At 39.2% G+C, this 57,671-nt stretch carries 57 protein-coding genes and 1 pseudogene (1 of these 58 running past the window's edge); 36 read left to right on the plus strand and 22 right to left on the minus strand.

The features are described from left to right. Positions 1-302, plus strand: a 302-nt coding sequence (gene tnpB, locus G532_RS0111710; RefSeq protein WP_027964295.1) for an IS66 family insertion sequence element accessory protein TnpB, incomplete at its 5' end; no start/stop codon positions are given. Positions 303-340: 38 nt separating this feature from the next. Further along, positions 341-1,906, plus strand: coding sequence for an IS66 family transposase (gene tnpC / locus G532_RS0111715; RefSeq protein WP_027964296.1), 1,566 nt, complete (start codon positions 341-343; stop codon positions 1,904-1,906). 229 nt (positions 1,907-2,135) lie between these two features. On the opposite strand, the gene G532_RS0111720 is transcribed toward tnpC, so the two are convergent. Next, a complete protein-coding gene (locus tag G532_RS0111720; protein ID WP_051189164.1) occupies positions 2,136-3,005 on the minus strand; it encodes an SDR family oxidoreductase in 870 nt (289 codons plus the stop codon). A 53-nt stretch (positions 3,006-3,058) separates the two neighbouring features. Next, positions 3,059-3,241 (minus strand): H-type small acid-soluble spore protein, encoded by a 183-nt coding sequence (locus G532_RS0111725; RefSeq protein WP_027964959.1) that lies wholly within the window; start codon positions 3,239-3,241, stop codon positions 3,059-3,061. A 181-nt stretch (positions 3,242-3,422) separates the two neighbouring features. Here G532_RS0111725 and G532_RS0111730 point away from each other — a divergent pair, with 181 nt between their 5' ends. Next, entirely contained in the window at positions 3,423-4,088 is a 666-nt protein-coding gene (locus G532_RS0111730; protein ID WP_027964960.1) for a YdeI/OmpD-associated family protein, read from the plus strand. 356 nt (positions 4,089-4,444) lie between these two features. Further along, positions 4,445-6,124, plus strand: a complete 1,680-nt coding sequence (locus tag G532_RS15265; protein WP_035512987.1) for a BCCT family transporter — start codon at positions 4,445-4,447, stop codon at positions 6,122-6,124. A gap of 233 nt (positions 6,125-6,357) precedes the next feature. On the opposite strand, the gene G532_RS0111740 is transcribed toward G532_RS15265, so the two are convergent. Beyond that, entirely contained in the window at positions 6,358-7,821 is a 1,464-nt protein-coding gene (locus tag G532_RS0111740; protein ID WP_051189165.1) for a phospholipase D family protein, read from the minus strand. A 151-nt stretch (positions 7,822-7,972) separates the two neighbouring features. Here G532_RS0111740 and G532_RS0111745 point away from each other — a divergent pair, with 151 nt between their 5' ends. Continuing rightward, complete coding sequence (locus tag G532_RS0111745; RefSeq protein WP_027964962.1) at positions 7,973-8,386, plus strand: hypothetical protein; 414 nt, start codon at positions 7,973-7,975, stop codon at positions 8,384-8,386. A gap of 15 nt (positions 8,387-8,401) precedes the next feature. Continuing rightward, positions 8,402-8,707, plus strand: a complete 306-nt coding sequence (locus G532_RS0111750; RefSeq protein ID WP_027964963.1) for a YtxH domain-containing protein — start codon at positions 8,402-8,404, stop codon at positions 8,705-8,707. 68 nt (positions 8,708-8,775) lie between these two features. Here G532_RS0111750 and G532_RS0111755 read toward each other — a convergent pair whose 3' ends face one another. Continuing rightward, positions 8,776-10,038 carry an L-lactate MFS transporter gene (locus G532_RS0111755; protein ID WP_027964964.1) on the minus strand — a complete coding sequence of 421 codons (1,263 nt, stop codon included), beginning with the start codon at positions 10,036-10,038 and terminating at the stop codon, positions 8,776-8,778. A gap of 177 nt (positions 10,039-10,215) precedes the next feature. Further along, complete coding sequence (locus G532_RS0111760; RefSeq protein ID WP_027964965.1) at positions 10,216-10,692, minus strand: glutathione peroxidase; 477 nt, start codon at positions 10,690-10,692, stop codon at positions 10,216-10,218. A gap of 171 nt (positions 10,693-10,863) precedes the next feature. Between G532_RS0111760 and G532_RS0111765 the strand changes: the two genes are divergently transcribed. The 3 genes from G532_RS0111765 to G532_RS0111775 all read left to right on the plus strand — a co-directional run bounded on the left by G532_RS0111765 (position 10,864) and on the right by G532_RS0111775 (position 13,334). Continuing rightward, complete coding sequence (locus G532_RS0111765) at positions 10,864-11,916, plus strand: SDR family oxidoreductase (protein WP_027964966.1); 1,053 nt, start codon at positions 10,864-10,866, stop codon at positions 11,914-11,916. Between the two features lie 15 nt (positions 11,917-11,931). After that, complete coding sequence (locus G532_RS0111770; RefSeq protein ID WP_027964967.1) at positions 11,932-12,435, plus strand: cupin domain-containing protein; 504 nt, start codon at positions 11,932-11,934, stop codon at positions 12,433-12,435. A 164-nt stretch (positions 12,436-12,599) separates the two neighbouring features. Further along, a complete protein-coding gene (locus tag G532_RS0111775; RefSeq protein ID WP_027964968.1) occupies positions 12,600-13,334 on the plus strand; it encodes a GntR family transcriptional regulator in 735 nt (244 codons plus the stop codon). 258 nt (positions 13,335-13,592) lie between these two features. Here G532_RS0111775 and cshA read toward each other — a convergent pair whose 3' ends face one another. Beyond that, positions 13,593-15,149 carry a degradosome RNA helicase CshA gene (gene cshA, locus G532_RS0111780; RefSeq protein WP_027964969.1) on the minus strand — a complete coding sequence of 519 codons (1,557 nt, stop codon included), beginning with the start codon at positions 15,147-15,149 and terminating at the stop codon, positions 13,593-13,595. Positions 15,150-15,945: 796 nt separating this feature from the next. Here cshA and G532_RS0111785 point away from each other — a divergent pair. From G532_RS0111785 to G532_RS0111795, 3 genes are all read left to right on the plus strand, one after another. Further along, positions 15,946-16,365 (plus strand): CotY/CotZ family spore coat protein, encoded by a 420-nt coding sequence (locus tag G532_RS0111785; protein ID WP_027964970.1) that lies wholly within the window; start codon positions 15,946-15,948, stop codon positions 16,363-16,365. A 63-nt stretch (positions 16,366-16,428) separates the two neighbouring features. After that, positions 16,429-17,229: an alpha/beta fold hydrolase gene (locus tag G532_RS0111790; RefSeq protein ID WP_156882606.1), complete on the plus strand. Its 801-nt coding sequence runs from the start codon at positions 16,429-16,431 to the stop codon at positions 17,227-17,229. Positions 17,230-17,253: 24 nt separating this feature from the next. Continuing rightward, positions 17,254-18,240 carry a sensor domain-containing diguanylate cyclase gene (locus tag G532_RS0111795; protein WP_027964972.1) on the plus strand — a complete coding sequence of 329 codons (987 nt, stop codon included), beginning with the start codon at positions 17,254-17,256 and terminating at the stop codon, positions 18,238-18,240. Positions 18,241-18,293: 53 nt separating this feature from the next. On the opposite strand, the gene G532_RS0111800 is transcribed toward G532_RS0111795, so the two are convergent. From G532_RS0111800 to G532_RS0111820, 5 genes are all read right to left on the minus strand, one after another. Continuing rightward, positions 18,294-19,094: a coiled-coil domain-containing protein gene (locus G532_RS0111800; protein ID WP_027964973.1), complete on the minus strand. Its 801-nt coding sequence runs from the start codon at positions 19,092-19,094 to the stop codon at positions 18,294-18,296. A gap of 55 nt (positions 19,095-19,149) precedes the next feature. Then, complete coding sequence (locus tag G532_RS0111805) at positions 19,150-20,160, minus strand: FecCD family ABC transporter permease (protein ID WP_027964974.1); 1,011 nt, start codon at positions 20,158-20,160, stop codon at positions 19,150-19,152. Continuing rightward, the gene (locus tag G532_RS0111810) at positions 20,157-21,158 is read right to left on the minus strand and encodes a FecCD family ABC transporter permease (RefSeq protein ID WP_035512993.1); all 1,002 of its coding nucleotides are present in this window, start codon (positions 21,156-21,158) and stop codon (positions 20,157-20,159) included. The genes G532_RS0111805 and G532_RS0111810 overlap by 4 nt, the downstream gene beginning before the upstream one ends. Before the next feature lie 509 nt (positions 21,159-21,667). Beyond that, entirely contained in the window at positions 21,668-22,657 is a 990-nt protein-coding gene (locus G532_RS0111815) for an iron-hydroxamate ABC transporter substrate-binding protein (RefSeq protein ID WP_027964976.1), read from the minus strand. Beyond that, positions 22,608-23,453, minus strand: a complete 846-nt coding sequence (locus G532_RS0111820) for an ABC transporter ATP-binding protein (protein ID WP_027964977.1) — start codon at positions 23,451-23,453, stop codon at positions 22,608-22,610. Before G532_RS0111820 ends, G532_RS0111815 begins: the two co-directional genes overlap by 50 nt. 196 nt (positions 23,454-23,649) lie before the next feature. On the opposite strand from G532_RS0111820, the gene G532_RS0111825 reads away from it, so the two are divergent. The 5 genes from G532_RS0111825 to G532_RS16120 all read left to right on the plus strand — a co-directional run bounded on the left by G532_RS0111825 (position 23,650) and on the right by G532_RS16120 (position 29,652). Beyond that, positions 23,650-24,690, plus strand: coding sequence for an NAD(P)/FAD-dependent oxidoreductase (locus tag G532_RS0111825; protein ID WP_027964978.1), 1,041 nt, complete (start codon positions 23,650-23,652; stop codon positions 24,688-24,690). Between the two features lie 93 nt (positions 24,691-24,783). Continuing rightward, positions 24,784-25,950, plus strand: coding sequence for a TraB/GumN family protein (locus G532_RS0111830; protein WP_027964979.1), 1,167 nt, complete (start codon positions 24,784-24,786; stop codon positions 25,948-25,950). Positions 25,951-26,212: 262 nt separating this feature from the next. After that, complete coding sequence (locus G532_RS0111840) at positions 26,213-27,805, plus strand: HAMP domain-containing protein (RefSeq protein ID WP_027964981.1); 1,593 nt, start codon at positions 26,213-26,215, stop codon at positions 27,803-27,805. Between the two features lie 92 nt (positions 27,806-27,897). Further along, the gene (gene rlmN, locus G532_RS0111845; protein ID WP_027964982.1) at positions 27,898-28,971 is read left to right on the plus strand and encodes a dual-specificity RNA methyltransferase RlmN; all 1,074 of its coding nucleotides are present in this window, start codon (positions 27,898-27,900) and stop codon (positions 28,969-28,971) included. A 522-nt stretch (positions 28,972-29,493) separates the two neighbouring features. Further along, entirely contained in the window at positions 29,494-29,652 is a 159-nt protein-coding gene (locus G532_RS16120) for a hypothetical protein (protein ID WP_156882589.1), read from the plus strand. 152 nt (positions 29,653-29,804) lie between these two features. Here G532_RS16120 and G532_RS0111855 read toward each other — a convergent pair whose 3' ends face one another. Beyond that, positions 29,805-30,560 (minus strand): helix-turn-helix transcriptional regulator, encoded by a 756-nt coding sequence (locus G532_RS0111855; protein ID WP_027964983.1) that lies wholly within the window; start codon positions 30,558-30,560, stop codon positions 29,805-29,807. Between the two features lie 266 nt (positions 30,561-30,826). Here G532_RS0111855 and G532_RS0111860 point away from each other — a divergent pair, with 266 nt between their 5' ends. The 6 genes from G532_RS0111860 (at position 30,827) to G532_RS0111885 (ending at position 38,691) form a co-directional block, all read left to right on the plus strand. Next, positions 30,827-34,096, plus strand: coding sequence for a MucBP domain-containing protein (locus tag G532_RS0111860; protein ID WP_027964984.1), 3,270 nt, complete (start codon positions 30,827-30,829; stop codon positions 34,094-34,096). A 74-nt stretch (positions 34,097-34,170) separates the two neighbouring features. Further along, a complete protein-coding gene (locus G532_RS0111865) occupies positions 34,171-35,769 on the plus strand; it encodes a SpaH/EbpB family LPXTG-anchored major pilin (protein WP_027964985.1) in 1,599 nt (532 codons plus the stop codon). Between the two features lie 72 nt (positions 35,770-35,841). Next, positions 35,842-36,699, plus strand: a complete 858-nt coding sequence (locus tag G532_RS0111870) for a class C sortase (protein ID WP_027964986.1) — start codon at positions 35,842-35,844, stop codon at positions 36,697-36,699. Further along, positions 36,696-37,457, plus strand: a complete 762-nt coding sequence (locus tag G532_RS0111875; protein WP_027964987.1) for a class C sortase — start codon at positions 36,696-36,698, stop codon at positions 37,455-37,457. Before G532_RS0111870 ends, G532_RS0111875 begins: the two co-directional genes overlap by 4 nt. A gap of 100 nt (positions 37,458-37,557) precedes the next feature. Next, complete coding sequence (locus G532_RS0111880) at positions 37,558-38,088, plus strand: hypothetical protein (protein ID WP_027964988.1); 531 nt, start codon at positions 37,558-37,560, stop codon at positions 38,086-38,088. Positions 38,089-38,142: 54 nt separating this feature from the next. After that, positions 38,143-38,691, plus strand: coding sequence for a hypothetical protein (locus G532_RS0111885; RefSeq protein ID WP_027964989.1), 549 nt, complete (start codon positions 38,143-38,145; stop codon positions 38,689-38,691). A 266-nt stretch (positions 38,692-38,957) separates the two neighbouring features. Here G532_RS0111885 and G532_RS0111890 read toward each other — a convergent pair whose 3' ends face one another. From G532_RS0111890 to G532_RS0111920, 7 genes are all read right to left on the minus strand, one after another. Further along, positions 38,958-39,233: a hypothetical protein gene (locus tag G532_RS0111890; RefSeq protein WP_027964990.1), complete on the minus strand. Its 276-nt coding sequence runs from the start codon at positions 39,231-39,233 to the stop codon at positions 38,958-38,960. A 13-nt stretch (positions 39,234-39,246) separates the two neighbouring features. Next, a complete protein-coding gene (locus G532_RS15270) occupies positions 39,247-39,789 on the minus strand; it encodes a hypothetical protein (protein WP_051189166.1) in 543 nt (180 codons plus the stop codon). Between the two features lie 117 nt (positions 39,790-39,906). Beyond that, positions 39,907-41,163, minus strand: a complete 1,257-nt coding sequence (locus G532_RS0111900) for an ABC transporter permease (RefSeq protein WP_027964991.1) — start codon at positions 41,161-41,163, stop codon at positions 39,907-39,909. Further along, the gene (locus G532_RS0111905; protein WP_027964992.1) at positions 41,156-42,088 is read right to left on the minus strand and encodes an ABC transporter ATP-binding protein; all 933 of its coding nucleotides are present in this window, start codon (positions 42,086-42,088) and stop codon (positions 41,156-41,158) included. Before G532_RS0111905 ends, G532_RS0111900 begins: the two co-directional genes overlap by 8 nt. Positions 42,089-42,116: 28 nt before the next feature. Further along, entirely contained in the window at positions 42,117-42,968 is an 852-nt protein-coding gene (locus tag G532_RS0111910; RefSeq protein WP_027964993.1) for an ATP-binding cassette domain-containing protein, read from the minus strand. A gap of 2 nt (positions 42,969-42,970) precedes the next feature. Continuing rightward, positions 42,971-43,354, minus strand: coding sequence for a GntR family transcriptional regulator (locus G532_RS0111915; RefSeq protein ID WP_027964994.1), 384 nt, complete (start codon positions 43,352-43,354; stop codon positions 42,971-42,973). A gap of 14 nt (positions 43,355-43,368) precedes the next feature. Beyond that, complete coding sequence (locus G532_RS0111920) at positions 43,369-44,133, minus strand: hypothetical protein (protein ID WP_027964995.1); 765 nt, start codon at positions 44,131-44,133, stop codon at positions 43,369-43,371. Positions 44,134-44,344: 211 nt separating this feature from the next. Between G532_RS0111920 and G532_RS0111925 the strand changes: the two genes are divergently transcribed. From G532_RS0111925 to G532_RS0111985, 10 genes and pseudogenes are all read left to right on the plus strand, one after another. Then, a complete protein-coding gene (locus tag G532_RS0111925; RefSeq protein ID WP_027964996.1) occupies positions 44,345-45,535 on the plus strand; it encodes a multidrug effflux MFS transporter in 1,191 nt (396 codons plus the stop codon). A 71-nt stretch (positions 45,536-45,606) separates the two neighbouring features. Next, positions 45,607-45,975 carry an STAS/SEC14 domain-containing protein gene (locus G532_RS0111930; RefSeq protein WP_027964997.1) on the plus strand — a complete coding sequence of 123 codons (369 nt, stop codon included), beginning with the start codon at positions 45,607-45,609 and terminating at the stop codon, positions 45,973-45,975. Between the two features lie 157 nt (positions 45,976-46,132). After that, positions 46,133-46,564: pseudogene (locus G532_RS0111940) on the plus strand (peroxiredoxin-like family protein); the annotation flags it as partial. Positions 46,565-46,858: 294 nt separating this feature from the next. Further along, positions 46,859-47,413 (plus strand): RNA polymerase sigma factor, encoded by a 555-nt coding sequence (locus tag G532_RS0111945; RefSeq protein ID WP_027964999.1) that lies wholly within the window; start codon positions 46,859-46,861, stop codon positions 47,411-47,413. 1 nt (position 47,414) lies between these two features. Then, entirely contained in the window at positions 47,415-48,260 is an 846-nt protein-coding gene (locus G532_RS0111950) for an anti-sigma factor (protein WP_027965000.1), read from the plus strand. 360 nt (positions 48,261-48,620) lie between these two features. Next, positions 48,621-49,979, plus strand: coding sequence for a hypothetical protein (locus tag G532_RS0111960; protein WP_027965001.1), 1,359 nt, complete (start codon positions 48,621-48,623; stop codon positions 49,977-49,979). 412 nt (positions 49,980-50,391) lie between these two features. Beyond that, positions 50,392-50,943, plus strand: coding sequence for a tubby C-terminal domain-like protein (locus tag G532_RS0111970; RefSeq protein ID WP_027965002.1), 552 nt, complete (start codon positions 50,392-50,394; stop codon positions 50,941-50,943). A gap of 37 nt (positions 50,944-50,980) precedes the next feature. After that, complete coding sequence (locus G532_RS0111975) at positions 50,981-51,442, plus strand: hypothetical protein (protein ID WP_027965003.1); 462 nt, start codon at positions 50,981-50,983, stop codon at positions 51,440-51,442. A gap of 73 nt (positions 51,443-51,515) precedes the next feature. After that, a complete protein-coding gene (locus tag G532_RS0111980) occupies positions 51,516-51,809 on the plus strand; it encodes a GNAT family N-acetyltransferase (RefSeq protein WP_084500749.1) in 294 nt (97 codons plus the stop codon). Between the two features lie 23 nt (positions 51,810-51,832). Further along, the gene (locus G532_RS0111985; protein ID WP_027965005.1) at positions 51,833-52,744 is read left to right on the plus strand and encodes a DUF5996 family protein; all 912 of its coding nucleotides are present in this window, start codon (positions 51,833-51,835) and stop codon (positions 52,742-52,744) included. Positions 52,745-52,855: 111 nt separating this feature from the next. Here the strand turns inward: G532_RS0111985 and G532_RS0111990 are convergent, their stop codons facing one another. Continuing rightward, positions 52,856-53,554: a class F sortase gene (locus G532_RS0111990; RefSeq protein ID WP_027965006.1), complete on the minus strand. Its 699-nt coding sequence runs from the start codon at positions 53,552-53,554 to the stop codon at positions 52,856-52,858. A gap of 124 nt (positions 53,555-53,678) precedes the next feature. Further along, the gene (locus G532_RS0111995) at positions 53,679-54,812 is read right to left on the minus strand and encodes a S8 family peptidase (protein ID WP_027965007.1); all 1,134 of its coding nucleotides are present in this window, start codon (positions 54,810-54,812) and stop codon (positions 53,679-53,681) included. Between the two features lie 407 nt (positions 54,813-55,219). On the opposite strand from G532_RS0111995, the gene G532_RS0112000 reads away from it, so the two are divergent. Both G532_RS0112000 and G532_RS0112005 read left to right on the plus strand, forming a co-directional pair. Next, positions 55,220-55,453, plus strand: a complete 234-nt coding sequence (locus G532_RS0112000) for a hypothetical protein (RefSeq protein WP_027965008.1) — start codon at positions 55,220-55,222, stop codon at positions 55,451-55,453. Between the two features lie 15 nt (positions 55,454-55,468). Further along, complete coding sequence (locus G532_RS0112005) at positions 55,469-55,714, plus strand: hypothetical protein (protein ID WP_027965009.1); 246 nt, start codon at positions 55,469-55,471, stop codon at positions 55,712-55,714. A gap of 84 nt (positions 55,715-55,798) precedes the next feature. Here G532_RS0112005 and G532_RS0112010 read toward each other — a convergent pair whose 3' ends face one another. After that, complete coding sequence (locus G532_RS0112010) at positions 55,799-57,310, minus strand: M3 family metallopeptidase (protein ID WP_027965010.1); 1,512 nt, start codon at positions 57,308-57,310, stop codon at positions 55,799-55,801. 182 nt (positions 57,311-57,492) lie between these two features. Here G532_RS0112010 and G532_RS0112015 point away from each other — a divergent pair, with 182 nt between their 5' ends. Continuing rightward, on the plus strand, positions 57,493-57,671 hold the 5' end (the start) of the coding sequence (locus tag G532_RS0112015; protein WP_156882590.1) for a hypothetical protein. Its footprint extends 295 nt past the window's final position; only the first 179 of its 474 coding nucleotides appear in the window; it begins with the start codon at positions 57,493-57,495; its stop codon lies off the right edge, out of view.

A 57,671-nucleotide genomic window follows, 5' to 3' on the forward strand; every position in this document is an offset into this window, starting at 1 on the left:
TGCGATTATCGATTGATGGTTTATCTGCTTTGGTTCAAGAGTATCTGCAGCTCGATCCCCTATCGTCAGATTTATTTTTGTTTTGTAACCATAGGCGAGACAAAGTGAAAATTCTTCACTGGGAACATAACGGTTTCTGGCTTTACTATCGTCGCCTGGAGAATGGGCGCTTTCAATGGCCGGAAGGACAAGATGGGGAAACAATGAAAATTGATATCCGTCAGCTTCGCTGGTTGTTGGAAGGGCTAACGCTTGAAGAAGGAAAAGTCCACCCCAAAATCGAAGCAAAAAAAGTCGTTTAAACGCCCATTTATTAACGGATTTATAGTATAATAAAGGTATGAAAACGAATCCGAAATCACACCAACAAACAGAAGATGTATCCGCACACGTTAAGCGACTTGAAGAAGAAAACGCTCAGCAGAAAGCTACCATCAAATGGTATGAAGAACAGTTTCGCTTGCTGCAAAAACAACGTTTTGCCCCTTCAAGCGAAAAGACGGCGGATAACCAAATGGAGCTACCACTTTTTAATGAGGCGGAAGTGACTGAAGCACCGGAAGTTGAGGAACCAACCGAAGAAGAGATTACGTACACGCGAAAAAAGCGTCAACGTACCAGCTCGGACGCGGTCGATCAACTTCCGGTTGAAGTCGTAACTTATGAGTTACCAGAAACAGACCAGTTCTGTGAATGTTGTGATGGGCCGGTTCATGAAATGACTACGGAAACACGTCGGGAAATTGAAATCGTTCCAGCATCTGCTTACATAAAAGAATACCGGCAAGCTGTCTATGCATGTCGTCAGTGTGAAAGCCATCATACGCACACACCTATTGTCAAAGCTCCTATGCCTGAACCTGTGTTATTCAAAAGTATGGCTTCGCCATCGGCGATTGCGCATATCATGACTCAAAAATACGTAGAAGGGTTACCCCTATACCGTCAGGAAAAGCAGTTAGCTCGTTTAGACCTTACCCTATCTCGCCAGACGATGGCGAACTGGATGGTTAAGGCGTCTGAGCAGTGGCTCGAACCTTTTTATGAAAGCATGAAGGCTTTCTTACTGACCCAGCCCACCATGCACGTGGATGAAACCACCGTCCAGGTTTTACAAGAGAAGGACCGGGCGGCCTCCAATCAATCCTATATGTGGCTATATCGTTCGGGCCGATATGAGGCCCCATGTATTCTGTTTGATTACCGAACCACCCGCGCTTCGAAAAACCCGAAATGGTTCTTGGACGGGTATGAAGGTACCTTACATGTAGACGGGTACAAAGGTTATGATGGACTTCCTCATGTCCAGCTTTCCGGCTGTTGGGCCCATGCTCGCCGGAAGTTCGATGAGGCCACCAAAGCAGGAAGCTATGGGAAAACCGATACACCGACGCTCTCCGAACAAGGGCTGGCCTATATCAATCAATTATATAAGCTTGAACAATCATATAAAGAAGCATCTCCTGAGGAGATGCTTAACCATCGGCAAGAACATAGTGTTCCAGTTGTCGATGCTTTTTACGCATGGGCAAAGAGTAGCGTGAAGACGGCTTCGCCTAAAAGCTTATTAGGGAAGGCACTTAGATACGCGATCTCCCAAGAAGAAAAATTACGTCGTCCATTTCAGGATGGTCGACTAGACATTGATAACAATCGAGCCGAACGCAGCATTAAACCTTTCGTCATCGGCCGAAAAAATTGGTTATTCTCCCAGACATCCAAAGGGGCTCGGGCGAGCGCCGTGATTTATAGTGTAATGGAAACCGCAAAGGAGAACCAGCTTAAACCTTTTGACTATTTAAAGTATTTATTTGAAACATTACCGAACCTTCATGAGGTCACGATAGAATCGCTAGAACCTCACTTACCTTGGTCGGAATCCCTTCCATCACATATAAAATTATAAACTACGTATAGCTTACCTTACATGCCGCACCCGAGTCAGGGTGTGGTTTATTTGACGCTTACACATAATCAGCGGTCGATGTGGGATATCAGCGGTGAGGAAAATATATCAGCTGTCGTTACATGATATCAGCGGTTAAGAAAATATATCAACAATCACTACCATATATCAATCTTTAAAATAAAACCGCAACAACTCGTAAGCTGTTACGGTTCATGCAATCTCTAATTTAAGAAGACGTCCATTTTCCACCATTGATGTGGATTGCTTGGCCGGTCATATAGGATGACTCTTCGGAAGCTAGCATGACATATGGCCATGCGTGTTCGGATGGTTGTCCTGGTCGTCCGATTAAGCCGTCTTGGCCGAAGTTCTCGACTCCATCTTCATCAAAGGACGACGGGATCAGGGGAGTCCACACTGGTCCAGGTGCTACAGAGTTTGCGCGAATGCCTTTATCTGCTAGGCTTTGGGCAATGCTGCGAGTAAATGCGGTAACTGCTCCTTTGGTTGCGGAATAATCAATTAAGATGCCGTTTCCTTGATATGCGTTGATTGATGACGTGTTAATAATCGAATCACCAGACTTCATATGTGGGACGGCAGCTTTCGTTAAATAAAATTGGGAGAAGAAGTTTGTTTGGAAAGTTTCCTCAAATTCTTCATTTGTAATTTCAGTAATATCTTCGCGAATATATTGAATCGCTGCATTATTGACGAGGATATTTAAGCCGCCAAAAGCTTCTACCGTTTTAGCAACGAGTGATTCACAGTGTTTTGCATCTTTAATATCACCAGGAAGCAGAATACATTGTACGCCTTCTGCCTCAACTAATTGCTTTGTTTCTTCGGCATCACTATGTTCATCCCAATAAGAGATGGCGACATTTGCACCTTCCTTTGCATAAACCATTGCAACAGCTCGTCCTATTCCGCTGTCTCCTCCAGTAATTAGTGCTGATTTTCCTTTTAATTTATCTGTTCCTTTATAATCCTTTGGTTGATGAGGAAGTGGGTTCATTTCTGATTCGATTCCGGGTTGTCGATTCTGCTTTTGTCTTGGGTTACTTCCTTTTTGCATGTCTTTTGGGTCTGTCATCTTCATTCCTCCCTTTAATGTAAAAAAAGAACCTCTAAACAGAGGCTCTTTTTTTACGTTTCTTCTGTTAGCTCTGTTACATCTACTTCAAACGTTTCTTCTGAATGTTTGATGTAGTGGACAAGTGCCTTTTGTGTTTCATCATTTACTTCGTTAATATACACGTATTCACCATTGTATAGTACATTTTTAATATCTGGGTCTTCTGAAATGTGTTTTGCTCTCATTAAATCCATGATAAATCCCTCCGTTACTTTCTAATCCAAGTTTTACCTTGTGCTATATTGATAACCGAATTGAATCATTATTAAACGTAGTCAGCGGTATTGAAATGTAATTGTAACGTATAAAGAAGGACAAGATCCCACTGTTCTCGAACAATGAAACACAAATAAATCTTTTTAAAGGAGGAGTCGAATGACTTCTATTGTGGATAAATTAAATATGCAAAAATATCCTAAACGTTTAATTTTACAGCTTCCCCAAGGGGTGGATTATTTTCAAGGTATCGCGTATGATGAGCAAGTGTCTGAAAGGCAGTATGATTTAATTTTTGCTTTTATTATGGATGTTGAGGAATTTCAAGAAAATGTTCGTCAAGTCGTGGATCAAGCTCTGTTACGTGAACAAGGTTATTTATACATCGCTTATCCTAAAAAGAAAAACCCTACATTTGATACTTATATATCTAGAGAAGATATTTATAATGAAAAACATTATGATTCTAATCGATATATACATAAAAGTGACTTGAAGTTTTCGCGAATGGTTAGTTTAGATGAAACGTATACGGTGGTTGGGATGAAGCGACAAACGAAAAAGACCCCGACTACTTCAAAGCCGAGTCAAAAGATAGCTGACTATGAAAAATATGTACCGGAAATAAAGCGATCTTTTGCATCTAACGAAGAGAGTTTAGCCATATATAACTCATTACCGCCTGGTTACCAAAAAGAATGGGCACGTTTTGTATATAGTGCAAAACGCTCGGAAACCCAGAAGAATCGTTTACAAAAGATGGAAGAAGTGCTCCAGGAAGGGTACAAATCTATGGATTTATATCGAAGAGACCGCCAAAAATAACACGTTTCATACAGAAATGCGGTTTGTTTGGTGAAAAAATTAGTAAGAGGAGATAACAAAGTTGTAAATATTTTTTTGTATTCGGTACAAAATATATAGATTAAGTACATTCCAATCGACTAAATCCCTTAAAGTTTGTCAAGTTTCGACCATTATGTTAGGTTGAAGTCTGTGGGTGCTAGGTATTTAGATTTATTATATCCGGGTAAATACGATTATATTATTCTAGATAGGGTAAATAATATACTACATCTTCATCTACGCAGTATGTTCTTGTTGGAGCAGGGGTTTTTGTCAATTTTGTCAGGAATCGGTGCTATAGCAAGAACAAAAAATCTAATAGAGGAGGAAACATTTTGGCTAGAGGTGCAAAAAGAGAAAAGCGTCAAAAAGGGTTAACGTCCTTTCGAGCGTCGTTAAAAACGCCAACATTAATCATTGCGTTGTCTATTGCAATCGTATTTGTTTTGTGTGGCGTATTTGTCCCTGATTTTGGAACATATATGGACGCAACTTTTGATTGGGTAGTTACTTACTTAGGTTGGTCGTTCATACTGGGCGGAAGTTTATTCTTGATCGCCACGATTTACTTAATTGTCAGTCCTCTTGGTGAAATAAGATTAGGGGAAGATGACGAAAAACCAGCGTATTCATTAGGTGCATGGTTTGCGATGTTATTTAGTGCTGGTATGGGTATTGGACTATTGTTCTGGGGTGTATCAGAACCAATCAACCACTATGACTGGCCGGCTTCCGGTGAGGGTGGTACTCCAGAAGCAGTTCATAAAGCACTTCAATATTCATTTTTCCACTGGGGACTTCACCCGTGGGCAATCTATGCAGTTGTAGCTGCATCACTTGCGTATTTCTCCTATCGTAAAGATCTACCGATGTTATTAAGTTCATCGTTAGAACCATTGATCGGCCGTGAAAATTTAAACGGCGGTTGGGGTAATACAGTGAATATCATTGGTGTTATTTCTACATTGTTTGGTATTTCTACATCACTTGGTTTAGGTGTTATGCAAATTGGTGGTGGATTTGAGCAATTATTAGGTATTCCTAATAACGAGTTCTTGTGGTTAATCATTATTGTAGTCGTAACAGGGTTAGCAATTCTTTCTACAACCACTGGAATTGATAAAGGGATTAAATGGTTAAGTCAAGGTAACTTAGGTGTTGCTGGTTTACTTATGCTATTTGTATTAATCCTTGGACCGACATTATTTATTTTAGATGCAATGACTCATTCTACAGGAGCTTATTTACAAAACATATTCCAAATGTCCTTTGGAATCGATGCTGCTGGTGAAAATACAGATGGCTGGTATGATGCTTGGACAATCTTCTACTGGGCATGGTGGATTTCATGGGCTCCATTTGTAGGTTCATTTATTGCTCGTGTATCTAGAGGACGTACAATTAGAAGCTTTGCTGTTGGTGTTATGTTAGTACCTACAGGAGCTAGTATTGTATGGTTCAGTGTATTCGGAGGTGCAGCACTTTATAATGAACACTTTACGGATACAAGTATTCTAGATGCGGTGTTAGAAGACGAGGCGCAAGGTTTCTTCGCGCTATTAAATGACTTCCCATTAGGAAGCTTGTTGATTGTTATTGCGATGGTTTCCTTGACCGTATTCTTTATTACATCTTCTGACTCCGGTACGTATGTAATCGGTATGTTAACATCGAAGGGTAATGAAAACCCTCCTTATCAATTACGTATTACTTGGGGTATCATTGAAGGTGCTTTCGCAGCTGTATTACTTCTTGCAGGTGGACTCGCCGCCTTACAGACTGCAGCCGTCGTCGGAGGGTTCCCGTTCATGATCATCATGATCTTGATGGTATATTGTCTATTCTATGCGCTAAACAAAGAACTGAAAGATGGTTCACTACCTAAAGAACGTGCACGTATATACGCAGCACTCGAAGATTTAGGTAAAGAGCGTAAAATTGATGAAGATGTCATCCGCGACGATGAAGGTAATCCGAAATATGAAGAAGATAAAGATCCAGAAGATCGAAAATAAATTAGATATAGAAAACCCGCTAGCTTTAGTAACTAGCGGGTTTTTCTATGTGGAAAATAGAATGGAATCGGGCGGATAGACCTCCTAATCAGGTACAAAAAGTTGTTTGCCGGCATACAGGCGGTCCAATCGGGTGTAAAAAATCATTTGCCGGCATAAGTCAGGCTTTGCCGGCAAACAATTCTAAATGCCGGCAAATAGCCCCTAGTCTTCACTGATCCCGGTTTCTACAATTAGTAAGTCGTAAATCGGAACCATTTTTGCAAGAGATACCCTGCATATCGTAAGGTGGAAAAGTTATCCTGGTGTTCTGCGTAATCTACAGTGAATTCCGCATCTTCGTTGTGCCACAAGCGGTTGAAATACGAATCAATCTCTTGAGTGAATTCACTATCGCTCGGAGCTGTTACACTGATATCATTTTCTAGATTATAGTTATCTAGGTTACGAGTTGTAAAGTTAGAAGAACCCGCAATGACGTTACTGACTTCTCCGCGATTTATATAAATCATTTTAGAGTGGTATTGTTCCTCGTTTGTGTTGTACCAACGGATATTCAAATGATCATCACTACGTTGCATGAGTTCGCCAGCAACAGGCAAATTAGGTAGTCCGACTTTTTCTTGGCCGAACGCGTTTTGATTCGGATCTAAAACGAGATTAATGGTTACTTCTCGTGATGCTGCCCGTTCTAATGCTTCAATGACATCGCGGTCGGATAAATAAAACATTCCCATCCATACTTCATCACCGGATTCAGCCTCTGCCAAAGCTTGTAGAATCGCATATTGAATTTGTTTTTCAGTTACGATTTGTGCTTGCATGGTAGGGTCTTCTTCTGTTTCTGTATCGATCCATTTCTCGAGCTCTTCATCTGTAGGAAAAGCATTTAAATCTCCACCGGAAAATGCAGCTACCGCTTTTTCAGACTCCACCAAGTCCTTAATAATCGAACCTTCTACTTGAACACCAATGTTTGAGTGAAATCCACTTGCATCATGTGGATTGGCGGAAAGTATGAGTCCGTGATTTTCTGTTATGATCGCTTTTCGATGATTGGCTTTCACGTTCGCTAATTTTAAATATGAACGAGCAGTCACATCAGGTGAAGAGGGTCCAAAGGCATTCGGTAACCAGCCTTCTCCAGACTGGCCGAACCACTGGATACCCATTCTCCAAATCGTGGAATAAAGAAGATTAGGGTCCCGCAACTCTGTTAAATCTGTATAAACAACTTCCACACCTAATTCTTCTAAGTAATCAATATGCTTTGCCTCATGCGATCCATAGGTTGTGTTAATTTCATCTGTAATTAAGACAACTTTCAAATCCGGATTAGCTTCCACTTGTTCTTTAATCTTTTGTGAAAAAGTAGAGCTTAGTTTTGGATAATCTCTATCTTCATCTGCCGATTCATTAATCATGAACATATCTATGACGAGAAACTCTTCTGCTTCCTCGATTGTTTCAAATACGGTGTCCCAAATTTCATGTTCGTATTGTTCTTCCCCACCCGATTGGTAAGTTAAGTCATACAAAAAATCAATTTGTCCTTCTGTTAATTCATGTGTGTCACCTGCATAGGAAATTCCTTCAGGTAGCGGCTTGAACTGATGGTAAAAAAGGGTGACTAGGAAAATAGTGATCACTACGATTAAAATCCACCAGCGTTTTTTACGGTACCATTTATGTTTCAACAATCATCCCTACAATCTACTTTTCTTATTTCTATAGCATACCAGTAAATATTACAAAACAATATCAATTTGAAGAAATAAGATTATTTGTGGTAGGAAGCGGGAAAAGGTATTTTCAAGGTGATGTTTAGGTAAAAGGAGGTTATGTCAAGTGAGTACAAATAGTAATAACCAATCTCCATTAAATTTTGTGGTTATTGGTAGCTTTATCGGAGCAGGAGTTGCTGTATTATCCAGCAATGATAAAGGGAAGAAAATATTAAAAACTGTAGCAACTTCTAAAGCGATGCATTTAGCAGGCCGAGAAGTGACAAATATATTGACAGATCAAGCAATGAACTCGATGAAGCGTTCAATGACAGATTATTTTCAAAAAGCAGGAGATAAACTTCCTTTTGAGATGCCAGATCAAGTAAAAGAGAAGGTTGAAGGAAAACTTTCAAGAGACTCTAATGAAGAACAAGACGAGCGATACGAATCGCTAGAAGAAGAAAACAAAAATATAAATCAACGCCTAGATAAAATAGAAAACATGCTAGAACAGTTAGTCGATCAGAAAAGTTAAAAGAGGTGAAGGTTAATGAGTGAAGAAGAAAATAATAACCATAATCAAACAGCAAAAACAGTAACAAGAGCTGTTGCAGGTTCTGTACTAGGAGCTTCCATTGGGTATCTTATTTCTCGAGAAAACCGAGATAAAATTGTAGAGAAAGTTAAAAGTATTGATACAGATGGATTAGCAGAAAAAGGATCTAACTTCACTGCTTCCACGAAAGATTCACTTAAAAGTACTGCTACAAGAGTGAGAACTAGTACTGGAAAAGCCTTTGATTCCTTCAGAAATAATGATGAAGAGTCTCATTGTAAACCAATTGTAATCAAGTAATTAGAAAATAATTAATACATACGTAACCCCAGAAGGTAATTACCTTCTGGGGAAATAGGATGTTCTAACTAAGCAGCTTGATGATCTTCCTTCACGGATTGCCTTTCTTGACGCTTTATATCGAGTTGTAATAACAATGCGAGCACCAGCGCCACTGAAATTAACCCAGTGAACACATAGAATACTGGGATATAACTATTGGTTGCATCGTATATTTGAGTAACGATTAATGGTCCAAAGATTCCTCCAAGCGACCAAGTAGTTAATAAATACCCGTGAATTTGCCCGAGTTGCTTTGTTCCGAATAAATCACCGATGAATGCCGGTAAATTGGAAAATCCCCCTCCATAACAGCTGACGACTGCAAAAATTAAGATTTGAAACAGAAGTACGTTTGCAATGTTTGGAAAAGTGATAAATGCAATTAATTGTAGAACGAAGAAAGTGATGAAAATAGCTGGTCTTCCTACATAATCTGATAAGGCAGCCCAACCAAGCCTTCCACCACCATTGAAAATCCCCATGATACCAACCATTGTTGCAGCAGCAGCGGCGGATAATCCTACTACTTCCTGCGCCATAGGTGACGCAACAGAGATCATCATGATTCCCGCTGTAGTATTAATAAGCATCATGGTCCATAACATCCAAAAACGTCTTGATTTTACAGCTTCTTTTGCAGAGAATTGACCTAAATCGGCTTTGACCACTTTTTTCCCGGAAGCAATATCTTTTTTCATTTTAGCTGGCATCCAACCTTCAGGGGGTGGTGCGATGTATAGGGCTCCGAGTACAATAAAGATGAAGTAAGCGACTCCTAATGTGTAAAAAGTGTTAGTTACGCCAACATTATTCATAAGTAGATCTGCAACAGGTGCTGTGATGAGTGCACCAGTACCGAATCCAAGCACTGCCATTCCAGTGGCCAGACCACGTCGATCCGGGAACCATTTGATGAGTGTGGAGACAGGTGCGATATATCCGAAGCCTAATCCTAGTCCACTCATTAATCCGTATGTAAGTAAAAATAATAAATGAGAGTCAACAGCTACTGCTAAACCTGAACCTGCTTGTCCTAAACCGAACAAAATTGCAGCTACAATTGCTGATTTGCGTGGACCTTGACGCTCTACGAAGGGACCGAAGAAAGCGGCTGAGAAACCAGCTAGTGCCATCATGATCGTAAACGCAAAGGTAATTTCTCCTGTAGACCATCCAGTAGTTTCGTGAACAGGATTTGTGTAGACACTGTAAGCATATGCTGCACCTATTGATAAGTGTATAGCAATTGCTGATAAAGCAATAAGCCATCTATTTTTGTTCGTCTGCATGTTAGTTCCTCCTGCGTGACAATTTTGTGATGTAGGTAACATTCTACTAATTTTGCAAGGAGAAATAAATAGAAAATTTTCAAAATTGTTTATTTTGAGTAAATAGTAGGTGTTTTTAAGTCAAAAAAATCTGAACGGCTTAACATGAGCCGTTCAGATTTTGAGATTTGGATGGTTTTAAGATACTAATTCACTTACTTTCTTCTCTACCTCATCGACTGAATCTTTAGGACCGAATCTTTCTACTACTTCTCCATTCTGGTCGACGACAAATTTTGTGAAGTTCCATTTGATTTCTTTACTTAAAAATCCTTTCTGGGCGTCTTTTAAATGTTGGAATAGTGGATGTGCATCTTTCCCATTCACTTTTATTTTTGCGTGCATCGGAAAGGTTACACCAAAATCTAATCGACATGTTTCAGCAGCTTCTTCAGAGGACCCAGGTTCTTGGTTAGCAAATTGATTACTTGGAAATCCTAGAACAACGACATCTTGCTCCTTATGCTTTTGGTAAAGTTTTTCTAGATCATCAAACTGTCCTCGCAAACCACATTTCGTTGCTGTATTCACAATAACTAATACTTTCCCTTTATATTCATCTAAAAGATATCTTTCTCCACTTGGGTTCTCTACTTCAATGTCGTAAATACTCACTAGAAACACTCCTCTTTGAATTGTTGCATGTATTTGATATTATTCTAGCAAAATATCTGAAAGTTAAAAAAGAATTTGCTTGATTCGACATATGAGACTAGATATTTAGAGCAAGGAAATATACACTAGGAGTAGTGGAAAAGATACAATCAGTGAAGGGTTTGAACAACAATGAATATTTTTCTGACAGGTGCTACTGGATTTTTAGGTACAAACTTAACAAAACGGTTTGTGAAGCATGGTCATCATGTATATGTAATGGTTCGAAATGAACGAAAATTAGCAGGACTATTTTCGGAAGTTTCTAGTGAAGAAGCGACCCGAATCCATGTGGTGCCAGGGGATTTGTTGGTAGAGAATTTAGGAATTACTTCGGATAAAATTATGGAATTACAAGGGAATATGGATGTTGTTTATCATACAGCGGCTTACCTTTCATTTGATGAGTCAGAACGTGAGCGTGTGTTTTCGATTAATTTAACGGGGACGGAGCGGGTATTGGAGTTAAGTAAGACGATTGATGCCAAGCGCTTTGTCCATGTTAGTACGGCCTATACGTTAGGAAATGAAACAGTCGGATCGGAAGAACTTCACCCAACAGATGCGACGTTTATTAATGCTTATGAGGAAAGTAAATGTCAGGCTGAACACTTAGTGATGTCTAAACAAGCAGAGATAGAGCCGATTATTGTTAGACCCGCGATTATTATTGGAGACTCCGTAACGGGAGAGGCAGACACGACTTTCGGATTATATGGAATTTTACGAACGGTAGCGTTATTAAAGAAGATTGCCGCACGTAAATCAGAGCCAGAAAATAAAACATATTCCCTTCTAATTGAAGCGGAGACTACATCGAATTTAGTGCCGGTTGATTTTGTGATTGACCTATTGTATTACAGTCTAAAGGATGCAGTGCCTGGGCGGATTTATCATGCAACAAATCCGAACCCTCCAACGAATGGGGAAATATTCGATGCCATTCGAAACGGATTAGATTTTCACCAAGTGAAGCTTGTTTCTTATGAACATGCAAGTGAGCTGACGGAAGAAGAATGGAAGATGAATCAGCCTTTAGAAGTGTTTAAAAGTTATTTGAATCGTTCGATTGTATTTAAACGTGATAATACAGAAGAGTTGTTATCACGTATAGAAGCAGAAGACCTGCAAATGACTCCAAACGTGCTGCAGCATATTATTGAAGGGTTTCAAAAATCATCATAGGAAGGGGCATCTTACATGCAAACATTGGTTCCAGAAGTTTTAATCGATAAACTACAGTTAGAGCCTCATCCAGAAGGTGGATTTTATAATGTAACCCATGTTTCAGAGCAAAAAATAAAAAATGAATCTTCTCAAACTGAGGATCAAGAACGCGCCTTGTTTACTAGTATTTATTTTCTTCTACGTTCAGAGGATCGTTCGCATTTTCACCGTTTAAAATCGGATGAGCTTTGGTATTATCATGGTGGAAGCTCCTTGACGGTGCATATGATCGGTTTAGATGGAAGTTATGAAACCAAAAAAGTAGGCATGGATGTTGTGAACGGCGAACACCCCCAAGTTTTAGTCCCTAAAGGTACTATTTTCGGTTCTACTGTTGATGATCCTGAGACGTTTTCACTTGTAGGGTGTATGGTTGCGCCTGGATTTGATTTTAATGACTTCGAGTTATTCTCCGAAAAGGATTTGTTAGAAACATATCCCCAACATGAGAAAATCATTAAATATCTAACCGTTTAAAAGAAGATCATTCATTGTTTTACCAATTTAGGTATGTGTAACCGGTTAGATAAGGGATTTTTTACTGATAAATATATTCTCCGCATCTATACATAATAAAGATTATAGATGAAGCGAAGAGATTTTATATAGATAGACTTTTGAATACAGAAGGAGTTTGGATAGTGAAATTTGAGAAAACTAGTGGGTCAAAGCCTCTTTATAAACAAATAATAGAATGGATGACGACTAACATTAAATCAGAACACTGGAAAGAAGGACACAAGCTCCCCGCGGAAGAGGATTTAGCAAAAGAAATGAATGTCAGTCGGGGGACACTTCGAAAAGCAATTTCTCGTCTTTTGAAGCAAGGGTTGTTAGTACAAATTCAGGGTAAGGGTACGTTCGTGGAAAAGCAGAAGATCTCTTATCCGTTTGCCCAAGAGCTGGTGTCTTTTGCGGAATCAATGACGCGTAAAGGATATCATTTTGAAACAGAAGTAATTAGCCAAATGGTTATACAACCTAATGCCTCGATTCAAACGAAGTTAGAAATTGGTTTGTATGACCTTGTTCTGTATGTAAAGCGAGTACGTAAAATTGAAGGGGAAGCTGCATTGTTAATTGAGAACTGGGTTTCGTTAAAACATTGCCCCTCCATTGAAAAAGTTGATTTTACGAAGGTAGGTTTATTTGAAGCGATTGAAAAAACGTGTAAGTTAGAAATTTCTCAAGGAATGAGAAACTTTTCTGCAACTTCTTTAAATAAATCGGATGCCGAATGGTTGAGATTAGATGAAATGACGCCAGTACTTATGATTGACCAGCTTACTTTTGGAAGCGAAGGTACCCCTTTAGAATGTTCGAAAGTTCTATTGCGAACAGATAAATATGAAATATCTTCTGTTCTTCGAAGATAATTTTTTTGCAAATATGTGGAACCGTTTACAGAAGTATGATAATGTTATAATTTAGAAAGGAAGGGAGGGAAAAGGAATAGACTGACAACCCATGAATAAAGAGAGAAGAAATTCTTTGGGTAGAGCAACTGATCAATAGAGAGAAAATATGAAAATGTGTTAGATAGCGACTAACATCAACCGTAAAAATAAAATCAGAAAACAAAGCATGAAAAAACCCCGTTCAGTTACACACTGAACGGGGTTTTGAAATTCATATTAGTTATTGTTGTTACGACGGTTGCTGTTGCGACGTTGGCCACCGCTGCCGCCTTGGCCACGATTACCACCTTGGCCACGATTACCACCTTGGCTGCGGTTTCCACCGCCACCGCGACGGTCGCCGCCACGACGATCTCCACCGCTTCGTCCACGGTTTCCTCCGCCTTGACCACGGCCACCACCGCCACCGCGACGATTTCCACCGCCACCACGGCCGCCTTGTGTACGTTTTCCGCGAAGTGGTTCTACTGATGATAGAGTAACTGGAACCTGATTTGGTTCTTTTGTTAGCAATTTAATTGCAGCAGATACTAATTCTACAGCTTCTTCTTCAGCTAATAAGCGTTCTGCAGCTTTTCTGTAGTCTGCGCCTTCATTTGCCCAAGTTGTTTGGCGTAATTTTTCGATTGCTTCTTCCTGTAATCCTTCAATTACGTGATGGTAAGAAGGGATTGGTTTAAAGTCAATTTTACGCTTCGTTAACTTTTCGATTGTTTTTAAGTGATCATGTTCTTTTGGAGTAACAAACGTGTATGCTTCTCCGTTTTTACCAGCACGACCTGTACGTCCAATACGGTGTACATAGCTTTCTGGGTCTTGCGGTAAGTCAAAGTTATACACATGTGTTACACCAGAAATATCTAGTCCACGTGCTGCTACGTCTGTAGCAACAAGGATTTCCGTAGCTTGGTCTTTAAAGCGACGAATGACTTTTTCACGTTTCACCTGCGGGATATCACCATGGATTCCTTCTGCAGAGTAACCACGCTTCATAAGTCCTTCAGTCAACTCATCAACACGTTTCTTCGTACGACCGAAGACAATTGCAAGATCTGGAGACTCAATATCTAGAGAACGACATAGTACGTCGAACTTATTCTTTTCTTTAACATCAAAGTAATACTGGTCAATATGGTCTACTGTAAGTTGTTTTGATTTCACACGAACTACTTCTGGGCTTTCCATAAACTTCTCTGCAAGCTTCTGAATACGGCTAGGCATTGTAGCTGAGAAAAGTAGTGTTTGGTGCTCTTGAGGCATTTCAGCTAGAATCGCTTCGATGTCTTCAATAAAGCCCATGTTTAACATTTCATCTGCTTCGTCAAGAACAACTGTTTTAATATTACCTAATTTAACCGTTTTACGGCGAATGTGGTCTAATAAACGACCTGGTGTCGCTGCAATCATTTGCGGACGACGTTTTAAGGCACGGATCTGACGGTTAATATCTTGACCACCATATACCGGTACCGTTTGGACACCTTTTTCCTGACCAATACGGTTTAATTCTTCTGCTACCTGGATCGCAAGTTCACGTGTTGGAGCGATTACGATTCCTTGGACATCTTTAGATTCCATATCGATTTTGTCGATCATTGGAATACCAAATGCAGTTGTTTTACCTGTACCTGTCTGTGCTTGTCCGATCATATCTTTCCCTTTTAGTGCAGTAGGGATTGCTTCTGCTTGGATGGGTGTTGGTGTTTCAAACCCCATGTCTGCAACTGCCTTTAAGACACTTGCTTCTACGTTCAAATCATTAAATGTTTTCAAACTTGTTCCTCCTATTAATTCTTTCCTGTATTTTTTCTGTTCAAAAGAAAAGCTTCTAATCATAGCTTAGCCTATCTTATACTTTTTTACCCAACTCAAATGGTTTATTTCATTTTATAAAAGGTATGTTCGACAAATATTAATTCGCCGAAACTATTTTTGAAAAAAGTAAACTGGATCCTTCTTAAGTATTAAAAGGGATCAAGGTAAACTTTTTTTGCGAGGTGATTTTTTCATCACATTACATACCTTTAAGCTTCTCTAAAACGTTGTTCCAAGACGTTTAATCAGTCAATAAACCTAGCGAAATCATTAGGTTTTAAAAGCATAAAAAAGTAGCACATCTGACAAGGAAAAAATCGTTTTTCCTACATCTTCTGTAGCTACGTTGATTTCTTCCTCATTAACCGATTCTTTTAACAGACAACTAAGTGTAACGTTTTCTTGTCACGCTGTCAATGGAAAGGTGATAGTACATAATTGTATGTTCTGAAGGAAGGCGTACGCAGGGAGCGGAGCGTGCTTATTTGCATGTAATAGCATAAGGGAGAATTTTATTGAAAGGAGTTGAGACCAGATGTTTTCTAATAAAGGCTGTCATATAAGTCGCTTCTAATTTCAATACGATAACAATTGAAGTGCCAGGTACAGGAAGCGCGCCTGCTAGTGGTGAAATCTACATTACACCCAATTATAAAATTCCATGTAACTAGGTGAAGAAAGTGTAGGAAGGTTCTGGGCGAAGTCGGAACCTTCCTATCCTATAAGCGTAATTTATTAGAAAGGAGAGGTTGAGATGGGTACAAAAGAAAAGTGTACATCGTGTATTTGTCCAATAATAAAAGACATTTTAAAAACGCAAAATCAAGCAAGTCCATCACGAAATTGTGCTGTTGCTAGCTGTAACCAATTATTAAATCCAAATGAGGAATTAAAAGATACAATCCCGATCATCTTGTATGGAAAATATAATAACGAACCATTTGAGGCAATTGGAGATTGTTTCTGCACGATTTTCTTTCGAATCAACAAAGTCAATGATAACTGTTGTGCCACGCTCGAAATGCTTGAGCCATATGAATGCTATGGGTGTAAAAAGCCACTTCCAAAACTATTTCCAACAGGTATATGTCTGACAGTCGATTTAAATAGTTTTTCTGGGGTGCAGTGTTTGCAATCATTTAATCGAGAAGAGAGGGAACGAAAAGAAAAATAAACAGATAGATCTGCCTATGAAAATTGTCTGAAATATGCTAACAATAGTAGAAAAGGAGGGATGATTGTGCAGGAAATTATAAATAGAAATAATGTCAACGTAGTTGGTCAAGGAGACAAGACAATTGTTCTCGCGCATGGGTTTGGAGCGGATCAAACGATGTGGAGATATATTTTACCGGATTTAGAACAGGATTACCGAATTGTGTTATTTGATTATGTTGGTAGCGGTTATTCCACTTCAGAGGCATTTGATGAAGAGAAGTATCAGAATTTACATGGGTATGCTCAAGATTTAATCGATGTTTGTGAAGCTACTGGTGTGGAATCTGCTGTATTTATTGGACATTCTGTAAGTTCCATGATTGGAATGTTAGCATCCCTTCAAAAGCCGGAACTGTTTGAACGTATGGTTATGATTGGCCCTTCTCCTCGTTACATCAACGATTCTGACGGGTACTATGGTGGTTTCGAGATGAAGGATGTTCATGAGCTATTAGAGATGATGGAAATGAACTTTGTCGGTTGGGCAAGTCATATGGCCCCGATTGCGATGAAAAATGAAGATCGTCCTAGTTTCACGAAGAATTTAGAGAAAACATTCACTGAAAACGATCCATTTATGTTAAGAAAATTTTTAGAAGCTACCTTACTGTCTGATCATCGTGCGCAATTATCACAACTTGAAGTGAAAACTCTAATACTTCAATGCTCAGACGACAGCTTTGTTCCAATTGAGATAGCGAACTATTTGGAGGAGCAAATTCCCGATAGCAAACTCGTAGTGATGCGTGCGAAAGGGCATTACCCTCACTTAACCCATCCGGAAGAAACGGTTACAGAGATACGGACGTTTATCGAGTAATTTTTATGGAAAGGGTCGTTTATAATGATTGGGGATCTGAATCAACTTCCAAGTGGGTATATGGCAATTGATCAACAAGGCAATGTTTTAGAGATGAACCATTACTTTAAGAAGCTTTTAGGGATAAACAATGACCACGAGAACATCCATTTAGATGGTTTTTTGTCTTACACGAATAAATTTTTGTTTTACTCGCATTTTTATCCGAAAATAAAAATGGATAAAAAAGTAGAGGAAATGTTTATTAAGTTTCAATCGAAAACGGAAGAAGTAATCCCCGTGTTAATTAATGCAGAAGTGGATGCTTCTGACCCGGACGAAATTATTCATTGCGCGGTCACCCCTGTTCGAAAAAGAATTCAATATGAGCAGGAAATGAAGGTGGCTCACCAAAAAGTTGGACAAGCGTATCAGGAGAAAGAAGAAGCTCACGCAGAGTTAGAAAAGTTATATGTACAAAACGAGAAGAAAAATGAACAATTAGCCGTATTAAATGAGAAGCTTAAAATGATTGCTTCTACAGATGAATTGACGCAGATAAATAATCGTCGGGCTTTCGTGGAAGAGCTCGAAACAGAGCTTGTCGCGTTTGAAAATCAAAAGGTCCATTTTTCTTTAATAATATTAGACATTGACTTCTTTAAAAAGGTAAATGATACATGGGGACATCTTGTTGGTGACCAAGTACTGATAAAATTAGCGGAAATCTTAAAGAAGAGTGTTCGGAAAGATGATTTTGTTGCGAGATACGGTGGCGAGGAATTTGTCCTTATTTTAAAAGATGCAGATTATATCACGTCACTTAAACGGGCCGAGGAAATACGAATTGCAGTGCAGGATACAGACTGGGAAGAACTCGCAATCACCATTAGTTTAGGTGTCTCTACCTATCGCACAGAAGACACGAAACAAACGTTGCTTTCTAGGGCTGATTTTGCTCTATACGAGTCCAAAAAGACAGGGAGAAATTGTGTCACGCATGCGGCTGACTGTAAGATTCCAATCACCTAATAAAAAAGCCGCTTCCTTTATGAAGAAGTGGCTCGTCGGCACGATTACGAGTTTTAGGTTGTCCAGCGATCAATCATAATTGTCACCACATACCATTCTCCGTTTTGTTCTTCAAAACCTAACTGAAGGCTTGCCCAGTCTAAGTCATCATCGGTACTTTCTACAAAATATTCTACAAACTCTGCATCAGGAAACACTTCATGCCCATTAAATGAAACTTGTCCACGGGATTCGAATTGATTTTGATTTACTTCATCCGGTGAACTAAAATCGCGAATGAATAGAAATTGATTGTAGTACTCACTTGGGGTCAAATCGATATCTTGCCCACTTCCATCCTCTACACCCCAAGTATAAACAGATTGATCCTCTGCCCACTGCGAAATTTCTTCAGCAGTCATGACATGTGCAGCCTGATCATCGAGGTTGCTATAGGGAGAGAACATCACTCCATCTTCTGGGTGTACATAGTCCGCTAGTTGTTCAAAGTTTTCATTTGAAAGGGCATCTACAACTTGAACTGAACGTTCTTGAAGGTCAGATGGTTCTCCTTCGTTTGTTGCAGCAGAGGACTCCTCCATTGCACTTTCCGCTTCGTCTCGTTCCTCACGCAAACGTTCGATTTCATTATCCTTTTCCTCTAATTCATCTTCTAGGCGATCAATTTCATTTAACGCTTGATCGAGCTCTTCTTGTATAGATTCCATGTCTGCTTGTAATGCTTCTTCTTCATCAATAGAAGGTTCCTGATCCTGTGGTGTGTCGTCACTGTTGGCATCTTCGTCTTCCATACAAGCTGCGAGTAATATGACCACGAATGATATGGAAATAAAAATTTTAACATGCGGTTGCATCAAAACATCCCTCCTACTCGATCTGACGAATAGGAGGGATGTGTGTGACAGTTTATTATAATTTTTTCACTAATAAATATAAGAAATATGGAGCGCCAATTAAGGCTACCATGATCCCAGCTGGAATTCCGTCTGGGTCGACTAAGTTTCTCCCAACTAGATCTGCAAATAATAATAGCCATCCGCCAATTAATAATGCTATAGGGATGAATAGCTGGTGTCGTTTACCGATTAATGTTTTGGCAATGTGCGGAGCCATTAATCCGACAAAAGCGATTCCACCTGTAACGGAGACAGCAGAAGCGGCTAATCCAACTGCAGTTAATAATAGTAGGACGCGGTCTTTTTCAATTCGCATGCCTACTCCAGTTGCTACCTGTTCACTGAATGCTAGTAGATTCAATCGATTTGCTTGGAAGAGGGCAAATGGAATGAGCACAATCAACCAAGGTAAGATCGCCAAGATGAATGGCCAGTCTGTCCCCCATACGTTTCCTGCAATCCACCTCGCAATGAAATCGACCTTTTCACGTTCCGCTGAGGATATAAGGATCACCATTGCACCAGATAAGGCCATAGAGAACCCGACTCCTGTTAGGATTAATCGAATTGGTTGTAAACCACTACCTCTTTTATAGGAAAAGAAATAAATTAATGCTGCTGTAAGAGCTGCACCTAAAAAGGCTACTACCGGTATGACATAGGTGAAATTTCCTGGCGAAAGCGGAATGTAAAGGAAAAAGACTGCAATTGCAACTCCGGCTCCTGAATTAATTCCGATTATACCTGGGTCTGCTAGGTCGTTACGTGTTAAAGACTGTAGAATCGCTCCAGACAAGGCGAGCGCCATTCCAGCTAGTAACGTAATAATCATCCGAGGTAAACGAATGTCAAATAAGATGAAGCTTTCCCGGAAATCTCCTTGCCCAAGCAAGGTCGGAATGATTCGCTGATAAGAAATAGACGAATACCCAATCCCGATTCCGATTGCCATAGTAAGGATGATTGCTAGAGTTAAACCAATGATCCATAAACGTTGCTTTCGTATCGTCTGCTTCGTAATCATGAGAAGGTACGCCCTCCTTTATGTATAATGTATAAAAAGAAAGGAAGGCCAATGAAGCTAGTAATTGCAGCAAGTGGCGTCTCGTATGGAGCATTTAATGTTCTTGCTGCCGTATCAGCGACTAACATGAAGGTAGCTCCAACGATTACTGACATCGGAATAATCATCCGGTAATCTGTGCCGATAATCCACCGAACGATATGCGGAATCATTAGCCCGATAAAAACTAAATTTCCAACTAAAGCAACCGAAGCTCCCGCTAAAAGTACAATTACAATAAATAATGCCGTCTTTATTTGTGTCGTACGTTGGCCAAGTCCGACCGATAATTCCTCGTCTAAACTAAGAATCGATAACTGTCTAGACAGCCAAATCGCGACTACACATCCAATGACGATTACTGGAACAACAATACTTAATTGCGTCCAGTTTGTACCAATTAAACCACCAGCAGTCCACATCGATACATCCTTACTAATTTTAAAGTAAATTCCGATACCCTCTGCGATCGCGTATAAGAAAGTAGATACCGCCGCACCAGCTAAGACGATGCGAAACGGAGAGAACCCGCCTCTTTTTGCTGAGCCGATTCCAAATACAAGAATGGCACCAACAGCAGCACCTAAAAAACAGCCAATCATGATACCTATATACCCTGTTGCTGGGAAAAAAGCGATCATAATTGCCAGCCCAGCAGTAGCCCCAGCTGTTAGCCCAAATAAGCCTGGATCAGCTAACGGATTCCGCGTCAAACCTTGCATGATCGCACCAGAAACAGCAAGCGCAGCCCCAACTACCATCGCAGCGACTTCACGCGGAAGACGAATCTCTCGAATAATTAAGATATTCTCATTTGATTCCGTCGTAAAAAACGCTTTTGCCACATCTGCTAGACGAATATCCGCTGCCCCAAATACAATTGCACCGACAAATGCAACTACCAATGCGACGACTGCGACTATAAATGTAATCGATTGATTTCGCTGGAACAGGTTCATGTAAATGCCTCTTTCTTAATGAATGTAGTTGGAGGAGCTAGACGGAATTTTCGTAACGGATGATATATTGCGTTAAATGCTGATATATTTTCATAGCCACTGATAAATTGCGATAAGTGCTGATAAATTCTCGTGGCCGCTGATATATTGCGGTAAGTGCTGATATATTTTCGTAGTCGCTGATATATTGCAATAAGTGCTGATAAATTCTAGTAGCCGCTGATATACTTCGTTAAGTGCTGATAAATTCTCGTAACGGCTGATATATTTTCCTCATCGCTGATATTTCGCGGCGAAGGCTGATAAAACGTTAAAGTTGGATATCCCAAAATTAAGTCGGAAAAAAGCACCATAAAGTTGGATATCTCGAAATTAAGTCGGAAAAAAGCACCGTAAAGTTGGATAACTCAAAATTCAGTCGGATAAACCCTCCACAACGTTCGATACCGCATTGATATGTATATCTTTAACATAATAAGAGGGGCATCAACGCCCCTCTTCCAAAAAATTTACTCTTCTAAGAATTGTTCTGTGAAGAATTCTAATTGATAATCAAGCGTCATTGCGTCGTTAAAGTAGAATTCGTACAGGTCGACTTCCATTACGCGATCATTTTGAACAGCGTCAAGGTTTTGGAACGTTTCTGTTTCTTGGAAAGAAGCTGGTCCATCTGTATCTGTGCTCACTACCACGTAATCTCCAACAAAGTCAGATAAAACTTCTGTTGATATTGCAAAGTATCCTGGTTCTAGTGCTTCTTCTTCCACGCGCTCAGGCATTGGAAGGTCCATTTCTTTATAAAGAATTTCGCCTCCACGTCCCCAGTTATCGCCGTATACATAAAGTTGTTTATCGAAGCTTTCGATGATAGATACGGTTGCGTCTTCACCAATCTCTTCTTTAATTTGTTCGCCTGTTTCTGCTGCTTTTGCTTGGAAGTTTTCTGTCCACTCCACAGCTTCGTCTTCTTTGTTCACAAGTTTTCCGATTTCAATATGTTGTTCAATGTGATCAAGTGATCCATATTCGAATGTTACGGTTGGAGCTATTTCTTCTAATTTATCTTTGTTATTAATATTATCCAAACCAACGATTAAGTCTGGCTCAAGTTCTAGAATTTTTTCTAAACTTTCATCAGAAACTTCTTCTGCATCTGCTAGACCTTCATCAAAACGTGGGTTCATCATGGACCATGAGTCTGCCCCAACAATATTAACATCTAATGATAGTAAATTTCCAACGAATGTAGATAGTACCACTACGCGCTCTGGGTTTGCAGGTACCTCCACATCTCCGTTTGCTGATTCGTAAGTGATTGTTCCATCTGAAGAAGCGTCTTCTTCGTTTCCTTCTTCTTCATTCTCTTCCTCGTCTGTGTTTTCCTCGGTTTGTTCTTCCTCGTTTGTATCATCTGTATTTCCTTCGGCGTCATCTTGGTCGCCACACGCACTAATAATTAATAACAGCGTCAAGATTGCTAGTATGAGTAGTTTTTTCATTTTTCTTTTCTCCCTTAATCAAGTCATATGTCATGCAAATCGGTCTATTTGTTTTTGGATCATTCGCAATATGTGCATCGATTTGAAACACTTCTCGAAGCACTTCGTTTGAAATAATTTGGTGACTCGTACCACTTTCTACGATTTTACCGTCACGCATCGCTATGATGTAATCGGCGAATCGAGCAGCTTGGTTCAAGTCATGTAACACCATAACAATCGTCCGGTGTTCTTGAATGTTTAATTCCTTCAGTAATTCTAAAACCTCAAGCTGATGTGCTAAGTCTAAATAGGTAGTTGGTTCATCTAAGAAGATTAGCTCTGTTTCTTGAGCAAGAGCCATCGCAATCCATACACGTTGGCGCTGGCCACCGGATAAAGCATCAACAGAACGGTATTTGAATTCATGGACCCCCGTCATTTCCATCGCCCAGTTAATAACCTCGTAATCACGGCTACTTAGACGACCGAATCCTTTTTGATATGGGAACCTTCCATAAGAAACTAATTCCCCGACTGTTAAACCACCTGTGTGATTATTGCTTTGAGGCAAAATCGCCATTTGCTTGGCTAATTCTTTGGTATGCTGCTTTTCTATATCTTGCCCATTTAATAGGATTTTTCCTTGCTGAGGTTGTAGAATCCGAGACATTGATTTTAATAATGTGGATTTTCCACAACCGTTCGGGCCAATAATAGTAGTAATTTGATGAGCAGGAATCGTGACATCTAGTTCATCAATGATTAAATCATGTTCATATCTAAAAGATAAATTGGAAGTATGTAGGCGCGCCAATTTATACACCTCCGAGTGAGAATTAATAAAACTAATTGATAACGATTATCACTATCAATGTACACCTGATAAATGAGAATGTCAACATCAATATTTGCAAAATCGTGTAATATCAATTATATTTTATAGTGAGAATGATAATCAATTAGATGAGAAGCCTTATAATATATATTTAGTTAAAGAGAGGGCGTTACGGATGACACACGAAGAAGTCTACGATGTCACGATTATTGGTGGCGGTCCGGCGGGATTGTATTCAGCTTTCTATAGTGGGTTGCGTCAAATGAAAACAAAAATTATTGAGTTCCAACCTTCTTTAGGTGGAAAATTACATGTCTATCCTGAGAAAGTAATTTGGGATGTTGGGGGACAACCTCCAATACAGGCAGAAAAATTCAGATCTCAATTGGTGGAACAAGGAATGACTTTTGATCCGACTGTTGTGTGCGATAGAAAGGTTACTAAAATCGAACGTCAAGTAAATGGGATGTACCAGTTAACAGATTCTGAAGGCGAATACCATTTCTCGAAAACAGTAATTGTTGCGGTTGGTAGTGGAATTTTAAAACCTCATAAATTAAAAGTAGACGATGCAGAAAAATATGAGATGAAAAATTTGAACTATACGATTAAGTCACTAGAGCGCTTCCGTGATAAAGTCGTCATGATCTCTGGTGGTGGGAATTCTGCGATTGACTGGGCGAATGAACTGGAGCCAATCGCGAAAAAGGTATATGTAACCTGTCGGAAAGATGTATTAAAAGGGCATGAAGCAAGTGTTGAGAAATTAATGAATAGTAGTGCGACATGTTTGTTTAATACATGTATTTCAAAATTAATCGCAGAGGAAAATCAAGGTACAGTCAATTGTGTGGAAGTAAGTGACGATGAAGTCGGTGAAATTCAACAAATCGATGTGGACGAAATTATTGTGAATCATGGGTATGAGATTGATACTTCTTTACTTCAAGATAGTGATGTTTCAATTGATTTAGTCGATCAGTACTTTATTGATGGATCAGTTACTGGAGTCACTTCTGAGCCAGGGATTTTTGCGGCGGGAGATATTTTGAAGCATGACGGCAAGCTGAATTTAATTGCTGGGTGTTTCCAAGATGCTGCTAATGCGATTAACCAAGCGAAGCAATTTATCGCGCCGGAAGCGAATCAAACGGCGATGGTCTCGTCGCATAATGATGTTTTTAAAGAAAAGAATAAGCAATTATTGTCGAAATAATTTTTCAATAAATTTGTGAAAATGATTGGGAACGTTCCGATTAATGTTAGAATAAGAGATAGTGTAAATAAACGATAGTAAAGGAAGTACATGATGACGGAACAAAATATAACCCGAATTAATTTAGACGGTAAAGAAGTCATCCTAATCGGTACAGCCCACGTCTCTAAACAAAGTGCTGAACAAGTGAAAGAAGTAATAGAAGCGGAACAACCAGACTCTGTTGCAGTCGAACTGGATGAACAACGGTACCAGTCTGTCCGCGATGATAATAAATGGAAGAACATGAATATTTTCAAAGTAATTAAGGAGAAGAAGGCGACCCTCCTGTTAATGAATATGATGATCTCGTCTTTTCAGAACCGAGTAGCGAAGCAATTTGGGATTAAACCTGGTCAAGAGATGATTCAAGGTGTGGAATCGGCTGAAGAAATCGGTGCAGAGCTTGTCCTCGCTGACCGTAATATCCAAACGACATTTTCTCGTATATGGAGAAGTATTGGAATTTCTGGTCGTGCGAAGTTAATGTTGTCTGTGATTTTTAGTATTTTCAACCGCGAAACAATCTCAGAAGAAGAATTGGAACGAATGAAATCTCAGGATATGCTAAATACGGTGATGCATGAATTTACCGAGGCATTTCCGAGATTAAAAAAGCCACTAATTGATGAGCGCGATCAATATTTAGCACAGAAAATCCGTGAAGCTCCAGGGAATAAAGTAGTTGCCGTTTTAGGTGCCGCACATATTCCTGGAATCGAAAAGGAAATTTACCGAGAACAAGATTTAAAGAAATTATCTACTGTTCCGAAAAAGGCTAAGTGGCCAAAAGTAATCGCGTGGATGATTCCCGTAATTATCTTATCGCTTATTGCGTACACGTTTTATATGAATCCCTCCGCCGGGTATCAACAAACGTTAAGTTGGATTATATGGAATGGATCCATGTCAGCAATTGGTGCCGCTGTTGCTCTGGGGCACCCGTTCGCAATCATAACAGCCTTTCTTGTCGCTCCGATTAGTTCACTGAACCCGCTATTAGCAGCTGGTTGGTTTGCTGGTATTGTTCAGGCGTCGGTTAAAAAGCCGAATGTCGCAGATTTTGAAAATTTATCAGAAGATGTGTTAACTGTGAAAGGGTTCTGGCGTAACAAAGTAACTAGAATTTTACTAATTGTCGTCCTAACGAATGTTGGTAGTACGCTAGGTACCTTTATTGGGGGCGCTGATGTAATTCGCTTGTTTATTGAGAATTTATAAGGAAAGAAGGAAACACGTTGCTTAATGGCAGCGTGTTTTTTTATACACGTAGAAGTTACTATTACATGCGATGAGAATTCTGGATATAAAGCTCCTTTTCTGGATAAAGATCTACTTTACCTGCTCATTAATAGTCTGGAATATTCTCTTGAAAATATTTTCATAGGCCAAAGGAATCTTAAAAACTGGCAGGATTTTTCAGGATTTGAGTCGAATGTAATTATTATACATGTTTTCTAGGCTTTAATGGGGGTTACTATAGATGAAACGCCATTCAATTATGGTACAAATGTTGTGGAAAGTTAGTTTGTATTTAGGTTTAGTCGCATTGATCACATTTATTATAGGATATTTTTTAATCAATTCTCGAATTGGCCAACATGAAGAACAATATGTCGACTCGGCTTCTAATACTGTTTTGAGTGCTATGGAGACGACTCAAAACGCGACCGAATCTATTGAAAGAATGATCGAACTGCGATTACATACTGCTTCAAAGGGGATAATGTCTGACTTGGAAGGAAGAACTGCAGAAGACATTTCTGCTGAAGAATTAGAAGAACTTTCAGATGCTTGGGATGTCCAACATATTTCTTTGTGGGAGCGAGAAGGAGATTTTATTGAGGTGACAAAGTCATCTGATTCTACCCAATTAGGGATTACGTCTCAGGACTGGGGGTATTGGCATGAAGCGTTTCATCAATTGATGGACCAAGAACCTGTAGAAGTGGAGGAAGGTTTTGCTCTGGAGAATTTTTGGGTTGGACCGATCTCCCGTGCAGAATTATTTAAACATATATACTACAAGTTTGCTTATTATTACGATGGGTCAACTGATTTCATGATAAATCCCTATATCGAAGACCAAGAGATTTATAATGTCACCTTCGAATCTGGACCTTCTGAAGTGATTTCTAAAATTACTACCGAAAACAAAATGATCGAAGAAGTAGCGGTAGTAAATGTGGGCGCTTGGATGGAAGGAGAAGACCATGAAGTTATTGAGCCAGAAGAAGACCTTCCTGTGTTATACGGACACTCAACCATCCAGATGGAGGAGGAATCACATCTTTTAGAAACGGCTCTTGAAAGTGGGAGCGAGCAACGTGTAAATTACGATTCCGAGGGAGAAAGTTACGAAAAAATATATAAACCTTTAGAAAATGATCGTGTTATGACAATGGTTCTAAATTTACAGAGTCAAAATGAATTGAAAAATAGTTTACTTGTATTATTCATTGGATCGGTCCTATTTGCTTTATTGGCGTTATTTATTATTGTCAGGCTTGTTACAAAGCGTCAGTTAAAACCACTTAATGTTGTTAGTGAACATCTAGAGAAAGTTGCAAACGGAGACCTATCTAAGGAAATCACTTTCAACGAGCGGAACGAATTTGATTGGTTAGGTGAACAAATTAATGATCTTACGAGTCATTTTCGGAATTTAATTAAAGATTTAAAAGAGCAATCACAATCGTTACTTGTTGTTTCGAATTTATTATCCCAACAGGTACAATCCTCTGTAAAAACCATGACGACTTCTGCTACTTCTGTGACTGCTGATACAAGAAACGTCGAATATGAGTTGGAGACACTTTCACAGAAGGTTGAACAAATTAAAGAGAAATTGAAACAGCATAGCCAAACAGAAGTCAGTGAAGTAAGAGAAGCAACGGAGGAAGTTGCCCAAAACTTATCACAAATGAGTGAAATGATGAATGCACATTCTGCAGATGTTTCGGAAATTACGATTGTTTTCTATGATACGTTGTATGAATTAGATCAAGCACTAGAGCGTATGGACCGATTATCAACAGATTTGAACCAAAAAATTGATTATTTCAAAGTGGAATAATTATCCAATTAAAGCTTATGACTTGTTTCTAATGGCGTTATCCCTTACTATGTAGTATGGATATCTACGAATTTTCGAAAAGAGGGTTTAACATGAAGCCGTCCATTTATGGATTAACAAAGCAACAATTACAAGATTGGCTCGTGGAAAATGGAGAAAAACGTTTTCGTGCGGATCAAGTTTGGGATTGGCTGTATAAAAAGCGCGTCAAGCACTTTGATGAAATGAAAAATGTTAATAAAAATACAATCGACCTATTGGAAGAGCACTATACTGTCCAGTCGTTACAGACAACGATTCGCCAGGAGTCTGAAGATGGTACGATGAAATATTTATTTGAGATGTCAGATGGGAATCATATTGAAACGGTATTAATGCGTTTTGATTATGGTTTATCTGTCTGTGTCACGACGCAGGTAGGGTGCAATATTGGTTGTTCTTTCTGTGCTAGTGGAGTTTTGAAAAAGAATCGTGATCTAACTAGTGCTGAAATCGTCGAGCAGATCATGAATGTTCAACATGACTTAGATGAACGTGGGGAAAGTGAACGCGTCAGTCATATTGTTGTGATGGGAATTGGAGAACCGTTCGATAACTATGACAATACGCTTGCCTTCCTTCGAATCGTAAACGATCAGGACGGTCTATCAATTGGAGCACGTCACATCACAGTCTCAACAAGTGGTTTAGCAGATAAGATGTACCAATTCGCAGATGAAAACTTACAAGTAAACCTAGCATTATCTATACACGCACCTAACAATGAGTTACGCACACGAATTATGAAAATCAATAAAGCATATCCATTAGAAAAACTAATGCCCGCTATTGATTATTATCTTGAAAAAACAAATCGCCGGATTACATTTGAATATATATTGTTGCATGATGTGAACGATCATGTGAAAGAAGCAAAACAATTAGCGCAATTGTTGAAAGATAAACGCCACTTGTCCTACGTAAACTTGATTCCATATAATCCAGTTGCGGATAACCCGTACGAACGTAGCAGCAAGCAAAATATTCTTAACTTCTATGAAACATTACTAAAAGAAGGAATTAACTGCGGCGTCCGAGTGGAACAAGGAAGCGATATCGACGCAGCTTGTGGCCAGTTACGCAGCAAGCAAATTGAAAAGCAGAAAAGATCGAAAACACAATCTTAATATAGAAAATGAAACCTTCGCGACTTCGGTTGCGAAGGTTTTTCATTTTTAATAGAGGGCGACTGAATCAGGTACAAAAATTCATTTTCGGGCGGATGGAAGCGCTAATCAGGTGTGTAGATCGGTTTGCCGGCATGTAAGCTTCTTTACGGGCAAATGGCACCTCCAATCAGGCGAACAACCTCTTATGCCGGCAAAGGAGAACCCGCACCTGAAAAGAGGTCAGTATGCCGGCAAAGTAATGTCCGCACCCGAAAGCAGAGTCGTTATGCCGGCAAACGGGATTCACAACTGAATACATTTCCGTCATGCCGGCAAACAGTGTTTGATAATTTCCTCTCAACCGAAAACGCTTTAGCGCTTTAAATCATTTTTAAATACAGAGAAATACCGACTAATGTAGAGAAATTGAATATTTTTAAAAGAATTTTCATTATGAGTTTAAAATAATCACTATATTTGATAGTATGTACTTACAAATGAAGATATTTGAACATTTTAGTTAGAAAGGTTGGTTGTTTTATGGTAACTTCTTTAAACATTTTAGCGTTGGTCGTTTTAACGACATTAGTGGTAATGTATGCGGCGGACAGCGTGATGAATATAGGTAAAAGAAAGAAACAACAACGTCCAGTCGAACCACTTACAAACCATATGGAAATGGAAGTGAGTCACAGATAATGAGACAGTTCTGATTGCAAGGTGTGCAGCCGAATTAAAGCGCACCTTGTTTTTTTATGTTCAAATCAAAATAAAAACTACTTTTTCTGCTCGTGAAGATGAGCTAAAAGTAGTTTGGTTATGAATAGTCGCTATCTATTCTCTCTAACACATTATATTTTATTTGCTTCTACATAATAGTTCCGCTTATATTTCAGCGGTGTGATGTCCATGAATTTCTTAAAAGTATGGATATAATAGCTCTGGCTGCCGTAACCGAATTTATCGGCTATTTCTTTTAAAGTCATATCAGTGTGTTTGATGTCGAAGCACGATTCTTGAATCTTCCTTCGATTGATGAATGTGCTAAGCGTCTCATCCATATCTGCTTTAAAATTGTTGCATAAATGAGACGGTGAGATCCCTAATGTTAAGGAGAGCCACCTTAATGATAAATGGTTTCCTTCTAAATTTTCATTTATTAGATTTAGAATTTTACCTGTGATTGGCGAATAATCTACTAACGAAAGTTCACCCATGATGTATTCTATCACTTTTCTCACAAACCACGGAATAGAAGACAAAAATTCTGCGATGGTTGTCCACGATTCGATGGTGGAAATAATAGCAGAAGAGTTTGTAAGATGCTGCGCTTGTAATCTTCCTTTTAATGTAAACCTTCGAATAACTTCAGATATAAGACCTGTAAAGTAAATTCTAAATGTAAACAAATGATCTTCCTCAGGGATATCTAATAATCGAAAACACAGCTCTGTTAAGTAATTCTCTGCAATAACTTGATTCTTTTGTTCTAAACAGGCAAGAATCATAGGATCATATTCCTCTAATGCTTCTTTCTTTTCCAACATTAGAAGTAGCTGCGAATCCTGGTCTGTGTATTTAGTGAACAAAAGGTCATTTCCTTCCATACTCACCACTCCAATACACATATTTTAGATAAAAATCCTTCTTGAAAGACCAAGAAAGACCCAATACACATTTCACCTCCTTTATAAGTATAACTTTCCTCTGAAAACATTTCGTGCCACTAAATAAAATCTGAATGTTCATAATTTTGAAACTATTATGTCGTTATTATACAGTATAATGTCGTAATTTTGCAACTTAAATTTTTAGAAGAATCTAAAATCAGAAGTGTCAGGGGGAAAAATTTTCCTGAGAGGAGGCAAGGTTAATGAAGAGTGTAAAGGTTGTTTCATTGCTGTCGATCCTACTGTTACTAATGAATCCTGTCTTACCGAATTTCGTTAAAGCATCATCTAGTGCTTTTAGCGAAAATCCCAACAAATTTTCTGTCCATGTTATAGAAAAAGATCAACAATCTGTGACATGGCGAATCTCAATCCAAGTCGACGGCGAAGACATTCATCCTGTGTCTGGTGAACTAGTTATACCACATGGAATGGCACATCTGCAAATGGGACAAAAGCTGCATAACAGCCAAGCAGGTTCGTATGATGTGCAAGCTACCGGAGGCGTGTACCAGTTCTCTATACCAGAAGCAAGCGGTTCTTATGTATTTGATCTTACTACCTCTATTACGGATCCAGAGGAAATGGATTACCGCTTATCGGGTAAAGCGACATTCGAAGATGGTACGTACCGAGCGTTTGATGAAGTACGAATTGTACCGGATACAAAAGTGAATGTAGCAGTTACGAATGAGTTTCAAAATGTTGATGGAGGTGTTGCACTTCCAGATGTAACGGTTCACTTGTTGAACGGAGGTAGTATTGTAGATTCTTCCGTATTATCAGGTGGGCAAGATTCTCACACTTTTGATGACTTAAGGAAGTATTCAGAAGAAGGTGCATTGAATTCGTATAGCACAATGGTAGAGCCAGTGGAAAATTTTGAAACGATAGAGAACGGCAACCATTATACGCATACGTATCAAGCCCCGAAAGTAGAAGAACCGGTGAAACAGGAGGAGAAAAAAGAGGAGTCAAAAGAGGATGGTGAGCAGTCTGATGACCCTGACCCTGTAGAAGAGAAAAAGACGGAAAGGGAGGCAGAAAGTAAAGAGCAAGAAGTTGAAAAAAATAAGGAAGGTGAGAAAGAAAGTCTTGATCAAGTAGAGCAAGAGAAGCAAGAAGAAAAGAAGGAATCTTCAGAGTCAAAAAGTGAGGATGAAGAAGACATAGATGCTTTCCTAAATAGAATAGCCTCCATGTCAGAAGGTGAGTTAGAAAATTTAAGTAAAGAAGACCTTGATCGATTAGAAAATTTATCTGAAAAGGAAATTGAAAGATTGATGGAGATGATTGAAAGGGATAGTTCAAACCTTTCAAGTAGTCCAGGTTTTAATGAAGAAGGTGTAATGAGTAACGATGAGGCACCTGGTCCTGCTATAGCATCAGCCCCTCGCATGATGCAAGGTTTCAGTATGATGTCCACTGATTTTGAGTGGGGTGAACCGGGTTCGCTAAATTTATCAAAAGAAGCGACCCCTACAGGTGAATATGCAGAGTGGGAAGTTGAACTGAACATCGATGGCATCAATGCCAGGTCTAGTGCAGATATTGTCTTAGTAATGGATCAGTCAGGAAGTATGGCTTCAGGACAAAGGTTACCAAAGATGAAAGAGGCAGCTAGTGAGTTTGTTAATGCGTTACTTGGCGAAAATTCACTCAATCGAATTGGAATCGTAACTTTTAGTGAATATAGTTCGGTCGAGGCAAATTTAACAGGACCTAGTGGTAAAGGTAATCTCTTATCTGAAATAAATTCTATTAGTGCAGGTGGAGGAACGAATATTCAACAAGGTATATATTCTGCGAAAAATATGTTGAATGGTAGCAGTGCTGATCAACAAGTCATTGTATTACTAAGTGATGGAGAGCCAACTTATTCTCATCCAGCGTCTAATGCCAATAGTTACAGTTGGGCAAATGCGAACTATAATTTTGTATTATCTGGATTTGATTATAGTAATGGTAGCAGAATTGGCTCTGGTAGTAGTTATAACTTACCCGGTCAATGTACACAGGTTCTTTGGTTTCCATGGAACTGTACTCAAGACACTTACCGTGTAAATGGAAACAATGTAGAAACGAACGGTATTGGAACTATATCAGAAGCTAAGAGCGCAATGGATCAAGGCAATACCATGTATAGTATCGGCTTAGAAACTGGTAATAACACTAATGCTACAAATGTGTTGTTAGAAAGCCAAAACGCAGGTTACTTTGTCGGTGGTAGTGATGATCTATCTGCTATTTTTAACGATATTTCCTCGGACGTTTCTAACGCAGCTACTGATGCTGTCGTTATTGATCCGATGGGTGACTACGTTGATTTAGTAGAAGATGGTTCCTACAATTCCGCAAATTGGGAAGTTTCTCAAGGAACGGTTAGTTGGGATGCCAACACTGAAACTTTCACTTGGGATGTAGGAAATATAGTTGAAGGCAATACGGCTTGGTTTAAGTATAAAGTGAAAATGGACCTCTCCATGAATCCAGATTCGGACACTTTATACCCTACCAATAAAGAAACGCCATTGAATTACACGGATATTAACGGAAATAGTGCTACAAAACAATTTAATATCCCTGAAGTTAGTATTGGACCAGGATCAATACTAGTTAATGGCTATCGCGTAAATATTGACGGTGATCCAATCGATTCGAATGGTAACGTGGTTGGTTCTCCTCAAGATGCGGAACAACTTTATAGCTATAACCATGAAGAAAATGGAGATGATGCTCTACCGTTCAATGTAACGTACTCTATTCCTGCAAACACAGTGAATGGATATGTACAAACAGTTGGCGACGATCCGACTGATGTTACGTTAACGGCTATATCACCAAATGAAACAGTTTGGTTTGGATACGCATTTGAAGGTGATTTTGAAGGAGGAGATGTAACTGCTAAGTACGTTGATGAAGATGGAAATGAGCTTGCAGATCCTGAAATTTTCTCAGGGTTAATCGGTGAAAGTTATCAAACAGAAGCAAAAGAAATTGAAGGTTATGAACTAGTAAGTGTAGATGGGGATGAGGAAGGAACCTTTACTACAGACGAACAAACCGTCACTTACACTTACGCAAAAATTATTGGAAGTTTAACAGTTTATAAAGTAGATGAGAATGGTGATCCACTAAACGGTGCAACATTTGAATTGAAAAATAGTGATAACGAATTGGTAGATACGCTAACTGTTGAAGACGACGGAACGATTGTTTTTGAAGGATTAGAAATCGGAGACTACACGTTAGTCGAAGTCGCTGCGCCAACTGGTTACAGACTAAATGGATCAAACATCTCGATTACTATTTCTGCAGAAAATCGTCATCAAGAAGAAACGGTTATAAACTATGAAAACGGTTGGGACATTCCGGAAACAGGAGGAATCGGTTCCTCTGGATTTTACGCACTGGGCATTTTGCTGATGATAGGTGCCTTATATCTAATTATTAGAAACAGAAGAGTAGAGTAATAGAATTTCCCACATCTAGGTTCAAGCAACAAGGAGGTTTACAAATAAAACAAACTTTTGGAGGAGGAACAAGAATGAAGAAGACGTGGGTGCATTTAACGGCAATCGCAGTATTAATTTTCACCTTATTGGTACCATTTGGAGCAGTGACGGCAACACAAGTAGATGACAGTCCTATTGTAAGGGAAACGGGATCGTTAACGATTCATAAGTATGAGAGGGAACCTGGAGCATTTAATGGAGGAGGAGGAGACCCGACTGGTAGTAGTGGGGATTCGATTCCTGGAGATGCGGAAGCAATTGAAGGGGTAGAATTCGAGATTACGCAGACTCACTCGTTTAATCCTAATACTAACGAATGGGAAGAGTTAAGCGAACCTATTGTACTGGATAGTGTGACAACAAATAGCTATGGAGAAGCTAAATTTAACAATTTACCACTAGGCCGCTATACCGTGGACGAAATTGATGGCCCAGATCATGTCAATTTAAATCCTAATTCCTATGCAGTAGATATTCCAATGACGAATGAAGCGGGCACGGAGTTGAACTACGATGTTCATATCTTCCCGAAAAACGAAGTGATTCGTCAAGATGCTCACCTTAAAAAGGTTGATGAAAATGGCGATCCAATGCAAGGAGTTAAATTTAAACTCTTTGGTGATGGATATCTAGATACTTTTACTACAAATGAACACGGAAAAATCCATGTGGAAAACCTAGCTTATGGCGATTACTACTTTGTAGAGAAGCAAGCAGCTGAAGGTTATGTTGGAACGGGTGATTACAAGCATGAATTTAAAGTAGTTAGTGAAGGTATCAAGGTAAATGGCGAGTTAGTAAATGTCATTCAAATCCAAAACTTCCCGCAACCAGAAGTGGAGAAAACGGTTAACGGAGGGTCGGACCTTCAAATCAACCGTAACGAAACATTCACTTATGAAATCAAGGTTGACTTACCGGCTGACATCGCCAACTACGACAGTTTTGTTGTAACAGATGATGTAGATGGTCGCCTTGTAGTTGACGAGAGTTCTGTCAATGCTAGTGTAACTCCACTTGGAAGTTCAACTTTTGAGAACAACAAATTCACTTGGAACTTCAACCCAGCTGACTTAACAGGTGATGGTCAGTTAACTATTTCGTTCGATGTTAAATTAGCTGATGATGCTGCTTTAACAGAAAGTGAAGAGGGTATCACAAACGTTGCAGATGTTGATTTCACAAACGAATATGGAGCATCTGGTACAGTTCAGTCTACAACAACAAATGTAGTTCCAACGTACGGTAACTTGAAAGTAATCAAACAAGATGCTGATACAAAAGAACGTTTAGATGGAGCGATCTTCAAAGTAATGCAAGGTGAAACGGAAATTGATATCGAAACAACAGATGAAAACGGGGAAATCTTATGGTCAGAACTTCCGTTTGGTTCTTATCAATTAGTAGAAGTGGAAGCTCCTGATGGCTACCGTTTATCTGCCCAACCGATTAATTTTGAAATTAAGGATAATGGTGCAACGGTTAAAATCAAAGTCGATAACACAAAGAGTGATTTCGACTTACCTGAAACAGGTGGAATTGGAACATCCTTATTCACTATGATTGGTTTAGCTTTAATGGCACTAGCGGTTACACTTTACCTTCGTCGCCGCAACCAAATTGTTTCGTAACGTAAGTAAGAATTGGGGGAGGGCTTCGGCTCTCTTCCATACATAGAAGGAAGAGGAGAGGGGTTGGATCGTATGAAAACCAAAGTAATTCTGATTATTGTTTTTCTATTAGGAATGACTGTATTTTTGTATCCAATCCTCTCCAACTGGTATAATTCGCAAGCACATTATGTGGTAATCAATGAAAGTAGGGAATCCATGCAAAATTTAAGCGGCATGGAACTTCAAGCAGAGCGCGCTAAAGCGGAAGCGTATAATGCAAATGTTCAATCACTTGGCGCGCCAATCATGGATCCTTTTTCAGAAGACTATGTAGAAGATGAAGCGTATTCAAGTTATTATGATGCATTAAATTTAGGGGAGTCCATGGGTGATATTGAGATTCCGGCTATCGACGTAAGTTTGCCAATCTACCACGGGGCAAGTGATGAGGTTCTTCAGCAAGGGGTGGGACATTTATCTAACACTTCTTTGCCAATTGGTGGAGACGGAACGCATTCTGTATTGACGGGACACCGGGGGCTTCCGAGTGCGAAGTTGTTCCGGGAGCTTGATGAAGTTCGCGAAGGTGATAAATTTTTCATTCGTACACTTGATGAAACGTTAGCGTATGAGGTACATGATATTCAAGTCGTTCTGCCACATGAAACGGACTGGCTTGTGTATGAAGAGGGTAGAGATTTGGTTACCTTAATTACATGTGATCCCTACATGATTAATACGCATCGAATTTTAGTTCATAGTCATCGGATTCCTTACGCTGGTCTGGACCATCAACAAAATCAACTAGCTGGTCCAAGTGGCTTTTACACAATGGATTCGAATCAAAATTATATATTTTATATTCTCGGTGGTATTGTAGCCATTGGAACTGTTGGGACACTTATTTACCTTCGTAGACGCAGGCGGAATGGAGGGGAGGTAGATTGAAGAAAAGCATTTCGATCGCTCTGATTTTTACTGTGGGTCTATTAGTAGTTGCTTATCCTCATATTTCCCGTCTCATTAATGAACAAATTACCGAAGCAAAGGTGTATGAGCTGCAAGAAGGATGGGAGGGGTTGACGGAGCAGGAGCGGGAACATCAAATTGAAGAAGCGGAAGAACATAATGCAGATATTTTAGAACGTGGGGGGCTAGGGGTAGATTTAGGTGAAATTGATTTTACAGACTCGAATTCGGAAGGTGGAGTGGTAGCTGCCTCTACTTCTAGTACTAATAATGAGGATTATGTGGATGATGGTGGAGCTGGCGAGGGATTAGAGGGTTCCTTGAATGGTCCGGTGAGTGAGGTATATGCTTCTATAGAGATTCCGAAGCTTAGCTTGAATTTACCAATTTATTTGAACACATCACGGTGGGCTTTAGCGCGAGGTGTGGGGCAGGTGACTGGTGCATCTCTTCCGATAGGTGGAGAAAGTACACATACTGTATTAGCGGGACACCGAGGAATGGCAACACAACAAATGTTCCAACATTTAGATCGGTTGAATGAGGGGGATGAATTTATTATTCATTCGATCAATGGTCCTTTGCGTTATCGCGTCTATGATACTCAAGTTATTTTGCCGCATCAAACAGGCGGGCTTGAGATTGTTCGTGGAAAAGATTTAGCGAGTTTAGTCACCTGCCACCCTTATGGAGCCAATACACACCGGCTGATTGTGCAAGGTGAGCGGGTGAATTAACTTTGTTTGATAGAGGGCCTCAACCCCAACGAGGCACCTCTTTTTTTATGGTTCTGGATGATGTATGCTAGTGGTAGTTTACATATATTGGAGCGATTAAATGAGATGGTTCATAGGTATTATGGCGATGTTAACGTTAATGGGATGTAACAGTTACGATGATGACGAACGTGCGGCGACGGTTTATGGAGAAGATCTATTGGTTGAAGATGTGAAGTACCGAACATCGATTGGGGAGGATGAACTGAAACAGAATACGCGATATGTTGTTCAATCTAAGCTCGTACAGCATGAAAATCGAGAAGCGGGATTGGACTTGCAAGAGGAAGTAAATAATGAGGTAGAACAACAGCTTACCCATGTTAATAATGAACCTTTACCCGAGGATGTTAAGCAATTTTATGAAGAACAAGCTGAGTACTTTAACGTAGAAATAGAAACTTATTATGCGGATTTAACTGAAGCAAATACAGAATTTCAAATTCATCTTAGGCATTATCTCGAAAGGCATTTTGGAGATATCGAAGAGCTTAATCGTAAGGATCCTGAGTATGCTGCAGAACAAATGGAGGGTGCAATGGTCGATTTAATGGAGCGTCATGAAAAGTATTTTGAGATTTATATTGATTAAATCAAGGTAGATGTTGCTACATTCTCTTTCACTTGATTAAACAGGAGCGATTAGATGAAAATATTTTTGTTACTGATTTTCAGTGCATTGTTAGTTGGGTGTCACGGGGAATCAGAATACGAAGAGGATGAAGTGTTGGCTCGTGTTTTCGATGATGAGATTTTCTATGAAGATACTAAAATGGTTTTTCCCACGAATGATGATGTCAATTTACGCGATCGCGTTCAGCAGTTGATTCAAGTTCGTTTAATGGAGCATGAAAACGAGCTGGCGGGACTCGATTTAGAAGACGAAATTGATGAACAGCAGTATGGGATGTTCGGGATGGGTTCTGATGTGGAGTTATCTGATCTACCTGATGAGACATACGATAAGTTAGCTGAACAAGCTGAAGCTGTTGAGATGGAAGTCGATGATTATTTTCATAAGTGGACTCGAATGGGGGCGCGTTCTTCTGTTCATACCAATCATTACTTGGAACGAGAGTTTAACGATTTAGAAGCGGTTTTTCAAGAGGATCATGAGGAAGCTTCACGAATTATTCTCGAAAGGTTGCAAGAGCTGATGGAATCGTATGAGGATGATATAGAGATTTATTTATAAAAGGAGTTTAAAAAGTGATGAAGCTATTTATAGGGTTGATGATCTTAGCGTCTTGCTCGCTTGGCTAAGAGGGGGACGATGGTGTTGTTGCTAAGATTTCTGAAGATGAAATTTATGCAGAAGTTGTCCATCGTGAGCATTTTTTCGAGTTCTCGATAACTTTTATTTCTGCCTGAAAGTTGTCGGGTGGAAAAAATCGGATGCCGGCATAAGGGGTGGTTTGCCGGCATCCAGAAAGTTATACGGGCATAAGCCCATTCCCGCAATTATAGCTGTTCGATGATCTCCTCTAATTCTTCCATCTTCGTTAAATCCTCGTTGATCACTTCCTGGATTTCTTGAAGCAAAGCCGGATCAGTAGAAGAGTGGTTAGTGCGATTAGATTCTATCGATAATAAATACAAAAGAAGTAGCTGTAAAGACTGCCCTTCTAAAAATACATTACTTGATTCTTCCGCGATGCGCCCTTCGGAAACTTTATTTAATAAATTTTCGATAATCCGCGGAAAATGATCTTCTGCCTTTTCGTAGTCAGTACCCATCGAATCCCTCCTATTACTGACATTGAATCGCAATTTGATTAATTGCTAGTTTTCCATCTGGTATTTCCTTACTGTATGTGTAACCAGTCATGGAACCACGGAAGCGTGTATCGCTGTCCCATTTTAATTGAAAATGCTGGAGGGATAGTCGCTGGAATGGTTCGATTTTCGCTGTATTCATTGGGCTAAGCCAATACTCTGTAGGGTGGTCATCTTCATTCATTCTTTTCCAGCCGCCGGTGATTTGGCTATTTTTTCGCTGATCTTTCGGAATGATTTTTCCCGAGAGATAAAAAGGGTGGTCATCTGAAAGCTTTAAGCAAATATACGGATCGTTTAAAGTGACAGGAGAATTATTATAAATCGTATAGTTACCGATGATAAAACTTTCATCACCTTCTATGGTCAATTGCATCGAATAGGAAAAGTAACTGGTGGGTTGATCAGGTGGATGAGAATAATTTTGTAGGGTGGATTTTAATTTTTCGTGCAACGCATTTTTCTTTTCTCTCCATACTCCTAGTTGTTCTGAAAGTGATTGCGGTTGATTATCCAAAATGAATTTCCTCCTACAAGCCTAAATTTATATTGTTTATAAAATATATGAGCTCGCAGTATAGTTATATACATATAAAAACGCCTCAAAGCATTATTCGCTTTGAGACGTTTCTTGTTATGCGCGTAACCACTTGATAATTTCTTGTGGTGTTGCGTTTTTGCCATAAATTAAAATTCCTACTTTGAAAATCTTACCTGCAAGCTTCATCACAATCCAAATGGAAGCTATTAAGATCGCCAGGCTAATGAAGATTTCCATCCATGGCCATTCTTCCAACATCGCTAATCGTAAAATCAAGGTTGCTGGTGCTGTGAATGGAACATAGCTTGCGACAACCGCAATGATACCATTTGGATCGATTAAGATCGGTCCAATTAAAATGAATGGAATGAATGGTAACATTAAGACCATTCCTTGGAAATTACCACTAGATGATGCATCTTCTAGTGTCGCACCTAGACCAACGAATAGGGAGGCGAACAATAGATATCCAAGAATCGCAATGACGACAAGTAGTAAGGTTTCTGGTACTAATAGGTATTCCAGTACAGGTACATCCTCTAATCTCCAAATAGCTAATGGTATGGCAACGGTTAACCAAATCCCAACTTGAAATAGACCTAAACCGAAGTAACCGATGATCTTTCCTTGCATTAATTCATTTGGTGTGACAGAAGAAAGTATGATTTCTGCCACTTTTTCTTTCTTTTCTTGTGAAGCACTTTGGAAAATCATCATTCCAGTAAGGACGATCGAGAATAAAATCACCCCTGCGAATATCGCTGGAATTCCGCCTTCAAAAGGATCCTCGAAAAATCCAGCAGGTGTTCCTTCTGCAGAAGCGGTTCCTTCACCTGATGCTTCCTCCAGTTGCATTTCTTCAAATTGAATAGGATTTGCAACAACACTCATTTGTTCATCAGATAAACCAGCTTGATCTAATTGAAGTTGTTTAATAGGTTGTTCGAACATTCGAAGATCGTTTTGGAAATCTCCACCAACATCTTCGCCAGTTACATAGGTTACGGTTCCATTTTCAAGCGTTTCTTCGTTAAAGGCTACATATGCTGCGTTTTCCTCATCCTCTAATTGACCTTGCATCTCATCAGCAGAGGCGTCGGTCATTTCAATATCCCACTCGAGTACACCTTCATCCCGGAGCTGATCGCCATAACCCTCATAAACACCGAGCTCATCATTTAAATAAACTTGAGTATCGCCACCGCCGTCTGCACTCCAATTACTTAATAAAGTCGGCGCAGTTGCGAAAACAATGAAAATTAAGGGTGTTAAAACGAGTGAAATTAAAAACGATTTACTTTTAATGTTGCGCATGAATTCCCATTTTGCAATTTTCATGGAGTTACGCATATACTTCACCTTCTTTCTCAGCTAAAGACTTGCCTGTTGCTACATCGATGAAGATCTCATGTAGAGAGATACGGTCAATCGTTAATTCTTGTATGTCTAACGTTTCAGGTAATTTCTTCAGCCAAACACCCGCTTCTACATCTGGTTCTAAGTATAAAATGGATGTCATATCGCTTTGTTCTACTCGAGTTACTTGAGGAATCGTTTCTAAAGCGTGAACAGAATTACGACCATAAATGGTACATTTGAAGTTGGCATATTCGGCCTTCACTTCATCCATCGATCCGTAAATCACCTTTTCCCCTTTATGCATCATGTAAAGACGGTCAGACATTTCTTCCACTAAATTCATTTGGTGGGCGCTTAATAAAATCGCCGTGCCTTCATTAGCAATGTTTCTTATTTCATGTTTGAACACATCTTGACTCACTGGATCTAAGCCGGAAAACGGTTCATCTAAAATTAATAGGTCGGGTTCATGAATGATGGATCCAATGAACTGAACCTTTTGACCCATTCCTTTTGATAGTTCCTCAACGGAAGCATTTTCCTTTCCTTCGAGGCCGAATTTTTTTAAATAAGATAAAGCTCGTTCTTTTGCTTTCGCTTTTGGGTAATCTTTTAACTCAGCAAAATAAAGTAAAATATCCATTACCTTGACGTTTTTGTATAAACCACGTTCCTCTGGTAAGTAACCAATTCGATGACGAGGGATCTCCTTGCCATCATACCCATGGAAAATTACTTCTCCTTCATCAGGGTACATAATTCCCATGATATTTCGAATGGTTGTAGATTTCCCGGCCCCGTTTGGACCAAGGATCGCCATGATTTCTCCTTTGTGCACATCAAATGTGATGTCTGTGAGCACACGCGTTCCTTTAAAGGACTTTTCAATTCCTTTGACACTAAGTACTTTTTCCATCCTTCTCTCTCCCTTCATGTAGCGCGTTTTAGCGCAACATGTCTGTAATAGTTGTTTCTATATCAACCGGTTCCTCTGCAATCCATTCTATATTTCTCGATTGCAAATAGGTCTTGGTTTCATGTGCGTTTTCTGAGATTAGTAATCTTTCCCCTTTTCTCTCTTTTTCTCCGGGGATTTTGCCAGATGGTAATGGTTCTTTCATCCACAGTTGAACATAGGCTGCCGTAAGTTCGTCTTTATTGAATGATCCGATTTTTTGACCATCTTTGATGAGCATAATGTGATCGGCCAATTTCCGAACTTCTTCAATTTGGTGGGTCGTAAATAGAATCGTTCGACCTTCTCGTTCCATCCATTCCACGATGCAATCCATGACGAATTGCTTTGATGGTAAGTCCATGCTGTTGGTTGGTTCATCAAGAAGCATTATCTCTGTATTTCTTGCTAGCGTAAGAGCGAAAAATAGTTTCTGTTTCATTCCGTTAGAAAGTTTGGTCACTTTCTTATTTAAAGGGACATGTAATTCTTTCACAATAGTTTGAAATAGCTCTTCATCCCAACTTTCATACCATGACCGGTTTAAATCATGAAGCTGTTCGCCTTTAAAGGCATCAAAACCAATCTGATTTTGCGGGAGATAACTAATATGTGGTTTCCACCATTCATCCTGCTGGCTAATAGCCCTCCCATTAATACGAGTTTCTCCAGCTTCAGGGTTCACTAATTGCATCATTATTTTTAAAAGGGTACTTTTACCTGCACCATTGTTTCCGACTAAAACATGGATTAAATCAGGTTCAAATTGATGATTAATCGGTCCGAGCGATAACCCGTCGAATTCTTTTTCTAGTCTCGATAATTCCATTGATTGAATCATTTTCATTCCTCCTCCCTGATCAATTGCTGACATAAGTCGAGGATTTGCTTGTTTGTGTATTTATGTTGCTTCGCAGTTTGAACGGCGGTTTGCATTGCTTGATGGATGATGTCATGCTGTGTTGTTTCGCGTAATGTGGATTCGATTTCTGCAACAAAGGTACCTTTACCTTGCGTCGTTTGAATGAATCCTTGATATTCTAAGTTCTGATAGGCTCTTCGAGTGGTGATCACACTCACCTCCAAATCTTTTGATAACGCCCGAATAGACGGTAAAGATGTCTTAGGAGGAAGTTGCCCACTGACGATGAGTGCTTTAATCTGTTGTTCCATCTGATGATAGAAAGGTTCTCTTGACTGTTTGGATAACCGAATTGGTAACTCCATCGATCAGTCCTCCTTTATACAAAGTAATCCATGTTTGAAATCCGTCGTATCCCGTAGCGGTACCAAGCTATGATAGAAGCAATCGTTACTGGAATGACAACGAGTGAAGTAAGTGGACCATAATCGCTAGCTAAATGCATCGTATGAGCGAAGAATCCTGTCCCAGCTGTGAAACTGTACAGACTGAAAAAGGCAATCGACCCAATAAGCATGACGAAAACTAAAACAGTCATTTTTAACTCAGATGCTAAATCGCCGGCATCAGACGCAGGGTAGATTGATCCTAATGAAAGGGAAATTCCTACCCAAATAACTACTAAGTATATGAATTCAAGTGGAGTCATAATAGCTTGGGCTTCAGCTGAAGCTAGGTAAATAATTAGTAAAGTAATGATCACAACTGGAATGGAACTAAGGTGAAACGCTAGAAATCGGTACCAGAAAATCACCCGATTTGGAATTGCCATTTGGTTTAATCCAATAAGTAATGGTGAAGCGTAAAAATCCTCATCCAGTTTGGAGTACCGTGAGTGTTTACGATAGGTTCCAAGTTTTTGGTACTTTACATCTTTAGGGGCATTATAAAATCCGATGGTCATGATGAAAAAAAGAAATATAATGTCAAAGGCAACGGTTATATTACCAACAAAGTAATTGTCTACATTTAACGAAAGCAAGCCCATGACGAGTAGAATCATAACTATATTCAGTAAGATTCTGTGAAGCCACGTCATTTTCAAATCTAGCTTCACAAGTGGCCACGCTGACTTCAAGTTCATTTGTATACACCTCTCTAACTGTTTATCTGTTTATATCTATATACACAGTATATGATTATATACACAGTTTGACAAGTGTACTTTTAAAAAAAGTTTTTTTAGTCACTAAAATTATTAAACAAATTCGAAACACGAAGCATGTTTCTACCTATATAAAGTGTTATGATGAAAATACTGATTTTTTGAAACGGATATAAAGGGGAAGAGCAACATGGTTGAACAAATGAAAGAAAAAAGATGGAAATTACTACTTATATTAGGGGCCCTTACTGCAATGGTGCCTTTAACAATTGATATGTACTTACCGGCGTTTCCGGCGTTAACAGAAGAATTGAATACAACAAGCTCCCTAACACAGGTGAGTTTAACAGCGAGTTTATTTGGAATAGCAGCAGGTCAGCTTGTGATTGGATCTCTAAGCGATGTTTATGGAAGAAAGAGACCACTACTTATTGCGACCATTCTATTTGTGATTGCCTCCATTCTGATTGCATTGTCGCCAAATATTTGGGTGCTGATTGTATTGAGGTTTGCCCAAGGTTTTGCAGGAGCTGGAGGGATCGTAATCTCGCGTTCGATTATTCGTGATTTGTATGACGGTGCGGCGATGACGAAGATGTTTACGTTACTAATCCTTGTGCTTGGTCTTGCGCCAATTCTAGCGCCATTGATTGGCGGACAGCTATTAACGTTCACAAATTGGAGAGGTATTTTCGTCATTCTAGCTTGTTTTGGAATTTTATTATCCTTTATTGCAGCATTTAAAATTCAAGAAACATTGCCTCCGCGTTATCGTTCAGAAGGTGGCTTGAAAGCGACGATCAAAGTATTTCTTAACCTAGCAAAACAACGTCCATTTATTGGATTTGCTTTTATTCAAGGGTTTACTGCCGCTTATTTATTTTCCTATATTTCTGGTTCGTCGTTTATTTTGCAAGAAGTATTCGAACTCTCTCCACAAATGTATGGAATCCTATTTTCCGTTAACGCATTAGGGTTCACTGCTTTAAGTCAAGTCTCTGGAAAACTAGTAGACTATTACAATGAAGAGAAGCTTATGGTAGGCGGATTCTGTATTGCGATTTTCGGTGGGTTAACACTGATGTTTGCAGCTGTTACGGAGGCTGGATTAATTCCAGTGCTGATTGGATTATTCTTTATTATATCGAGTGTTGGTGTAATCAATCCAACAAGTCTATCCTTGGCAATGCAAACGCAAACAAAAAATATCGGAAGTGCCTCGGCCTTATTAGGTTTATTTCAGTTTTTAATGGGTGGGATCGCAGCACCTTTAGTCGGATTAGCAGGAACAAATGCTGTTATGCCACTAGCATTAGTTATTTTGACATGCCAAGTGGGAGTGATTATTTCGTACCTCACCTTTGTTAGGAAAAAAGTTTGATATTAGAGGTTTCAAATTTTTATGCTGGGGTATAGTACCTATACAAAAACTATACAAGATGAGGTGCTAGTATGTACGAAGTAAAATTGTTTGACCGTAGTAAACGCATTGTGAAGATTAGCTGGATTGGTAATGTTCAACCTGAAGAGGTTAGACAAGCAAACGAGGAACTTGATACAATAATTAAACAATTTAGAGGGAAACCTTTTGATGTGATGGTAAATATGAAAGAAGTAAAAGTAATGATTCAGGATACACAAAAAGAATTGGTGAAGCACCAAGAATGGTTACTGGAACAAGGAATGAATCGTGCAGCTGTCGTAGTAGAAGGAAATTTAGCAAAGATGCAGCTTAAGCGGACTGCCAAAGAATCAGAACATAGCAATGAATTTCATTTTAATAGTGACGAAGAAGCGCATGATTTCTTGGCTGCGAATTAGGGAATGGGTGTAATAAATTACTCAAAGTGAGGTGTCGCAAATGCAACTTGATTATCAAGTAGAAACAGAAGAAGGCGAAGCACGGTTAGGTGATTTAGTGAAAGACCAACCAACTGTACTCGTATTCGGGAGGCATCTTGGTTGACCATTCTGTAGAGATTTTCTCGCGCAGTTGCGTGAGTCCAATGAAGATATTGAACAAGCAGGGTTTAAAATTGTCGTCCTTGCCCCATCCGATATAGATCACATTCAGGAATTCAAAGAATCGTTTGGACCTTTTCCGTTTCCAATCGTTGGCGACCCTAGAAGAAAAGCATATAGAGGAATGGGTGCGAAGACGATGCCGAAGTTTAAATTGCTATCAAAAGCACTTATTGGAACATTGACACGCCAAGTGAAGAATATGATTCCAAAAGATAAACAACAAGCTAAGTTTGTGAAAAAATCGATGACCACCCAAGATGTATATATTCAAGGTGCAACATGGATTTTTGACCAACAAGGAAATGTTTTATTTGAGCATATTGATGAGTCGCCTGAGAAGCATGCAAAGATTGATGAAATCAAAAAAGTCGTAAATGATAACTAAGATGGAATATGGAACCCTCGACTATAAACTGGTCGGGGGTTCGTTTTTTAATAGGGTGATATCCATCTTTTAGGGTAGAATCAGAAGGGAGTTATAAACTTTAGCTATGGACTTACTTATTCAACTTAATTCTGATATATCTAAATTTAACAGTGAGGTATCCAACTTTATGTAATTTTCTTCATAAAAAAAGTAATCCAAATAGCTGTTCTAGACGTATGCTTGGTAAGCACTCGTCGTAATGAGCGGCAGTAAATGATACACTAAAATTATTAAATGATAGAGGAGAATACTATGAGCGAGCGCGATGTAGAATTTTACCGGCGAATTCAAAATCACGACCAAGATGCTCTAGAAGCCTTATATGATAAGTATGAGCGACTTCTATACTCATTTGTTTTTAAAATGACAAAGCAGAGTGAGTTATCTGAAGAAGTTATTCAAGAAGTATTCATGAAAATATGGCACCGAAAAGGGATTTACGATGAAAGCAAAGGTAAATTCTCTTCGTGGCTCTTAACTGTCGCAAGAAATACTGCGGTAGATCTGATGCGGAAGAAGAAGGATACACCTTATAGTTTAGAAGAGAGAGATTCGGTGCATCAGCAAGGACCTTCTTCGGAAGATTTGCTGGAATGGAAAGAAGAGGGCGAACGTGTCCGCGAGGCCGTCGCCACTTTAAAAGAAGACCAGCAAGAAGTTATTCATTTATTTTATTTCAATGGATTATCTCAACAGAAAATCGCAGACCGGCTGGATATACCATTAGGAACAGTTAAAGGTAGGATCCGGCTAGCTTTGAAGCATTTAAAGAAAAATATATCACAACATGACGAAGGGGGGATTTAGCGTGTCAGATCAAAAACAATGCGAACTACTAATTGATTATTTTAACCAAGAGCTATCGGAAAGTGAAAAGCAAGCTTTTGAAGCACATCTAGAAACGTGCGATGAATGTAAAGAAGAATTAGCTGAGCTGAACGCGCTAAATGAGACGCTACCTTTTGCATCTGAACCAGTAGATCCCCCAGAAGGTATGAAGGAACGAATTTTAGCGAATGTGTTGGCAGAAGAAACACCAACAAAGGAAGAGACAGATTCTAATGACGAAAAAGTCGTACCTTATACAAAAGAACCGAAGAGGAAAAGAAGCTGGATCTTACCATCGATTGCAGCAGTGCTTATCTTATCTCTTTTAGGAAATGCATATTTCTTATTTGGAACAGTAGATGATGTTGCGGAAGAAGATCCTGGAGAAGAAGAACCAATTGAGGAAGATCCACCAGAAGAGGACCCGAGTGAGGAAGATCCGGTTGAAGAAGATCCAGCTGAAGAAGATCCACCTGGAGAGTTGACGGACCGGGTGACACATTCCGTTACCTTGAATGCGACAGAATATATGAACGCAGCAGGTCAGGCGTCCATTTTAGAAAATGAACTAGGAAGATCCCTTCTTATTCAAGCTGAGAATTTGGAATCCCTTGAAGGGGATGAAGCTTATCAAGTATGGCTATTAGAAGGAGAAGAGCCATACCGAGCAGGAACCTTCGTACCAGATGAAGAAGGTCGAGGCGCAGTAAGTTTTTCATTAGATGATTTAGAAGACGTTGATTACGACACAGTAGCCATCACATTAGAACCATCACCAGATAACGAGCAGCCAGAAGGTGAGATATTACTAGTGTCAGAGTTATAAATAAGAGAAATCCAGAGCGGTGAATGTGTCGCTCTGGATTTTTTATGTGTACGATTCGTTTTGTTTAATGCTTTCCAGCGAGGAGGCAGTCGAATTGGGTGAGGAAATCCTTATGCCGGCAAACAGCGGTTCGAATCGGGTGAAAAGAATTGTATGCCGGCAAAGAGCAGCTCCAATCGGGTGAAGCGTTCCTTATGCCGGCAAAAACAGCTTTTTTCAAAACGAAAACTCCATTCATAGCAAGGATTCATCAACATAATTTAAATTTTCCGAAAAAAAATCTCAAAAAATAGTGATCCATTTAAAAACTCTCTCCGTATGCTTTGTGAAAGATAAATTAAGAAGGAGAGTGAGAGAATCATGAGTATGAAGAAAAAAGTTTTAGCGGTAACGGTAGGTGCTTCCTTATTAGTACCTTCCTTTGGAGCGATTAGTGCACACGAACATGGAGATGCACCTGCTCCTACAGTAGAAACGGATGCGGTGGAACTACGCTCGACACTAGATCATTATCTAAGTGAACACGTATTCCTAGCAGTAGAAGCAATGCGTAAAGGTGCAGATGGAGCGGAAGATTTTGAAGCGGCTGCGAATGCGCTAAATGCAAATACGGAAGACTTATCAGCAGCAATTGCTTCTGTATATGGCGATGAAGCTGGCGAACAATTCCAAGGTATGTGGGAAGATCACATCGGATTTTTCGTTGATTATGTAATGGCAACAGCTGAAGATGATGAAGAGGGAAGACAACAAGCGCTAGACGAATTAGCTGAATACAGAACGGAATTCTCTCAATTCTTAGAGTCAGCTACAGATGAACGTTTAGAAGCGGAATCGTTAGCTGATGGGCTGCAAATGCACGTGGATCAGTTAATTGGAGCTTTTGATAGTTATGTAGCAGGTGACTTCGAAACAGCGTATGAATATGAGCGCGAAGCTATGCACCATATGTATATGGTAAGTAAAGGTCTATCAACAGCAATTACAGACCAATTTGAAGATGATTTTAATGGAGAAACTCCTGCCACAGCAGCAGGTGACTTACGTTCAGATCTAAACTATTTACTATCTGAACATGCTGGACTAGCAGTTGTAGCGATGCAAAATGGAATTGACGGTGCGGATGATTTTGAAGCATCAGCACAAGCACTAAACAATAACACGGAAGACTTATCAGCAGCAATAGCTTCTGTATTTGGCGAAGAAGCTGGTAATCAATTTGAACAAATGTGGGCAGATCACATTGGGCACTTTGTAAGCTATGTAGAAGCTACAGGTGCAGAAGATGAAGAAGCACAAGAAGAAGCGCTAGCTATGCTAGATGAGTATCGTGCAGAGTTCTCTGAATTTCTAGATACTGCAACAGAAGGTAGAGTAGCAGCAGATGGACTATCTCAAGGACTACAAGAACACGTGAATCAACTAATTGGATCTTTCGATAGCTATGTAGCAGGTGACTATGAAGCAGCTTATGCAGATGCACGCGAAGCATACGGTCACATGTTCATGCCAGCAAAAGGACTATCAGGAGCATTTGTTGATCAGTTCCCTGAAGAGTTCGCGCATGATATGCCAAGCGACATGCCTGAAACTGGTTTAGCACCAGCTGACCAAGGCGGAATGAGCGCAACTATGCTTACGATGATGGTTGTAGGACTATTCGCAGTAATGGCAGCATCAGGCATTATGCTTACGAAAGTGAATAGAAAGAACGCATAGACAAAATTATAGAATAAAGGGTAATCCTCCAAATAGATGAGGCATTGAGTGTAAGCACTCAATGCCTTTTTTTTACAACCTTCCATAAAGGATTTCTAGATATAAAGCGACTTTCGTGGATAACTGAGGAGAATTCTGGATATAAAGCGGATTTTCTGGATAAAGACCTGCTTTATGGATTAAGTCTATAAAATTATGTAAAAAGAAAAGGGCCTCATCAATCCTTATGTTACAATGCTTTCACCACAAAAACATAACAGGAGGAATTGATGAGGACCCATCTTAATATTAACGTATATTATGAGGAATTGAAACTTTTAACCTCAGCTACTTGTTTAAAATTTGAAACTACTTCTTTACTCCATCCGTATAATGGAGTGGAGTAGTAATTGCTTATTTATAGGAGGTTTACATGCAATATCAATATAAAACAAGTATAAACGGATTAACTACGAAAGAATTAACGATATACAGTGGGACTGAATTGGTTGGATCAATAAAGGGTTCCTTTGATAACGTTTTTAAAAGGTTCGTAGATGAGTTGATTCAAAAAAGATCTTTGCCGTCTTTTATTACTTACGAATTAAAAGACAGCATAGGAAATGTTCGGTGCTATGCAGAAATGAGTGGATTTACTAAATCTGCTATAATGGTAACTTATTATGATCGTAATAATATAGAAAACAATATAACAATAGAAAACATGAAAGATAAAAGTTTCGAATACAAAAAAGCAGAGTTTAAGTATAAAGAAACAGAGTGTTTGATATATAAAGAGAATTCCAAAAATCCATTTAACCCTAAACCTGCTGAACTGTTTTTCGGGGAAGAATTGGTTGCCAGTTGGAATATTTCTATGAAAGAGAAAAAGGTAGTTGTAAAAATAAATAATTATAAATACGTGGAAGATAGATTTTTAATTTTTGGTATCTTCCATGCTTTTTTATATCCTACAAAAGGGTAAAAACATTACTTGTTCGAACATAGAGAGGTGAATTCTGATGCTTAAATCCAAAAAGGTTCGTTTGATCGTGTTTTCTACGATAGTGGTTTTCATGATTCTTTGGCCTATCTTTGAAGAATTCCATTACTTATACATATATTATCCAGTCATTGCGGTGGTTTTTTCACTTACTTTCATAAGAGTCTTTAATGAAAAGAGATTTGAAAAACGATTTTATATTAAATGGGAAAAAAGAAGAAAACTCGGAATGTGGTTATTTGTGCCCCTTTCTACGATGAGAACTATGGCTATTATTATCTTTGCTACTTTGTTTGGACAGCTGGTAGGAGAAAACCGCACACCTTTCTATATAATCACTGAACTGCCGACAGAAAGGTTAACAACTATGACTATAGTAGTCCTGATCATTAGCTTGTTAGCCAGCTTAGCAGAGTGGTATGAAAATGAAAAAAGTTATAGAAATCTAACACGGCTAAAACGCGAAAGCTTAGGGTTGTAGCGTATAACAATCAGAAGCACTTCTCCTTCGTTTATATAAACAACTTCAAGGGAATGTAATAACTAAGAAGCGAATGAAAAGGAGAGTGCTTGAAATGCCAGAAATTAAGCAAGGCAATAACAAGTTTTATGTAGGGGAAGAAGATAATCCGACTGCGGAGATTAGCTATGTTCCAACAGGGGAAAAAAGGTTCATTGCTGATTCTACGTACGTCTCCGATGAATGGCGAGGGCAAGGAGTTGGGAAACAACTTGTTGAGCGACTCGTTCAACATGCACGTGAAGAAGGGAAGTTAATCATACCGCAGTGTCCATTTACAGAAAAGGTTATGAAAGAAAATGAAGAAATGCAGGATGTGATGGAATAAAAATGGAATCGGAGGTCTAGTAGATGGGGTTATTAAAACATTCCGAATGGAAAGATACGAAATTTACGATTCATTTACTTTCGCAAATAGTAGGAAAGATTAAATTAGAAACAGCTCCTCAACAGCCACAATGGGGACACGTGACACTACCTTTAACAGCAACAGGATTCACAACTGGCTTACTCATGATTGAAGGTAAATCCATTCAAATTGATATCGATCTGCAAGAAAACCAACTCCGTCTTTATGCAAACGGAAATACACATGAATGTGCACTAGAAGACGGGAAGACGATTAAAACGTATTATAATTATATTTTCGATAAGTTATCTACAGAAGGAATTGATATTAAGATTAACCGCAATCCTCAAGAAATGAACTACCATACGCCATTTGACCAAAATACGGATACAAAAACGTATAATCCTACACATGCAAAAGAAGGTTTGCGTATCTTCCAAACCGCCTACCATGAAATGACACAATTTATTAGTCCTTTTCGTTGTCGTAAACTAATGCCAGCACTCTTCTGGGGAACTTTCGACGTATCCATGTTAATCCTACATGGTATCCGTGAACCTTTTCCAGAAGACAAGGTTATTGAAAAAGCTGCCTTTGACGAGCAGTTTATTGAATTTGGTTTTTGGCTAGGAGACGAGCAAGTTGACCATCCAACCTTCTTTGTATTGCCTTACCCATTTCAATTTAAGGAGCTTCAAGTATCTAACTTGAAGCCAAATGAAGCATATTTTAGTCCAGAACAAGGGGAATTCTTTTTAGGCATAGAAAAAGGGGATAAACTTCATTCTTCACAAGACATCCAATCCTTTTTATACACATCTTATAAAATAGTAATTGACGAACTTGGCTGGGAAGGCTGCGATTATTATGAAATCCCGCTGGATATGCCAAAACAGAATGGAGATAGAGGATGACTAAGTGTTGTCCTCTTTTTTTTGGCGTTATGCAGATCACCATTAAAAACCCTTACTTGTTTCTCCCGCAAATGGGCGTGAAACAAGTAAGGGGTTATGTCGTGTGTATAATTACTCTTGAACCAATTTCGTATAAACAACTAATCGATCTTCACGAGAATGGTCTTCCAATACGTCGCCATCACAGGTGATAAGATTTAAATTACTGCTGTGTGAATAGCCGAAGATTTGCTTTAACGGAGATTCTGCAGTCGGATAAACTTCACTTCTGTACACCTCAAAAGTTAATTGGTTTCCATCTTCACCAGTAACTATGACCTCATCGCCCTCTTGCAGTTGTTCCAAGTCATAAAATACAGCTGGATTCACCGTATCATCCACATGACCTGCCATAACAGAATTTCCAGGCGCACCAGGTTGCGTTCCTTCTTCATACCACGCAACATTTTCACTTCCATCTGGCACACCCATTTGCCCGTTTTCTAACGTTCCAGCGCGCTCAATTTCTGCATCGACACCGATTGCAGGAATTTCGATTCGAACAGGATTAACTCCTTCGCGATTATCTCGAATAATTTCAGAAGGACCTTCGTAATCTGTTGTTTCGGTTTCATCTTGCTCTTCCGTTTCCTCTGTTGTCTGTTCTTCCTCATTTACAGATGTTTCTTCTTGGTTCGTTTCATCTCCAGCGTCTGAAGTGGTTGATTCAACTTCTTCTGGCAGATCAGAGTCTTGGTCCCCGTCTCCACATGCGGCTAATATAAGTAGCATTGTTCCTAGCATTACAACAAGTAAACTTACTTTTTTCATCAAACCACCTCTTAAAGAGATTTATTTATAGAATCTAGTAAGCATACGGATAAAATTAAATTTTGGATCACTTTTACACAAAAAAATAGAGAAGGTTTTTCGCCTTCTCTATTTCATGTAATTATTATTGATTTAAAGCATCAAGTACTTGCACAAGTCCTGCGCCGTAGTGATCTTCATTTCCTAAGTCAACTGCTGTATCCTTTAACAGCTGTCTAAGTTCGTCATTAGATAAATCAGATTTCTCCGCCCATACGCTTGCTGCAACCCCTGCAACATGTGGGGAAGCCATGGAAGTTCCGCTAAGAGAAGCATAATCATTTCCTGGTACAGTGCTTAAAGTATCCACACCAGGTGCTGCAATCTCTACAGCTGGGCCGGTACTAGAGAAACTTGGGCGATTATTATTTTCATCTACAGCTCCAACAGCCATGACAGAGTCATATTTTGCTGGATAATTCACTGTATCGAACCAACCTAAAGAACTTCCGCTATTTCCTGCAGCAGCTACAACTAATAACCCTTCTTCATTTGCAAGGTCAGCGAACTCCTCAAGAATCGGAGAACTTGTAGGTCCACCAAGACTCATATTTACTACGTCCATTCCGTTATTGATAGACCATTCAATGCCCTCTGCGATTCCAGCATAAGAACCACTACCATCATTACCTAAAACTTTCACTGCATATAAGTTTGCTTGTGGAGCAACTCCGACAACGCCTGTATCATTATTTGCTGCCGCTACTGTTCCTGCAACATGCGTGCCATGACCGTCTCCGTCGTTATATGGATCACTGTTTTCAGCATCGTCAAATACGGAGTGTCCGCCTTGAACGTTAGCAGCCAAGTCTTCATGAGATGCATCAATGCCTGTATCTAAAACAGCTACATCAACACCTTCACCTGTATGACCTTGATTCTGCGCTTCTGTTGCTTGAACTTGATCGATGCCATAAGGTGTAGTTTGATTTACCTTATGTGCTTCCGCATTTTTCTCTAAATGTTCAATGTGAGGATGATTACTTAACCCATCCGCCTGATCGCTTGTGAGCTCTAAGTGGGCAACATCTAATAGTTCATATTCGTTGACTACATCTCCTCCTTCTACACCAAAGGCATTAAGAAGGCCATTATATGCTGGCCCATCAAACATGACCAAATAATCCTCTTTTTCTTGAGAGTCGTCAGCAAATACAGTTCCATTAAAAGGAACAGCTAACATTGCTACTAATAAAATAACTGATAATAATTTCTTCATGTCTCCACTCCTTTTCTAATTTAAAATAAGTCAGGTAGGAAGCAAATCATATAGATCGTTATACAATTAAAAGGGGGGGAGCATTACGAATCTAAACAATATGTATGTTCCAACCCGACTTATTTTTTGGAATGATTTGAATTATATGATAATTAAAAATAATTTCAAACCCGACTTTTGATTTAGTTTCCAGTATTTACATCATGAAAAATAATTATAGTTATACGAAAAACTCAGAAATTTAGAATATATTGGAAGTGAATGGTGAAGGAAGTTAGTTTATATAAATGAAGTAAGATGTATGAAAATAGGTAAAAAGATTTTGAAAATCTATGAAAATAAGTGAGAAGAATTAAATTATGGTAGGATAAGTACAGAGAAGGTTCATGGAAAGAGAGGGAAAGATCATGTGGCAAAGAATCGCACTTATGATAGCAATGTTTGGCTTTTTAATAGTGATCGTAAGCCCATTTACTAACATGTATTCACTAACTCCAGCTGGAATGTCCTTAATCATGGGAATTATGCTAGTGTTATTGTCTGTAGCTGAACTGAATCGACAGAAAGGAATTCTCGGTTGGGGCTTTCTAGCAGCAGGGATACTTGTGTTAGTGGTAGCATTAATAGAATTTACTAGTTAGATAGGGTGGAATGAAATGAATATGAAAAAGATAATTGGATTGTATACAATCGTTGTATTAATCGCAGCTACGTATTTACTAATCTATTCGCCAGGACAACCTGTACTAGGCTTAGTTACGTTGTTTGTCCTGCCTCTCTTTATACTTAACGGCTACTGGTTCATCAAAAATAACCAGAAAATTGCTGGAGGATTACTTGCATTTGCTAGTGCGACATTGTTTATTGGGACCGCGGTGGAACTAATTAGGTGGGCGATGTAGTAAAAAAGGGAAAATTTACTGTTTTACACACTTATGAAATAAACGAACCTCCAGCTGAATCAAAGATAGCTGGAGGTTCGTGTTTTATTCTGTCATATATTTTAGCGTAAATTCATTTCCGCTAATTCGCTTAAACAAGTCGTTGTATTTGTATCTACCAGCAGGATTGATGACTTCTTCTTTCAGGAAATCACCAAATTGCTTCGGGTTATCTAGTATTTCTCCACCTGAATTTTCTTTAAATACTTGCTCAAGCATTTCACATGTCACGTCACCCATGAAGTAGTTATGCATGTAAATTGGGTGGGTGGTGAAATGGATGATGAAGGCCCATGGTGGCTTTTCTCCGAATGGTTCTTCATCTAGAACGTCCTTGTGATTTTGCCAGTATAATTCATATATATCATCTATGGAGTTAATCTCCCTTCGGTACAATTTGTGATCGAAGAAGATCCGAGCAATGCTACGTAATGAATTTAGTTTCTGGAATTCTTTTAATCGTTTAAATTCTTGTTCCACTTTTTCGTGATCGTCAAAGAATTTCTTATAGAACACAGGGCTGTAAAGAAAGCTTTGGAATAAATTAGCGATTCCTTCACTGATAATTCCACTAACCCCTTTGTTTAAAATAACCTCATCTGGATCAAGCAAGAAGGAATGTGCACCGTGACCAGACTCGTGCAGGAGCACCCCATATTCGTAAAACTTATTTTTCACATTGGCTAAAATTCGGGAGTCCTTACCTGATTCAATTCCGAAGTTATAACCCCACTCCGATTTATTTTTCCGTGGAAAGATATCGTAAGTAATGTTCATGTCGCGTAAATTGATTCCAAAGAGATCGAACAACTCGGAAACATGTGTATGGAACTCGGACATGTCTACTTGAGCATTCAAGGAAGGTGCAAGCTGAGATTGAATATAAGCTTCATCCCAAGGCATGATTTCGTCTTCGCCTAAAAACTCCTGCGCATAGTGGCGACGTCCTTCTTTCATTTTCGGAAGAATCTGTTGTAGTTCCTCTTCCCATCCATCGAATGTATCTTGTTCCAGTTCATTTTGCTCCAATTTCATCGCAACAAAATCTTCTGAACCATACTTCTCCGCAAGTTCTTTTCGTAAGTTGAGTAAGTTAATGAATCCTCGTTCGACCATCAAGTCATTAATTTGGTTACGTGCGAAAAAAGCTTCCTTACGTCGTTCGCGATCAGGATCCATACTCAAAATTTGTCCAAGCTCAACGGCTGACACTTCTTTTCCTTCAAACGTATAACGAAATGTGTTCAACGTTTTCGATAATTCATTCGTTTGCTCTTGAATTTTAGCATTTAATTCATTTAGTTCTTCGGAGAGGTGGAAAGGTTCAAAACTGTTATGTATAATCTCCGCTTTGCGTTGTTCTAGCTCTGATAAATCTTGCTTTTTATATTCATTGATTGCAGCGAATTTTTCCTGGTCTTTTAATATACCCATCATCTTTTCATACTGCTCTTTAATCCCGAAATCAAATCCAGTCGTAAATTGTGTCCAGTTGAGTCGCATGTATTGTGCTTGTTCTTCCTGCAACTCTTGTGCAATCTTTTCTATATTTGTCATAGTATTCTGACAACCCCTTTTAAAAATTTTTCCACATAAAAAGCGTAACACAACGTGAAAAGGAGTTCGAGTCATTTATTTAGAAAGGCGAAATAATTTTTAGCACTTTTTTTATTTTATTTACAATATGAAGGAAACTTGTGGTACCATTACAGGAAGTTTTTAACAACGGAGTGATAATAGTGGATTCTTTTAAAAAAAGGTGGAGAGAAAGGGAGAAGCTAGACCCTCTTACTAGGCGTAGATCTTTATTAGTTAGCTTGATTGCTTTTTTAATTACATTTGGGCTTCTCTATCATATCAATATTTTTGGGTTTCATTATCAGTTAGAAGAGGCTAGTGAGACAGGAATTACAGTATC

The organism is Halalkalibacillus halophilus DSM 18494 (genome assembly GCF_000423105.1).
GTDB lineage: Bacteria > Bacillota > Bacilli > Bacillales > Alkalibacillaceae > Halalkalibacillus > Halalkalibacillus halophilus.

Coding starts and splice junctions, on each gene's coding strand:
- tnpC (WP_027964296.1), top strand. CDS start 341: ATGAAAACGAATCCGAAATCACACCAACAAACAGAAGATGTATCCGCA.
- G532_RS0111720 (WP_051189164.1), bottom strand. CDS start 3,005: ATGACAGACCCAAAAGACATGCAAAAAGGAAGTAACCCAAGACAAAAG.
- G532_RS0111725 (WP_027964959.1), bottom strand. CDS start 3,241: ATGGATTTAATGAGAGCAAAACACATTTCAGAAGACCCAGATATTAAA.
- G532_RS0111730 (WP_027964960.1), top strand. CDS start 3,423: ATGACTTCTATTGTGGATAAATTAAATATGCAAAAATATCCTAAACGT.
- G532_RS0111750 (WP_027964963.1), top strand. CDS start 8,402: ATGAGTGAAGAAGAAAATAATAACCATAATCAAACAGCAAAAACAGTA.
- G532_RS0111755 (WP_027964964.1), bottom strand. CDS start 10,038: ATGCAGACGAACAAAAATAGATGGCTTATTGCTTTATCAGCAATTGCT.
- G532_RS0111765 (WP_027964966.1), top strand. CDS start 10,864: ATGAATATTTTTCTGACAGGTGCTACTGGATTTTTAGGTACAAACTTA.
- G532_RS0111770 (WP_027964967.1), top strand. CDS start 11,932: ATGCAAACATTGGTTCCAGAAGTTTTAATCGATAAACTACAGTTAGAG.
- G532_RS0111785 (WP_027964970.1), top strand. CDS start 15,946: ATGGGTACAAAAGAAAAGTGTACATCGTGTATTTGTCCAATAATAAAA.
- G532_RS0111795 (WP_027964972.1), top strand. CDS start 17,254: ATGATTGGGGATCTGAATCAACTTCCAAGTGGGTATATGGCAATTGAT.
- G532_RS0111800 (WP_027964973.1), bottom strand. CDS start 19,094: ATGCAACCGCATGTTAAAATTTTTATTTCCATATCATTCGTGGTCATA.
- G532_RS0111805 (WP_027964974.1), bottom strand. CDS start 20,160: ATGATTACGAAGCAGACGATACGAAAGCAACGTTTATGGATCATTGGT.
- G532_RS0111810 (WP_035512993.1), bottom strand. CDS start 21,158: ATGAACCTGTTCCAGCGAAATCAATCGATTACATTTATAGTCGCAGTC.
- G532_RS0111815 (WP_027964976.1), bottom strand. CDS start 22,657: ATGAAAAAACTACTCATACTAGCAATCTTGACGCTGTTATTAATTATT.
- G532_RS0111825 (WP_027964978.1), top strand. CDS start 23,650: ATGACACACGAAGAAGTCTACGATGTCACGATTATTGGTGGCGGTCCG.
- G532_RS0111830 (WP_027964979.1), top strand. CDS start 24,784: ATGACGGAACAAAATATAACCCGAATTAATTTAGACGGTAAAGAAGTC.
- G532_RS0111840 (WP_027964981.1), top strand. CDS start 26,213: ATGAAACGCCATTCAATTATGGTACAAATGTTGTGGAAAGTTAGTTTG.
- rlmN (WP_027964982.1), top strand. CDS start 27,898: ATGAAGCCGTCCATTTATGGATTAACAAAGCAACAATTACAAGATTGG.
- G532_RS16120 (WP_156882589.1), top strand. CDS start 29,494: ATGGTAACTTCTTTAAACATTTTAGCGTTGGTCGTTTTAACGACATTA.
- G532_RS0111855 (WP_027964983.1), bottom strand. CDS start 30,560: ATGGAAGGAAATGACCTTTTGTTCACTAAATACACAGACCAGGATTCG.
- G532_RS0111860 (WP_027964984.1), top strand. CDS start 30,827: ATGAAGAGTGTAAAGGTTGTTTCATTGCTGTCGATCCTACTGTTACTA.
- G532_RS0111865 (WP_027964985.1), top strand. CDS start 34,171: ATGAAGAAGACGTGGGTGCATTTAACGGCAATCGCAGTATTAATTTTC.
- G532_RS0111870 (WP_027964986.1), top strand. CDS start 35,842: ATGAAAACCAAAGTAATTCTGATTATTGTTTTTCTATTAGGAATGACT.
- G532_RS0111880 (WP_027964988.1), top strand. CDS start 37,558: ATGAGATGGTTCATAGGTATTATGGCGATGTTAACGTTAATGGGATGT.
- G532_RS0111885 (WP_027964989.1), top strand. CDS start 38,143: ATGAAAATATTTTTGTTACTGATTTTCAGTGCATTGTTAGTTGGGTGT.
- G532_RS0111890 (WP_027964990.1), bottom strand. CDS start 39,233: ATGGGTACTGACTACGAAAAGGCAGAAGATCATTTTCCGCGGATTATC.
- G532_RS0111900 (WP_027964991.1), bottom strand. CDS start 41,163: ATGCGTAACTCCATGAAAATTGCAAAATGGGAATTCATGCGCAACATT.
- G532_RS0111905 (WP_027964992.1), bottom strand. CDS start 42,088: ATGGAAAAAGTACTTAGTGTCAAAGGAATTGAAAAGTCCTTTAAAGGA.
- G532_RS0111910 (WP_027964993.1), bottom strand. CDS start 42,968: ATGATTCAATCAATGGAATTATCGAGACTAGAAAAAGAATTCGACGGG.
- G532_RS0111915 (WP_027964994.1), bottom strand. CDS start 43,354: ATGGAGTTACCAATTCGGTTATCCAAACAGTCAAGAGAACCTTTCTAT.
- G532_RS0111920 (WP_027964995.1), bottom strand. CDS start 44,133: ATGAACTTGAAGTCAGCGTGGCCACTTGTGAAGCTAGATTTGAAAATG.
- G532_RS0111925 (WP_027964996.1), top strand. CDS start 44,345: ATGGTTGAACAAATGAAAGAAAAAAGATGGAAATTACTACTTATATTA.
- G532_RS0111930 (WP_027964997.1), top strand. CDS start 45,607: ATGTACGAAGTAAAATTGTTTGACCGTAGTAAACGCATTGTGAAGATT.
- G532_RS0111945 (WP_027964999.1), top strand. CDS start 46,859: ATGAGCGAGCGCGATGTAGAATTTTACCGGCGAATTCAAAATCACGAC.
- G532_RS0111960 (WP_027965001.1), top strand. CDS start 48,621: ATGAGTATGAAGAAAAAAGTTTTAGCGGTAACGGTAGGTGCTTCCTTA.
- G532_RS0111970 (WP_027965002.1), top strand. CDS start 50,392: ATGCAATATCAATATAAAACAAGTATAAACGGATTAACTACGAAAGAA.
- G532_RS0111975 (WP_027965003.1), top strand. CDS start 50,981: ATGCTTAAATCCAAAAAGGTTCGTTTGATCGTGTTTTCTACGATAGTG.
- G532_RS0111980 (WP_084500749.1), top strand. CDS start 51,516: ATGAAAAGGAGAGTGCTTGAAATGCCAGAAATTAAGCAAGGCAATAAC.
- G532_RS0111985 (WP_027965005.1), top strand. CDS start 51,833: ATGGGGTTATTAAAACATTCCGAATGGAAAGATACGAAATTTACGATT.
- G532_RS0111990 (WP_027965006.1), bottom strand. CDS start 53,554: ATGAAAAAAGTAAGTTTACTTGTTGTAATGCTAGGAACAATGCTACTT.
- G532_RS0111995 (WP_027965007.1), bottom strand. CDS start 54,812: ATGAAGAAATTATTATCAGTTATTTTATTAGTAGCAATGTTAGCTGTT.
- G532_RS0112000 (WP_027965008.1), top strand. CDS start 55,220: ATGTGGCAAAGAATCGCACTTATGATAGCAATGTTTGGCTTTTTAATA.
- G532_RS0112005 (WP_027965009.1), top strand. CDS start 55,469: ATGAATATGAAAAAGATAATTGGATTGTATACAATCGTTGTATTAATC.
- G532_RS0112010 (WP_027965010.1), bottom strand. CDS start 57,310: ATGACAAATATAGAAAAGATTGCACAAGAGTTGCAGGAAGAACAAGCA.